At 71.8% G+C, this 57,671-nt stretch carries 48 protein-coding genes, 1 tRNA gene and 2 pseudogenes (1 of these 51 only partly in view); 24 read left to right on the top strand and 27 right to left on the bottom strand.

Features of this window, described 5'->3' with window-relative positions:
* Window positions 1–262: 262 nt before the first annotated feature.
* The 7 genes from ACGFSC_RS36870 (at window position 263) to ACGFSC_RS36900 (ending at window position 8,648) form a co-directional block, all read left to right on the top strand.
* Window positions 263–1,141, top strand: a complete 879-nt coding sequence (locus tag ACGFSC_RS36870; RefSeq protein ID WP_359914248.1) for a class I SAM-dependent methyltransferase — start codon at window positions 263–265, stop codon at window positions 1,139–1,141.
* Window positions 1,142–1,149: 8 nt separating this feature from the next.
* Entirely contained in the window at window positions 1,150–3,660 is a 2,511-nt protein-coding gene (gene hrpB, locus ACGFSC_RS36875) for an ATP-dependent helicase HrpB (RefSeq protein ID WP_359914247.1), read from the top strand.
* Between the two features lie 21 nt (window positions 3,661–3,681).
* On the top strand, window positions 3,682–4,350 hold the full coding sequence (locus tag ACGFSC_RS36880) for an HAD family phosphatase (protein ID WP_359914244.1): 669 nt from the start codon (window positions 3,682–3,684) through the stop codon (window positions 4,348–4,350).
* Between the two features lie 97 nt (window positions 4,351–4,447).
* Entirely contained in the window at window positions 4,448–5,647 is a 1,200-nt protein-coding gene (locus ACGFSC_RS36885; protein ID WP_359914241.1) for a helix-turn-helix transcriptional regulator, read from the top strand.
* A gap of 103 nt (window positions 5,648–5,750) precedes the next feature.
* Window positions 5,751–6,245 carry a hypothetical protein gene (locus tag ACGFSC_RS36890; RefSeq protein WP_359914239.1) on the top strand — a complete coding sequence of 165 codons (495 nt, stop codon included), beginning with the start codon at window positions 5,751–5,753 and terminating at the stop codon, window positions 6,243–6,245.
* A gap of 456 nt (window positions 6,246–6,701) precedes the next feature.
* Complete coding sequence (locus tag ACGFSC_RS36895) at window positions 6,702–7,253, top strand: hypothetical protein (RefSeq protein WP_392864704.1); 552 nt, start codon at window positions 6,702–6,704, stop codon at window positions 7,251–7,253.
* Window positions 7,254–7,565: 312 nt separating this feature from the next.
* Window positions 7,566–8,648 (top strand): HEAT repeat domain-containing protein, encoded by a 1,083-nt coding sequence (locus tag ACGFSC_RS36900; RefSeq protein ID WP_359914220.1) that lies wholly within the window; start codon window positions 7,566–7,568, stop codon window positions 8,646–8,648.
* Between the two features lie 566 nt (window positions 8,649–9,214).
* Here the strand turns inward: ACGFSC_RS36900 and ACGFSC_RS36905 are convergent.
* The 3 genes from ACGFSC_RS36905 to polA all read right to left on the bottom strand — a co-directional run bounded on the left by ACGFSC_RS36905 (window position 9,215) and on the right by polA (window position 14,480).
* Window positions 9,215–9,880, bottom strand: coding sequence for a hypothetical protein (locus ACGFSC_RS36905; protein ID WP_359914200.1), 666 nt, complete (start codon window positions 9,878–9,880; stop codon window positions 9,215–9,217).
* A 605-nt stretch (window positions 9,881–10,485) separates the two neighbouring features.
* Window positions 10,486–11,259, bottom strand: coding sequence for a GNAT family N-acetyltransferase (locus tag ACGFSC_RS36910; protein WP_359914202.1), 774 nt, complete (start codon window positions 11,257–11,259; stop codon window positions 10,486–10,488).
* A gap of 533 nt (window positions 11,260–11,792) precedes the next feature.
* Window positions 11,793–14,480 (bottom strand): DNA polymerase I, encoded by a 2,688-nt coding sequence (polA, locus tag ACGFSC_RS36915; protein WP_359914223.1) that lies wholly within the window; start codon window positions 14,478–14,480, stop codon window positions 11,793–11,795.
* A 235-nt stretch (window positions 14,481–14,715) separates the two neighbouring features.
* Between polA and ACGFSC_RS36920 the strand changes: the two genes are divergently transcribed.
* From ACGFSC_RS36920 to ACGFSC_RS36945, 6 genes are all read left to right on the top strand, one after another.
* Complete coding sequence (locus tag ACGFSC_RS36920) at window positions 14,716–15,228, top strand: hotdog fold thioesterase (RefSeq protein ID WP_359914205.1); 513 nt, start codon at window positions 14,716–14,718, stop codon at window positions 15,226–15,228.
* Between the two features lie 612 nt (window positions 15,229–15,840).
* A complete protein-coding gene (locus tag ACGFSC_RS36925) occupies window positions 15,841–17,067 on the top strand; it encodes a branched-chain amino acid ABC transporter substrate-binding protein (RefSeq protein ID WP_359914208.1) in 1,227 nt (408 codons plus the stop codon).
* Window positions 17,068–17,202: 135 nt separating this feature from the next.
* On the top strand, window positions 17,203–18,132 hold the full coding sequence (locus tag ACGFSC_RS36930; protein ID WP_359914211.1) for a branched-chain amino acid ABC transporter permease: 930 nt from the start codon (window positions 17,203–17,205) through the stop codon (window positions 18,130–18,132).
* Between the two features lie 5 nt (window positions 18,133–18,137).
* Complete coding sequence (locus ACGFSC_RS36935) at window positions 18,138–20,069, top strand: branched-chain amino acid ABC transporter permease (protein WP_359914227.1); 1,932 nt, start codon at window positions 18,138–18,140, stop codon at window positions 20,067–20,069.
* Window positions 20,070–20,077: 8 nt separating this feature from the next.
* Window positions 20,078–20,899, top strand: coding sequence for an ABC transporter ATP-binding protein (locus ACGFSC_RS36940; RefSeq protein WP_359914230.1), 822 nt, complete (start codon window positions 20,078–20,080; stop codon window positions 20,897–20,899).
* Complete coding sequence (locus ACGFSC_RS36945) at window positions 20,896–21,612, top strand: ABC transporter ATP-binding protein (RefSeq protein ID WP_359914214.1); 717 nt, start codon at window positions 20,896–20,898, stop codon at window positions 21,610–21,612. The genes ACGFSC_RS36940 and ACGFSC_RS36945 overlap by 4 nt, the downstream gene beginning before the upstream one ends.
* 59 nt (window positions 21,613–21,671) lie before the next feature.
* On the opposite strand, the gene ACGFSC_RS36950 is transcribed toward ACGFSC_RS36945, so the two are convergent.
* Entirely contained in the window at window positions 21,672–22,286 is a 615-nt protein-coding gene (locus ACGFSC_RS36950; RefSeq protein ID WP_359914233.1) for a response regulator, read from the bottom strand.
* Between the two features lie 134 nt (window positions 22,287–22,420).
* Between ACGFSC_RS36950 and ACGFSC_RS36955 the strand changes: the two genes are divergently transcribed.
* Window positions 22,421–22,506 (top strand) — tRNA-Leu (locus ACGFSC_RS36955).
* A 100-nt stretch (window positions 22,507–22,606) separates the two neighbouring features.
* Window positions 22,607–23,390 (top strand): annotated as a pseudogene (locus tag ACGFSC_RS36960) (helix-turn-helix domain-containing protein).
* 44 nt (window positions 23,391–23,434) lie between these two features.
* Here ACGFSC_RS36960 and pyk read toward each other — a convergent pair.
* On the bottom strand, window positions 23,435–24,865 hold the full coding sequence (gene pyk, locus ACGFSC_RS36965; protein WP_380354824.1) for a pyruvate kinase: 1,431 nt from the start codon (window positions 24,863–24,865) through the stop codon (window positions 23,435–23,437).
* A 333-nt stretch (window positions 24,866–25,198) separates the two neighbouring features.
* On the opposite strand from pyk, the gene ACGFSC_RS36970 reads away from it, so the two are divergent.
* The 5 genes from ACGFSC_RS36970 to ACGFSC_RS36990 all read left to right on the top strand — a co-directional run bounded on the left by ACGFSC_RS36970 (window position 25,199) and on the right by ACGFSC_RS36990 (window position 31,363).
* Complete coding sequence (locus tag ACGFSC_RS36970; protein WP_359910155.1) at window positions 25,199–26,290, top strand: hypothetical protein; 1,092 nt, start codon at window positions 25,199–25,201, stop codon at window positions 26,288–26,290.
* On the top strand, window positions 26,287–27,945 hold the full coding sequence (locus ACGFSC_RS36975) for an extracellular solute-binding protein (protein WP_359910158.1): 1,659 nt from the start codon (window positions 26,287–26,289) through the stop codon (window positions 27,943–27,945). The genes ACGFSC_RS36970 and ACGFSC_RS36975 overlap by 4 nt, the downstream gene beginning before the upstream one ends.
* A complete protein-coding gene (locus tag ACGFSC_RS36980) occupies window positions 27,932–28,597 on the top strand; it encodes a hypothetical protein (protein ID WP_359910161.1) in 666 nt (221 codons plus the stop codon). Before ACGFSC_RS36975 ends, ACGFSC_RS36980 begins: the two co-directional genes overlap by 14 nt.
* A 287-nt stretch (window positions 28,598–28,884) precedes the next feature.
* Window positions 28,885–30,720, top strand: coding sequence for a 5'-nucleotidase C-terminal domain-containing protein (locus ACGFSC_RS36985; protein ID WP_359910164.1), 1,836 nt, complete (start codon window positions 28,885–28,887; stop codon window positions 30,718–30,720).
* Window positions 30,721–30,793: 73 nt separating this feature from the next.
* Window positions 30,794–31,363 carry a Uma2 family endonuclease gene (locus tag ACGFSC_RS36990; protein WP_359910167.1) on the top strand — a complete coding sequence of 190 codons (570 nt, stop codon included), beginning with the start codon at window positions 30,794–30,796 and terminating at the stop codon, window positions 31,361–31,363.
* Window positions 31,364–31,423: 60 nt separating this feature from the next.
* On the opposite strand, the gene ACGFSC_RS36995 is transcribed toward ACGFSC_RS36990, so the two are convergent.
* The 22 genes and pseudogenes from ACGFSC_RS36995 to ACGFSC_RS37100 all read right to left on the bottom strand — a co-directional run bounded on the left by ACGFSC_RS36995 (window position 31,424) and on the right by ACGFSC_RS37100 (window position 55,014).
* Window positions 31,424–32,881 (bottom strand): aldehyde dehydrogenase family protein, encoded by a 1,458-nt coding sequence (locus ACGFSC_RS36995; protein ID WP_359910239.1) that lies wholly within the window; start codon window positions 32,879–32,881, stop codon window positions 31,424–31,426.
* Window positions 32,882–32,930: 49 nt separating this feature from the next.
* Window positions 32,931–33,797 (bottom strand): helix-turn-helix transcriptional regulator, encoded by an 867-nt coding sequence (locus ACGFSC_RS37000; protein WP_359910170.1) that lies wholly within the window; start codon window positions 33,795–33,797, stop codon window positions 32,931–32,933.
* A gap of 370 nt (window positions 33,798–34,167) precedes the next feature.
* A complete protein-coding gene (locus ACGFSC_RS37005) occupies window positions 34,168–35,628 on the bottom strand; it encodes a glutamate synthase subunit beta (RefSeq protein WP_359910173.1) in 1,461 nt (486 codons plus the stop codon).
* On the bottom strand, window positions 35,621–40,222 hold the full coding sequence (gene gltB, locus ACGFSC_RS37010) for a glutamate synthase large subunit (RefSeq protein WP_359910242.1): 4,602 nt from the start codon (window positions 40,220–40,222) through the stop codon (window positions 35,621–35,623). The genes ACGFSC_RS37005 and gltB overlap by 8 nt, the downstream gene beginning before the upstream one ends.
* Window positions 40,223–40,639: 417 nt before the next feature.
* Window positions 40,640–41,362 (bottom strand): VIT1/CCC1 transporter family protein, encoded by a 723-nt coding sequence (locus ACGFSC_RS37015; protein WP_359910245.1) that lies wholly within the window; start codon window positions 41,360–41,362, stop codon window positions 40,640–40,642.
* A gap of 162 nt (window positions 41,363–41,524) precedes the next feature.
* Window positions 41,525–42,553 (bottom strand): prolipoprotein diacylglyceryl transferase, encoded by a 1,029-nt coding sequence (gene lgt / locus ACGFSC_RS37020; protein WP_359910176.1) that lies wholly within the window; start codon window positions 42,551–42,553, stop codon window positions 41,525–41,527.
* A 119-nt stretch (window positions 42,554–42,672) separates the two neighbouring features.
* The gene (locus tag ACGFSC_RS37025) at window positions 42,673–43,536 is read right to left on the bottom strand and encodes a thioredoxin domain-containing protein (RefSeq protein ID WP_359910179.1); all 864 of its coding nucleotides are present in this window, start codon (window positions 43,534–43,536) and stop codon (window positions 42,673–42,675) included.
* Between the two features lie 80 nt (window positions 43,537–43,616).
* The gene (locus ACGFSC_RS37030; RefSeq protein ID WP_359910182.1) at window positions 43,617–44,126 is read right to left on the bottom strand and encodes a MauE/DoxX family redox-associated membrane protein; all 510 of its coding nucleotides are present in this window, start codon (window positions 44,124–44,126) and stop codon (window positions 43,617–43,619) included.
* Between the two features lie 128 nt (window positions 44,127–44,254).
* Window positions 44,255–44,458, bottom strand: a complete 204-nt coding sequence (locus ACGFSC_RS37035) for a hypothetical protein (protein WP_359910185.1) — start codon at window positions 44,456–44,458, stop codon at window positions 44,255–44,257.
* A 231-nt stretch (window positions 44,459–44,689) separates the two neighbouring features.
* Window positions 44,690–45,514, bottom strand: a complete 825-nt coding sequence (trpA, locus tag ACGFSC_RS37040) for a tryptophan synthase subunit alpha (protein WP_359910188.1) — start codon at window positions 45,512–45,514, stop codon at window positions 44,690–44,692.
* Between the two features lie 2 nt (window positions 45,515–45,516).
* Window positions 45,517–46,779 (bottom strand): tryptophan synthase subunit beta, encoded by a 1,263-nt coding sequence (gene trpB, locus ACGFSC_RS37045; protein WP_359910191.1) that lies wholly within the window; start codon window positions 46,777–46,779, stop codon window positions 45,517–45,519.
* A 68-nt stretch (window positions 46,780–46,847) separates the two neighbouring features.
* Window positions 46,848–46,997, bottom strand: a complete 150-nt coding sequence (gene trpM, locus ACGFSC_RS37050) for a tryptophan biosynthesis modulator TrpM (RefSeq protein ID WP_188296911.1) — start codon at window positions 46,995–46,997, stop codon at window positions 46,848–46,850.
* Window positions 46,998–47,007: 10 nt separating this feature from the next.
* Entirely contained in the window at window positions 47,008–47,814 is an 807-nt protein-coding gene (gene trpC, locus ACGFSC_RS37055) for an indole-3-glycerol phosphate synthase TrpC (protein ID WP_359910194.1), read from the bottom strand.
* A gap of 381 nt (window positions 47,815–48,195) precedes the next feature.
* On the bottom strand, window positions 48,196–48,636 hold the full coding sequence (locus ACGFSC_RS37060) for a DUF2752 domain-containing protein (RefSeq protein WP_359910197.1): 441 nt from the start codon (window positions 48,634–48,636) through the stop codon (window positions 48,196–48,198).
* A 102-nt stretch (window positions 48,637–48,738) separates the two neighbouring features.
* Window positions 48,739–49,002 carry an HGxxPAAW family protein gene (locus ACGFSC_RS37065; protein WP_359910200.1) on the bottom strand — a complete coding sequence of 88 codons (264 nt, stop codon included), beginning with the start codon at window positions 49,000–49,002 and terminating at the stop codon, window positions 48,739–48,741.
* A 136-nt stretch (window positions 49,003–49,138) separates the two neighbouring features.
* Window positions 49,139–49,669 (bottom strand): TIGR02234 family membrane protein, encoded by a 531-nt coding sequence (locus tag ACGFSC_RS37070; protein WP_392864761.1) that lies wholly within the window; start codon window positions 49,667–49,669, stop codon window positions 49,139–49,141.
* A gap of 136 nt (window positions 49,670–49,805) precedes the next feature.
* Complete coding sequence (locus tag ACGFSC_RS37075) at window positions 49,806–50,351, bottom strand: Uma2 family endonuclease (protein ID WP_359910206.1); 546 nt, start codon at window positions 50,349–50,351, stop codon at window positions 49,806–49,808.
* 20 nt (window positions 50,352–50,371) lie between these two features.
* Window positions 50,372–51,895: an anthranilate synthase component I gene (locus ACGFSC_RS37080; protein WP_359910209.1), complete on the bottom strand. Its 1,524-nt coding sequence runs from the start codon at window positions 51,893–51,895 to the stop codon at window positions 50,372–50,374.
* A 38-nt stretch (window positions 51,896–51,933) separates the two neighbouring features.
* Window positions 51,934–52,305, bottom strand: a complete 372-nt coding sequence (gene hisI, locus ACGFSC_RS37085) for a phosphoribosyl-AMP cyclohydrolase (RefSeq protein ID WP_359910212.1) — start codon at window positions 52,303–52,305, stop codon at window positions 51,934–51,936.
* 80 nt (window positions 52,306–52,385) lie between these two features.
* The gene (locus tag ACGFSC_RS37090; protein ID WP_359910215.1) at window positions 52,386–52,955 is read right to left on the bottom strand and encodes a hypothetical protein; all 570 of its coding nucleotides are present in this window, start codon (window positions 52,953–52,955) and stop codon (window positions 52,386–52,388) included.
* A gap of 179 nt (window positions 52,956–53,134) precedes the next feature.
* Complete coding sequence (locus ACGFSC_RS37095; protein WP_359910217.1) at window positions 53,135–53,581, bottom strand: NUDIX domain-containing protein; 447 nt, start codon at window positions 53,579–53,581, stop codon at window positions 53,135–53,137.
* 81 nt (window positions 53,582–53,662) lie between these two features.
* Window positions 53,663–55,014, bottom strand: a pseudogene (locus ACGFSC_RS37100) (tetratricopeptide repeat protein).
* Between the two features lie 298 nt (window positions 55,015–55,312).
* Between ACGFSC_RS37100 and ACGFSC_RS37105 the strand changes: the two are divergent.
* The 4 genes in view from ACGFSC_RS37105 to ACGFSC_RS37120 are tightly spaced (at most 36 nt apart) and all read left to right on the top strand, a layout consistent with a single transcriptional unit that may run on beyond the window.
* A complete protein-coding gene (locus ACGFSC_RS37105; protein WP_359910219.1) occupies window positions 55,313–56,146 on the top strand; it encodes an aspartyl/asparaginyl beta-hydroxylase domain-containing protein in 834 nt (277 codons plus the stop codon).
* 36 nt (window positions 56,147–56,182) lie between these two features.
* Window positions 56,183–57,055, top strand: a complete 873-nt coding sequence (locus ACGFSC_RS37110) for a hypothetical protein (RefSeq protein WP_359910222.1) — start codon at window positions 56,183–56,185, stop codon at window positions 57,053–57,055.
* A complete protein-coding gene (locus tag ACGFSC_RS37115) occupies window positions 57,052–57,651 on the top strand; it encodes an LOG family protein (protein ID WP_359910225.1) in 600 nt (199 codons plus the stop codon). Before ACGFSC_RS37110 ends, ACGFSC_RS37115 begins: the two co-directional genes overlap by 4 nt.
* Window positions 57,648–57,671, top strand: the 5' portion of a protein-coding gene (locus tag ACGFSC_RS37120; RefSeq protein WP_359910228.1) for a phosphoribosyltransferase family protein. The gene runs 528 nt beyond the window's last position; the window shows 24 of its 552 coding nt (coding positions 1–24); its start codon is at window positions 57,648–57,650; its stop codon lies beyond the right edge, outside the window. The genes ACGFSC_RS37115 and ACGFSC_RS37120 overlap by 4 nt, the downstream gene beginning before the upstream one ends.

Genomic DNA, 57,671 nt, shown 5'->3' on the forward strand with positions numbered 1-57,671 from the left:
CTTCGACAGATGCGAGCGCGACCTGCTCCGTCCGAGGCGCGCAGGCCCGCAGCGCAACTTGTAGCATACGGGGACGGCCAGGCACGGTCAATGCCGAAGGACGGCAAGACGGTGGAGCCCGGTACGGATCAGGCCATATCCTCCGAATGCGCGCCTTGCGGCGACACCCGAAGGGGCCACGTCCCCGGATGCCACCGCCAGGATCCGGACCCTGACGGGCCGGTTCGCGGCAGCGGCGCTTCCGCACTCCATACCCTACGCGATGGGCATTGTCACCGTGGCCACCACCCCCCAGTCGGACCTGCACGATCTTGACACCTCCCCCTCGCGGGCCGAGGAGGAGGACGGCGACGACGCGATCCGCCGCGAGGCCGGCACCGGGGAGAGCAGCCGCGCTAGCCGGCACTGGTGGGACCGCAACGCCGACGAGTACCAGGACGAACACGGCGAGTTCCTCGGCGACGACCGCTTCACCTGGTGCCCCGAAGGCCTGGACGAGGCCGACGCCCGGCTGCTCGGCGAGGTGGCCGGCCGGGACGTCCTGGAGATCGGCGCCGGCGCCGCCCAGTGCTCCCGCTGGCTCGCCGCCCGGGGCGCCCGGCCGGTCGCCCTGGACATCTCCTACCGCCAGCTCCAGCACTCCCGCCGGATCGACCTCGGCCGCGGCACCGACCCCGTCGCCGTCGTCCAGGCCGACGCCGCCGTCCTGCCCTTCGCCGACGCCTCCTTCGACCTCGCCTGCTCCGCCTACGGCGCCGTCCCGTTCAGCGCCGACACCACCGCGCTGATGCGCGAGGTCCACCGGGTGCTGCGGCCCGGCGGGCGCTGGGTGTTCTCGGTGACCCACCCGATCCGCTGGGCCTTCCCGGACGAGCCCGGCGTCGAGGGCCTCACCGCGGTGTCCTCCTACTTCGACCGCACCCCCTACGTCGAACAGGACGAACAGGGCCGCGCCACCTACGTCGAACACCACCGCACCCTCGGCGACCGGGTCCGCGAACTCGTCACCGCCGGCTTCCGGCTGGTGGACCTGGTCGAACCCGAGTGGCCGGCCGGACTGGAACAGGAGTGGGGCGGCTGGTCCCCGCTGCGCGGGCGGCTGATCCCCGGCACGGCGATCTTCGTCACCGAGCGGGGCTGAGCCCCTCCATGAACCCGGCCTGGCGCGAACTGCCCGTCCGCACCGCCCTGCCCGCCCTGCACCGCGCGTTGGACGAACACGGCACCGCCGTCCTCGCCGCACCGCCCGGCACCGGCAAGACCACCCTGGTGCCGCTCGCCCTGGCCGGACTGCTCGATCCGGGGGGTCCGGTGCGCCGGGTGCTGGTCGCCGAGCCCCGCCGGCTCGCGGTACGGGCGGCCGCCCGGCGGATGGCCTGGCTGCTCGGCGAACCGGTCGGCGGCCGGATCGGCCACACCGTGCGCGGCGAGCGCACGGCGGGCCCGGACACCGTGGTCGAGGTGGTCACCACCGGCGTGCTGCTGCAACGGCTCCAGCGCGACCAGGAACTGCCCGGCGTGGACGTGGTGGTGCTCGACGAATGCCACGAACGGCACCTGGACGCCGACACCGCGCTCGCCTTCCTGCTCGACGTCCGGGCGGCGCTGCGGCCCGAACTGCGGCTGGTCTGCGCCTCGGCCACCTCCGACACCGAGGCCTGGGCCGAACTGCTCGGCGGCGCGCCCGTGGTGGAGGCGCACGGGACGTCCCACCCGGTCGAGGTGGTCTGGGCGCCGCCGCCGCGCGCCGTCCGGCCCGCCCACGGCACCCGGGTGGACCCGGCCCTGCTCGACCACGTCGCCTCGACCGTCCGGCGGGCCCTGAACGAGCGCGACGGCGACGTGCTCTGCTTCCTGCCCGGCGTCGGAGAGATCGCCCGGGTCGCCGGGCAGCTGGGCGGCGTCACCGCCGAGGTGCTGCAACTGCACGGCCGCGCCCCGCAAGCCGTGCAGGACGCCGCCCTCACGCCGTCCCCCTCACGGCGGGTCGTCCTCACCACCGCCGTCGCCGAGTCCAGCCTCACCGTGCCGGGCGTCCGGGTCGTGGTGGACGCCGGACTGGCCCGCGAACCCCGCACCGACCACGCCCGCGGCCTGGCCGGACTGGTCACCGTCCGGGCCTCCCTCGCCGCCGCCCGCCAACGCGCCGGCCGCGCCGGCCGCGAAGCCCCCGGCACCGTCTACCGCTGCTGGAACGAGGCCGAGGACGCCCTCGCCGCCCGCTTCCCCACCCCCGAGATCGCGCTCGCCGACCTCACCCCCTTCGCCCTCCAGGCCGCTTGCTGGGGCGACCCGGACGCCACCGGCCTCGCCCTGCCCGACGCCCCGCCCGCCGGGGCGATGGCCGCCGCCCGACAGACCCTCCAGGCCCTCGGCGCCGTCTCCTCGGACGGGCGGGCCACGGCCCGCGGCATCCGGCTCGCCCGCACCGGGCTGCACCCCCGGCTCGGCCGCGCCCTGGTCGACGGCGCGGCGGCGGTCGGTGCGCGGCGGGCCGCCGAAGTGGTCGCGCTGCTCTCCGAAGAACCGCCCAGGGCGCTCGGCGACGACCTCGGCGCGGTCTGGCGGACTGTTCGCTCCTCCCGGGACCCCTACGCGGGCCGCTGGCGCGACGAGGTCCGCCGCCTCCTGCGCGGCGCCGGCTCCGAGCCCGCCACCCAGCTCTCCGACGGCGCCGCCGCCGGCCTCGTCGTCGCCCTCGCCTTCCCCGAACGCATCGCCCGCGCCCGGGTCGACAAGCCCGCCCCCGGCGAGCGCAGCCCGTACCTGATGGCCTCCGGCACGGCCGCCGAACTCGCCCCCGGCACCACGCTCGGCGCCGTGCCCTGGCTCGCCGTCGCGGTCGCCGACCGCCCGGCGGGGTCACACTCCGCCCGGGTGCTGCACGCCGCGACGCTGGACGAGGACACTGCTCTGGTCGCGGGCGCGGCGCTGCTGACCGCTCGTGAAGAGGTCCACTGGGACACCCGGCGCGGCGAGGTCGTCTCCCGCCGGGTCGAGTCACTGGGCGCGATCGAGCTCACGGAGAAACCCCTCAACCGCCCCGATCCTTCACTCGTCCGGTCCGCGCTCCTCGAAGGCCTGGCCCGCGAGGGCGTCAGCACCCTGTTGAGCTTCCCGTCCAACCTCCGCGAGCGCCTCGCGTTCCTCCACGCCGCCCTCGGAGACCCCTGGCCCGACGTCAGCGACGAGGCGCTGCTGGAACGCGCGGAGGAATGGCTGGAGCCCGAACTCTCCCGCGCCCGCCGCCGCTCCGACCTGGCGAGGATCGATACCACGGCCGCTCTCCAGAGGCTCCTCCCCTGGGCGAGCGGCGAAGCAGGACGCCTCGACGAACTCGCCCCCGAACGCATCACCGTGCCGTCCGGCTCGAAGATACGAGTCGACTACACCACCGAACGCCCAGTACTGGCAGTCAAGTTGCAGGAACTCTTCGGCTGGACAGCGACCCCCGCCCTGGCCGGCGGCCGCATATCGCTGACCATCCACCTGCTCTCCCCCGCCGGCCGCCCCGCCGCCGTCACCGGTGATCTGGAGAGCTTCTGGCGCGAGGGCTACCGCGCCGTCCGCGCCGACCTCAGGGGCCGCTACCCCCGCCACCCCTGGCCCGAAGACCCGACCACGGCCGAACCCACCCGCCGCACCAACACCCGGAAGTGACAGGAGAGGACGACATTCGCCATGGCACTGACCGCCCCGACCGTCACCCGCCCCCGCGAAGCCGAACTCCCCTTCGCGGCTCTGATCCTGGACTTCGTCGGCGTACTGACCGCCAATGCCGGACCGGCGCACCGCGAATGGTGCCTCACCCAGGGCCTCGACGCCGAGGCATGGCGGCACACGCTCGGCCAGGAGCCGGAAGCCGGCCGCCTGTACACCGAACTCGAAGCCGGCCGGTTGAGCCAGTCGGAGTGGAACCGGCAGGTGGCTCCCATCCTCGGCGTGCCGCAGCACGAGAACCTCATGGGCCGGGCGTGGTCGGGCGTCCGTCCGGCCGACGACATGATCGCACTCGCCCGCTCGGCGCGGCGGGCCGGCCTCAAGGTCGCACTGCTGTCCAACTCCTTCGGCCTCGACCCGTACGACCCGTACGAGGCCCTGGGCGTATGGGAGTTGTTCGACGTGACGGTGATCTCCGAGCGGGAGGGTGTGGCCAAACCCGATCCGGCGATCTACCAGCTCACCTTGGACCGGCTCGGACTGCCCGGCGAGGCCTGCGTCTTCGTGGACGACCATCCGAGGAACCTGCCCCCGGCCGACGCCCTCGGCATCACCACCGTCCTCGCCGACGGCACTCCCGGCACCGCCGCCCGCATCGCGGCCCTGCTCGGAGTGCCCGCCACGCCCTGAGCTGCCGCCAAGAAGGCTGACAGTCAGGCCGTTCCCGCACCGGAAGTGGAGTGACGGGGTACGGTCCGCTTGAGGCCGCTCACCTTCGGAGGCTCCCATGACGCAGTGGTCCGATTACTCCACCGGCCAGCGCATCAAGATGCTGCGGGCCGGCATGACACAGGAAGAACTCGCCGAGGCCGCCGGGGTGTCCGTGCCGACCGTCCGCAAAGCCGAGAAGGAGGGCGGCAGTATCGGCCTTCCCTCGCTGCTCAAACTGTCCGCCGCACTGCATGCGGACGTGTCGGTGATCCTCGGGCAACAGGCACCCCGAAGGACATCTCTGATCGGCGACAGGGCCATGTTGCGAGGGCTGTCCCGCACCGTGCACGACACCGCCGCAGGAGTCGGAACCGATGTCGAACCACCGGACGCCGCAGTGCTCCGGGCCGATCTGGCTCGGGCATGGGCGGACTACCGGGCCGGGGACTACACCCGCGCCGGCAGCCTCGCCTCCCCTGCCATCGCCGAGGCCGCTGCCCTCCTGCGCTCCGTCCCGGAGGGCGAGCGGTGCGCGGCTCATGGCATCCTCGCCGACGCCTACCGACTCGCCTGCTACACCGCCCAGTTCCACGGCGCCCGAGACCTCGCGTACTCGGCGATCGGCCACGCCCGCCACCACGTCCACATGGCCGCAGACCCTCTTCGGGCCGCGATGGTGGACTGTGGCCGGTCCTGGATCTACATGCGCGACGCCCGCCTCGACCAGGCCACCACCACCGCCGAGACCGCGTTCACGTCGATCGAACCCCGCTACGCGGAGCGGGACCCGGAGACGCTGGCCACCTACGGCTGGCACGTCACCTTCGCCGCCGTAGTCGCCTCGCGCCACGGTGACGCCGACCGGGCCCGCGACCTGCTCTCCCAGGGACACGCGGTTGCAGCGAGAATGGGCCGCGATGTGATGATCAACGGCACCAGCTACGGTCCGACCACCATCACCGCGCAGGCCATCGGCATCCACACCGTCATGGGCGATCCCGGTAAAGCCCTGGCGCTCGCCCGCAACCTCGGCGACCTGTCCCCACTGCCGCAGGCCGCCCGCAATCGGCTCGCCCTGGACATCGCCCTCGCACAGGCCGACACCCGCCAGTACGACGCCGCCCTGGACACCCTCCTCCAAGTGTGCAGCGCACAACCCGACTGGGCCCGCCACCAGGCCCTTCCGGGGGCGATCATGCAGCGCGCCGGCCACGCCAGCACCACCCGCGTGCGCAAGCTCGGCGGCATCCTCGGTATCAGTCTGTTCGCCCACTGAGATCGACCTGATACAAGGCGTATCACACGGGGCCGGTACGACTTCCGAAACTGGCACTGGCCGTACGTTCACGATGAAACAACTCACCGGCAGCCTTGGCATCATGACGCCAACTCAGGCCGAGCGGCCGCACGTCCACCGCGTTCCCGTCGCCTTGTACATCGCGACCAGCGGCGACGCCGACGCCCGCATCCTCACCAGCCATGCCCGCGCCTTCGCCGAGGCCCGCGACTGGACGGTCACCCTCGCCATGGTGGACGACGACCCCACACTCCCGCTCGATCAGCGGCCCGGCTGGCAAGTCATCACCAACGCCCTGAACGCCCGCACCATCCACGGCGTGGTCACCTGGGCCCACGACATGGTGACCGGCAGCCAGGCCATCCGGGGCACCGAGGCCGGCGACCCCTGGAATTCACCGCTCGGCGACCGGGGCGGCTTCCTCGCCGCCGCCCACACCGCCGCCTCGGACCACGCTGACGGACACCTGCCGCGCCGCACCTCGGGTGATCTCGCGCGCCGCCGGGCCCTCGCGAACGCCGCTGCTGGGTTCGCCATCTTTCGGTCCTCGTTCGGCGGCGACCCCCGCGCCGTCTGACATCACCCGTCAGTCGGTCGGGACCTCTTCCCACCGGCCGCCTCATCCTTCCTCTGAGGTACTCCCCCATGCTCACTGTTCGTCGCCCCCGCATGTTCGTCGCGCGCCTCGACTCCCGTATCGAGTCCACGCCGCTGGCGCGCTACCTGCTCCGGGCCTACCTCTCCGCCCTCCCCGCCGGCGACCGCTACTCGGACACCGCCGAACTGTTGCTCGGCGAGTTGTTCGCCAACGCCGTCCAGCACTCCGACGCCCCCGACGACTGTCACATCGAGGTCCGCTTCACCACACCCCAACTCCTGACGACGAACACGGGCGTGGCCCGCTCCTCGTCGACCGGCTCGCCGAACGCTGGGGCAGCGCCAACCGCCCCGGCGGCATCGGCAAGTACGTCTGGGCCCACGTCGCCCCCGCCCCCGGCCCCGCCCTCGTCACCGCCTGAAAGCCCGAACCCCCATGCACCTCACCACCCTCGCCGGCCACGCCCTCTCCCGCGGCCGCACCCCCGCCGACACCTACGCCCTCCTCGCCCGCCGCACCCGCAAGCCGGTGCCCTCCGCCCGCGCCGTCTGCCTCGCCCTCACCATCCCCCTCGCCGAGACCGTCCGCCGCCTCAGCGAGTGCCACGACGCCCTCCTCGCCAACCCCCGCCAGGGCTCCGAGACCGACACCGGCGAACTCCTCGAAGCCCTCGGCGTCTTCGACGTCCCCAAGTCCCTCACCGACACCGAACTCGCCGTCGTCGACCTCTTCCTGCTCGCCATCGACGCCATGGGCGGCATCCGACCCGGCCACCACCACGGCCTGCACCGCTGGTTCACCACCGGCAACCTCACCGCCGCCTACCTCTCCCTCGCCGCCGCCCGGCCCCTCCCCCGCACCGGCAACCCCACCACCTACTGGACCACCCTCGTCACCGCCGGCGAACTCCTCACCACCACCCCCAACCCCGACACCCGCCTCACATACGCCCTCACCCACTGCCGCACCCGCGCAGCCCGCACCTGAACCCCCACCCCGCGCAGGAAGTCGGCCCCGCCGACTTCCTGCGCACCCCCAGCTTCGACGTCCCACTGTTTCAACCTTGCGCCCTGGACGAGTGGCTCGGCCTGCCGATGTTCTTCGTCAGCGACGACAAGGACGCCCCAGCAGCACCGGGCGCAGCGAAGACGCCGTTCTCGATCCCCTTTGCTCCACGGCAAGTTGGGCTCTCGGTCGGTCCCGGGCGCGTCCCGGGTTGTCGATGCGGGCGTGGACCGGAGGCGCGGTCGGTCCGACAATTCCCGCGTGCACCCGCGCTTCGTGCACCAGAATGCCCGCATGGAAACGGACACCGTGGCGGAGCTGGTCACGCGGGCACTGGTGGCGGCGCGCGCCATCGCCGCCTCGGACGACCCGGACGACCACGACGGCTGGGCCGAGTACGTATCGCTGCTGTGGCGGGCAGCCTCCGACGACGGGGCGGCCGCTCTTCCGCTCGGCCTGGAGCTGATCGCTTCGGCCGATCCGATCGAGCGCGGGGCGGGCTGCGACCTGTTGCGCGACACCAGCTATCACCACGAGGCGGTCCGCGCCGGGACGGCCACCGCGCTGGTCGCCCTCGCACAGCGGGAGACCGAGGCCGGCGTGCTGCGGTCCCTGGCGCGCGCGATCGAGAAGACGTCCGACCCGCGCGCCGTCCCCGTTCTCGTCGCCCTCGCCGCGCATCCTGACGCCGAGGTCCGTGAGGAGGTGGCCCGCTCGTTCGCGGAGGTCCTCACCGGCCTGCCGGACGGACCGGACATCCGCGCCCTCGTCGGGCTGAGCCAGGACCCGGACCCGGAGGTCCGCAACTGGGCGACGTTCACCCTCGGCGTCCAGGCCGAGGTGGACAGCCCCGCGATCCGGGCCGCGCTCTGGGCTCGGACGGCCGACGAGCACGCCGACACCCGTACGGAGGCGATCCGCGGACTGGCCTGTCGGCACGACCCCCGCGCCGTCCCGTTCCTCGCCGAGCTGGTCGACAACCCCGAGGGCGCACACCTCCTCACGTTCAGCGCGGCGCAGATCACGGATGTCCTCGAACCGCTGCCGGCCCTCCCGGAGTACGAGCCCGGCGACGACTGGGTCACCGACGCCGTGAACGCCTGCAACCCGGCTCGGCGGGCCCGCCTGGACGCCTTCGCCTGGGAGCTGGTCTGCACGCTCGACCGGCTCCGCCCCGACCTGGGCGCCGCCGTCTCCATGGAACGCTTCGGCTGGGGCCGTTCCCTCGGCGTCGACGCCGCCTTCGGGCCATCGGGCTACGACATCGAGGCGCTGCTCGCCCGCGCGGACGGCGACCCCGCGCGCGCTGCCGAGCTGGTCACGGCCGACCTGCCGAGTACCCTGCCCGGTTCCCCTCCCGGCCCTCGATCCCCGTGACCGGACGCGAGCAGTGACGAGTGGTGCTGACGATCCGCACCGCTCGGCGGCCCCGGTGGCGCGCGCAGGAAGTCGGCCCCGCCGACTTCCTGCTCCCCAGCACCCCCGCCCCACCGGGGCGGGCCAATGAACGGTTCTGCGCAACCGTGGAGTCGCCGGAAATGACCCCGGTGGTCCGTCTCGATCCCGGCACCGACCTGCACGAGGGTGCCTCGCTGACCGCCGTGTGCGGCACGCGGCGGTCAGCGAGGCACGCTCCGCACGTCGAGCCGCGAGCTGGACCTCACGGCCGTCCGCTCCGTCCGGGTGCGCGGGCCCTCGCCCTACGAGGGGCCTGCCGACCTCGGCGGCGAGGACCGCCGGTTCGCCGCCGCGCGAACCTTCTGGGGGGCGGGTGGCATCCTGGCGTCGCTGCCGGGGCGCGCCACGTCAGCCATCTCCGGGACAACCGGGCGGCAGAGTACGGGCCGGCCCGCCTCGCCACCGCCCAGCGCTACGGATTCCGGGCACCCCACACGCTGATCACCGACAAGATCGCGATCGCGACCAGGGTTGCGCGGAGCGGTTCAGCAGCCGCCCGAGTTCGCCGAGCCCGAGCCTCCGGAGATCCACGGCGAGTAGGACGCCGGCGAGGGCTTGGGCCGCACGCTGCGCTTGGTGATCAGTTCGACCTCGACGCCGGCGGGGCCGAGCAGCACGGTCAGGGCCTCCCGCAGGCGCTCCGCGTCGGTGCCGGCGGGCGGCTTCCACACCACCTGCCCACCGGTGAAGTCCAGCCGCCCGACGAGCGCCTCCTCGACCGGCGCGCGATCGCCCTCGTAGGGCTCCATGATGCTGTGCACCAGCCAGACGGCGGGCAGTTCGGTCAGCGGCCGCCAGTCGTCGGGGCGCCCGCCCCGGACCAGCCGGTAACGCTCCGCCGCCTCGGGCGGGGCGAACTCGATCCGGTGGACGGTGGTCACTTCCATCCGGGCGATCACCGGGACGGCAAGCAGGTACTCGACCCCCGCGATCACCCCGACCACCGCGGCGACGGTGCCCCCGGTCGCGCCGAGGAGCCACAGGACGAACGCCACCATGAACGTCGGCGCGAAGAGCACCAGCGGCGCCTTCAGCGCACTCCCGACGGCCGTCAGGCAGTACAGGAGCGCACTGCGCCGGGTGCCGCCGCCCTCGCGCAGGACGATGTCGGTCGAGGCGGGGCCGGTGCGCAGGACGTCATCCAGAGCCATGCCAGGAGCGTAGGACTGCCGAACAGGACCGGCCAGAGTCCTGGCGCGGCCAATGCGCCTGATACCCAGTGCAACTGACGTGGCATCAGTCCGACGGTGCCGGGCCGGGGCAGCCTCACTCCGGCCCGGGCGAGCGTGCGGAGCGCACCGAGCGTCAGGAGGCCGGCGAGGCCCAGGACGCCGACGGCCGCGAGTCGCGCCGCGACCGCCGCAACCGTTCCCGGGCTTCCTCCACGAGCGCGGAAGCCGAACCGCTGTCCACCACGCAACCCGCCCCTTCGCGGTCCCGCCCCGGCCGGTCTTCCGCTCCGGACGGCGACGCCCCACGGAACGCCACGGAACCCCCACGGAACCCCATAGAACCCCGCGGAACCCCGCGGTGTCCGCCTTCCGCCGCCGCACGTTCGCCACGCGCCTCGACTCGGCACCGGAGCCCACCCGAGCCACCCGAGCCACCACCCCGGGAGCGCGGGGGCCGGCGGGGCCGACTTCCCGCGCGGCCCGGGGGCCGGCCGGCGCGTCCGGATGAGGAGATCGCCCTGCCGGACCCGACCGTCCGTCCACAGGGCCGGGGCCCTGAACCGGCAGGCCGGCGGGCTTCGGCGCTATACCGTCCCGGAGGGCGAGGCCCACCAGGTCGAGGGTGTCGCGGTGACGTAGCCCAGCGACTCGTACAGCGGTCTGCCCAGCTTCGAAGCGGTGAGCGTGGCCGGCAGGTCCGCCAGGTGGGCGAGGGCGCCGAGCATGACGGCCCGGCCCACGCCACGCGACCGGAACGCCGACGACGTACCGACCCAGTAGTGGCTGCCGACGCCGTCGGCCACGACGCTGACGCAGGCTCCCGCAGCCACGCCGTCGAGCATGGCGACGAACACGTCCACGCCGGACTGTTCGATCAACGCCGTCGGGAACAACTCGCCGGGACGGTGGGGCTCGAACCCGTCCAGCTCGAAGCCCTCGATCACGACCCGCTCGGCCGCCCGGAGGTCCTCGGACTGCCGTGCCCGGATCACGTCCAGCGCCGGTTCTCCGACGGGCCCGGGCTGGCGCAGCATGATCGGCATCTGCCAGTTGCGCATGCCGAGGTGGTTCAGGTCGGTCGAGCTGAACGGATCCTCGACGTTCACGGGGCCCGCGGCCCGGCGCGTCAGCTCGCTCACCTCGGCCAGTTCGCCCGGGTCGAGGTCGGGCTCCTGGATCAGGATCCGCAGTCCCGCACGCGCGTCGCCGTCGACCGCGACGAATCCGCGACGCCGGATCACCTCGTGTCCCCGGCAGAGGCCGGTGAGGGTCCAGAAGGCGGCGGAGTTCCGGGCTTGACGCATCGGCGCCTCGGCCAGGGACACGGGCTGGTCGGTCGACGTGGGCTCTGTTGTCATTGTGCCTACGGTAGTGGGGAATTGACCCATCCTGCCGGACCAATTCCCCGCGGGCCGACTGGGCCACCCTCCGAGCCCGGCCACCCGGCGGGCCCGAGCGTCCCGGGGCCCGCGCTCATCGGACGGCCCGACCTGCGGTTTTCCCGGTGCACGCCGCCCACCCGCGGGTGAACCGGCGGGGACACCGTGGCGCGGGAGGTCCCGGCCGGCACGATCGCGGCGACGATGCCGAGCGGCACCGCCGGCGGGCCCCCGCCGCGACGGCGAGCAGGATCGCGGGCAGGCGGAGGACGCCGAGCAGCCCCGGAAGGACGAGGGCCGGGAGGGCCTGATCGAGCGCCGGGTGCCTGCGCTCGCGACGCGAGTCGCCGTCCTCGGGCAGGACGGGGCCGGTGGTGGAGGGGTGGTCCGCAGGATGCCTTCCAGTGCCACGGCCCGAAGCCCAGGACCGCCGACCGATTCCGGCCAGCGTGCCGGGGCAGCGGAACGGGCCCGGACACTCGCGTGCCCGGGCCCGTGCGACAGCGGTGCCGTCAGTGCGCGGCGGCCTCCCAGTTGGGGCCGACGCCGACCGAGACGTCCAGCGGGGCGCGCAGCGGGTAGGCGCCCGCCATCTGCTCGCGGACGACGGCCTCGACCTGCTCGCGCTCGCCCGGGGCCAGCTCCAGCACGATTTCGTCGTGCACCTGGAGCAGCATCCGGGAGGTGAGGCCGGCCGTGCGCAGCGCTTCGTCCACCCGGAGCATGGCGATCTTGACGATGTCGGCGGCCGAGCCCTGGATCGGGGCGTTGAGGGCCATCCGCTCGGCCATCTCGCGGCGCTGGCGGTTGTCGCTGTTGAGGTCCGGCAGGTAGCGGCGGCGGCCGAGCAGGGTCTCGGTGTAGCCCGTCGCCCGGGCCTCGTCGACGACCCGGCGCAGGTAGTCCCGCACGCCGCCGAAGCGCTCGAAGTAGGTGTCCATCAGGCCCTGGGCCTCGGCGGGCTTGATGCCGAGCTGCTGCGAGAGCCCGTACGCGGAGAGTCCGTACGCCAGGCCGTAGGACATCGCCTTGATCTTGCGGCGCATCTCGGCGTCCACCGCGGCGCGCGGCACCTCGAAGACCTGGGAGGCGACGGTGTTGTGCAGGTCCTCGCCGGAGGCGAAGGCCTGCAGCAGCGCCTCGTCCTCGGACAGGTGGGCCATGATCCGCAGTTCGATCTGGGAGTAGTCGGCGGTGAGCAGCGACTCGTAGCCCTCGCCGACGACGAAGGCGCGGCGGATCGCCCGGCCCTCCTCGGTGCGGACCGGGATGTTCTGCAGGTTCGGGTCCTGCGAGGAGAGCCGGCCGGTGGCGGCGACCATCTGGTTGAAGGTGGTGTGGATCCGGCCCTTGGGCGAGACGGTCTTGAGCAGGCCCTCGACGGTGGTGCGCAGCTTGGCCTGGTCGCGGTGGCGCAGCAGGATGACCGGCAGTTCGTTGTCGGTCTGGGTGGCCAGCCAGGTGAGCGCGTCGGCGTCGGTGGTGTAGCCGGTCTTGATCTTCTTGGTCTTGGGGAGTGCGAGCTCGCCGAAGAGGATCTCCTGGAGCTGCTTGGGCGAGCCGAGGTTGAACTCGTGCCCGGCGGCGGCGTGCGCCTCCTCCACCACGCGCTGGATCTCGGCGGCGAACTGGGCCTCCAGGCCGGTGAGCCACTCGCGGTCGGCGGCGATGCCGTAGCGCTCCATCCGGGCCAGCAGGGCGGCGATGGGCAGTTCCATGTCGTGCATCAGCTCGGCGGCGCCGACCTCGCCGAGGCGGGTGTCGAAGAGCGCGGCGAGGTCGAGCACGGCGCGGGCCTGGAGCATCAGCGACCGGGCGGCGGCGGTCTCGTCCTCCTCCGGTGCGTCGAAGGAGAGTTGGCCGCTCTCGGTGGCGGGGGCCGGGGTGAGCGAGCGGGCCAGGTACTCCTCGGCGAGCACCTCCAGGGTGAAGGTGCGGCGGCCGGGCTTCTCCAGGTAGGCGGCGAGCGCGGTGTCGGCGACGACGCCCTCGATGGTCCAGCCGCGCTCGGCGAAGGCGCGCATGACCTGCTTGGCGATGTGCAGGGCCTTGGGGGCGCCGGCGTCGGCGAGCCAGGCGGCGAAGGCCCGCTCGTCCTCCTCGGCGAGCAGCGCCGGGTCGAACCAGGCGGCCGTCTCCCCGGCGGCGAGCGCCACTTCGGTGACCTCGCCGGCGCCGAGCGCCCACTGGTAGACGGCGGCGAGCGCGACGGTGGTCTTGCCGTCGGAGGCGTGCTCGGCGAGCCAGGCGGCCAGGGTGCCGGGGTCGGTGAGGAGTTCGCCGTCCACCTCGACGCCGGGGGCGAGTTCGGCTTCGGCGGTGTCCGAGCCGGTGGTCGGGTCGATGCCGAAGACGCGGTCGCGGAAGTTGGCGTTGCGGAACTCCAGCGACTCCATCAGGGAGCCGACGGCGTCCTTGTCGAACGGCTTGCGGTCCAGGTCGGTGACGCCGAGCGGGAGTTCGACGTCGCGGACCAGCTCGGTGAGCACCCGGTTGCGCTTGACCGAGTCGAGGTGGTCGCGCAGCTTCTCGCCGATCTTGCCCTTGACTTCGTCGGCGCGGGCGACGAGTTCGTCGAAGGAGCCGAACTGGTTGACCCACTTGGCGGCGGTCTTCTCGCCGACGCCGGGGATGCCGGGGAGGTTGTCGGACGGGTCGCCGCGCAGCGCGGCGAGGTCCGGGTACTGGCGCGGGGTGACGCCGTACTTCTCGGCGACCTTCTCCGGGGTGTAGCGGGTGAGCTCGGAGACGCCCTTGGTCGGGTAGAGCACGGTGACGTGGTCGGTGACCAGCTGGAGCGAGTCGCGGTCGCCGGTGACGATGTCGACGTCGTAGCCGGCCGCCTCGGCGGCGGTGGCCAGGGTGGCGATGATGTCGTCGGCCTCGAAGCCCTCGGCCGTCAGCCGGGGGACGTGCATGGCGTCGAGCAGTTCGCCGATCAGGCCGACCTGGCTGCGGAACTCGTCCGGCGTCTTGGCACGGTTGGCCTTGTAGTCGGGGAACTCGACGGAGCGGAAGGTCTGCCGGGAGAGGTCGAAGGCGACGGCGAGGTGGGTGGGCTGCTCGTCCCGGACGGTGTTGGCGAGCATCGAGGCGAAGCCGTAGACCGCGTTGGTGGGTTGGCCGGTGGAGGTGTTGAAGTTCTCCACGGGCAGGGCGTAGAAGGCCCGGTAGGCCATCGAGTGCCCGTCGAGCAGCATCAGCCGGGGCCGCGGGCCGGCCCCGCCGCCACCCGTCGCGCCCTTGTCCGTACTCTGCGTAGCCACGTCAACGTCCGTTCCTGCCGATTCCACTACCGGCCACCGATCCTATGGCCCGGCACCGACAAAAAGGACGCCGCGCCGGTTCGGCCACAGCTGCTACCTATGAGTAGGACGGTCGTACGATCACAGGCGGCACATCCCCCCAGCAGATCCCAGCGGCAGGAGTTCCCCCATGACCGATGCGGCCCCCGGCACCGCCCCCCTCGACGCCCCCGGCACCACTCCCGACACCGTCCCCGACACCGCCCCCCTCCTGAACGTCCCGCAGGACGTGCTGGACCACTTCGCCAAGCTCGGCGTGAACCCGGAGACCTTCTCGGGCGGCCACCTCGGCGACAAGCTCGGCATCCGGATCGTCGAGGCCTCCGGCGACCGCGTGGTCGGCACCATGCCGGTGGAGGGCAACCAGCAGCCGTACGGGCTGCTGCACGGCGGCGCGTCGGCGGCGCTGGCCGAGACGCTGGGCTCGATCGGGGCGATGCTGCACGCCGGTCCCGGCCGGTACGCGGTCGGTGTGGACCTCAACGCGACCCACCACCGCTCGGCCACCTCCGGGCTGGTGACCGGGGTGGCGACGGCCGTGTTCAAGGGCCGCACCGCGGCCACCTACGAGATCGCGATCACCGACGACACCGGCCGGCGGATCACCAGCTGCCGGCTGACCTGCATGCTGCGCGACCTCTGACGGCGGCTCCGACCGCGCCATCCCGCCCGACAACGTCCCCACCGGGCCCGCGAGTTCACTCCGGACAACATCAAGTCCCTTTTCCGCCCCCTTGTTTGACCTTCCGCCACCCTGGGCAGGCGTTGGTCTGGACAAGGGGGCCTTCGCATGTCCGGGCGCGGTCGGCGCAAACCCGCCCCTGTAACGCTGCGTAACAAGTAGGAAATCCGATCAATTGCCGGTTCCGAGGCCCGCGGGCGCCCCGGGATCATCCGGTCGCGCCCTCCTCGTCCGCAATCCGGACGCTCAAGGTCGAAAGCAGGGCATCGGACACTGGTGTCCGATTATCGGCGCTGCCAGCTGCAACCCCCATTTCTGGGCCTTACATCGCCCTACCAGCGCGTAAACGCCCGGCATCGCGGGATCGATCGAGCCAGAACGACCACATCGTGAGACAAATACTCCGTGTGCTCATAACAAGAGAATCACAGCCTGCTCCCAGCACTGCCCGAGCCGCCCAACGGCATCTAGAGTCACGGCCAGTCACCGCGCCATTCGATTGGGCCAGGCCCTCCGCGCACTCCGGCTCCCGCCATTCAGGCGCGGGCGCCTCCTGAACCGAAGGGGACCCTCGTGCGTCATCGTTCAGCAGTTGTCGTGAGCATTGCCGTGATCGGCGCCCTCAGCCTCAGCGCCTGCGGCTCCCGCGGAGAGAAGAAGGCCGACGGCGGCACCTCCAACTCCGGCTCCACCACCGTCGTCATCGGCGTCGACGCCCCGCTCACCGGCGACCTCTCCGCCCTCGGCCTCGGCATCCGCAACTCCGTCGACCTCGCGATCAAGAAGGCCAACGAGGCCAACGAGGTCCCCGGCGTCAAGTTCGAGATCAAGGCCCTGGACGACACCGGCAAGCCCGCCCCCGGCCAGCAGAACGCCACCCAGCTCGTCGGCGACTCCAAGGTCCTCGGCGTCGTCGGCCCGCTCAACTCCAGCGTGGCCCAGTCGATGCAGCAGATCTTCGACGACGCCTCCCTGGTCGAGGTCTCCCCCGCCAACACCGGCGTCGCCCTCAGCCAGGGCGAGAAGTGGGCCAGCGGCGAGAAGAAGCGCCCGTTCACGTCCTACTTCCGCACCGCCACCACCGACGCCGTCCAGGGCCCCTTCGCCGCCCAGTTCCTCTACACCGACGCCAAGAAGACCAAGGTCTTCCTGATCGACGACCAGAAGACCTACGGCGCGGGCCTGGCCGGCACCTTCAAGGGCGAGTTCACCAAGCTCGGCGGCCAGCTGGTCGGCGAGGAGCACGTCAACCCCGACGACCGCGACTTCGCCGCCATCGTCACCAAGGTCAGGAGCTCCGGCGCCGAGGCCGTCTACTACGGCGGCGAGTACCCCGCGGCCGGCCCGCTCTCCCTCCAGCTCAAGGAGGCCGGCGTCAACATCCCGCTGATGGGCGGCGACGGCATCCAGAGCGGCGACTTCATCAAGCTCAACCCCAAGAGCCAGGGCGACTACGCCACCGCCGTCGGCCTGCCCGTCGAATCCCTCGACACCGCCAAGAAGTTCATCGCCGACTACAAGACCGCCGGCTACAAGGACGCCTACGAGACCTACGGCGGCTACTCCTACGACAGCGCCTGGGCCATCATCCAGGGCGTCAAGCAGGCCGTGAAGGACAACAACGGCAAGGTCCCCGACCGCAAGGCCGTCCGCGACGCCGTCCAGAAGGTCAGCTTCGACGGCGTGACCGGCAAGGTCTCCTTCGACGAGTTCGGCGACACCACCAACAAGCAGCTCACCGTCTACACCGTCAAGGACGGCAAGTGGGCCGTGGAGAAGTCCGGCACCTTCAAGGGCTGACACCCAGTCACCACAAGCACCACCAGCGCCACTTCACCACCACCGCGCGCGGGGGCGCCACGAGTGCCCCCGCGCGCACCCACATCCACCACCCACGCGGACAGACACCCCCGAACGCACTACGGAGGCCCAGCGGTGCACGACCTACCGCAGCAGCTGGCCAACGGCCTGATCCTCGGCGCCCTCTACGGACTCGTCGCGATCGGCTACACGATGGTCTACGGCATCGTCCAGCTCATCAACTTCGCCCACGGCGAGATCGTCATGGTCGGCGGCTTCGGCGCCCTGACCGCCTACCTCGCCCTCCCCGGCGGCACCACCCTGTGGCTGGCCCTGCCGCTCATGCTGATCGCCGGCATCCTGGTCTCCACCCTCACCGCCATCGCCGCCGAGCGCTTCGCCTACCGCCCCCTGCGCAACGCCCCCCGACTGGCCCCGCTGATCACCGCGATCGGGCTGTCCATCTTCCTCCAGCAGCTCGTCTTCTCCTTCTACCCGGACGCCAAGAAGGCCCGGGTCTTCCCCAAGCTCCCCGGCGACCCGTTCAGCCTCGGCTCCGTCACCATCCAGCGCAGCGACCTCTTCCTGATCATCGCCGCCCCGCTGTGCATGCTCGCCCTCGGCTGGTTCGTCACCCGCACCCGCTCCGGACGCGCCATGCAGGCCACCAGCCAGGACCCGGACACCGCCAAGCTGATGGGCATCGACACCGACCGCATCATCGTCATGGCCTTCGCCATCGGCGCCGCGTTCGCCGCCGTCGCCGCCGTCGCCTACGGGCTGCGCAGCGGCCAGGTCGACTTCCGGATGGGCTTCATCCTCGGCCTCAAGGCCTTCACCGCCGCCGTCCTCGGCGGCATCGGCAACATCTACGGCGCCATGCTCGGCGGCCTCGCCCTCGGCCTCGCCGAAGCCCTCGCCACCGGGTACATCCAGCACCTGCCCGGCATGCACCTCTTCGGAGGCGGCGCCTGGAAGGACGTCTGGGCGTTCGTACTCCTCATCCTCGTGCTCCTGATCCGGCCCCAGGGCCTGCTCGGCGAGCGCGTCGCGGACAGGGCGTGACCACCATGACCACCACCCGCACCGAAACGACCCCGGTCATCCCGCTGCCGGCCCGCGCCGCCGCCGCCGTCACCGCACTCGGCGCCCTCGCCACCGCCGCCTCCGCCGCCATGTCCTGGACCTGGACCTCCGACTTCCCCGGCGACCTCACGTACTACGGCTCCCCGGCCGGCCTCCAGTGGCTCGCCCTCGCCGCCGGGCTGCTCACCCTCGTCCTGCTGCTCGCCGCCCAGGGCGTCCCCGGACTGCGCTGGGCCGCCCCCACCCGCAGCAACAACGCCGTCCTGTTCGCCGCCACCGGCGCCCTCGCCGTCGCCGTCTACGCCGTCGCCGCCGTCTCCGCCGAACTCGGCGGCCTCGCCAACCTCGAACCCGGCGGCTGGGTGCTCGCCGCGGGCGGCCTGATCTCCGTCCTCGGCGCCCTCGCCCTGCCGCTCGACCGCCGCACCACCGTCCCGCTGCGGATCCTCGACAAGCGCCTCTTCCTGCTCGTCCCGGTCGCCCCCGCCGCCTGGTTCGGCGCCCACGCCGTCCCCACGGACAAGCCGGTCGCCCCGGTCCTGACCGCCCTCGCCGGCGGCCTCGCCATCGCCGCCGGCGCCGTCCTGCTGCTCCAGCTCGGCCACCTCGCCAACAGCGCACTGCGGCTGGGCCGGATCGACCGCCCGCTGGCCGCGGCGCGGGCGCTCCCCTCCTGGGTCGAGGTGCTGCTGATCGTCCTCGCCTTCGGCACCGGACTGTTCGCGATCACCTTCGGCATCGACACCGAGTACGGCGAACTCTTCACCGGCTACCTGCTGTTCGTCGCCCTCGCCGTCCCCGCCCTGGCCAAGTCCGGCCTGCTCGCCCGGCTGCGCGCGCTGACCGTCAAGCACCGCCCGGTCACCACCGGCGCCGCCTTCGCCGCCGCCGCCGGCTTCCCGTTCACCCAGACCAGCGACCAGTACACCTCGGTCGCCACCAACATCCTGATCTTCGCCACCGTCGCCCTCGGCCTCAACATCGTCGTCGGCCTGGCCGGCCTGCTCGACCTCGGGTACGTCGCCTTCCTCGGCGTCGGCGCCTACGCCGCCGCCCTGGTCTCCGGCTCCCCCGCCTCGCCCATCCACGTCCAGTTCCCGTTCTGGGCCGCGATGCTCACCGGCGCCGTCGTCTCGATGATCTTCGGCGTCCTGATCGGCGCCCCCACCCTGCGGCTGCGCGGCGACTACCTCGCCATCGTCACCCTCGGGTTCGGCGAGATCTTCCGCATCACCATGCTCAACCTCAACGGCACCACCGGCCCCAAGGTCACCAACGGCTCCAACGGCATCCCGCGCATCCCCGACCTGGAGATCCTCGGCTTCGACCTCGGCAAGCCGCACACCGTCCTCGGCGTCGAACTCGGCCGCTTCTCCAACTACTACCTGCTGATGCTGCTCGTCACCGCCGTCGTCGTGCTGGTCTTCGCCCGGGTCGGCGACTCCCGCATCGGCCGCGCCTGGGTCGCCATCCGCGAGGACGAGACCGCCGCCGAGGCCATGGGCATCAACGGCTTCCGGCTCAAGCTGCTCGCCTTCGCCCTCGGCGCCCTGCTGGCCGGCCTGGCCGGCACCGTCCAGGCCCACGTCAGCTACACCGTCACCCCCGACCAGTACACCTTCGCCGAAGCCCTCCCGCCGAACTCCGCCTTCCTGCTCGCCGCGGTCATCCTCGGCGGCATGGGCACCATCAGCGGCCCGCTGGCCGGCGCCACCCTGCTCTTCCTCATCCCCAAGAAGCTCGAATTCCTCGCCGACTACCAGCTCCTCGCCTTCGGCGCCGCCCTCATCGTCCTGATGCGGGTGCGCCCCGAAGGCCTCATCCCCAACCGGCGCCGGCAGCTGGAGTTCCACGAGGCCGCCCTCCCGGCCCAGGCCACCGGCGAGCCGACCGCACTCACCAAGGCAGGGGCGTGACCGACCCGATGACCACCACCGCCGCACCCCTGCTCGAAGTCACCGGCGTCACCATGCGCTTCGGCGGCCTCACCGCCGTCAACGACGTCTCCCTGACCGTCGGCGAAGGCGAGATCATCGGTCTCATCGGCCCCAACGGCGCCGGCAAGACCACCTTCTTCAACTGCCTCACCGGCCTGTACGTCCCCACCGAGGGCGCCGTCCGCTTCCGCGACACCCTGCTGCCGCCCAAGCCCCACCTGGTCACCCAGGCCGGCATCGCCCGCACCTTCCAGAACATCCGGCTGTTCGCCAACATGACCGTCCTGGAGAACGTCCTGGTCGGCCGGCACACCCGCACCAGGGAAGGCATCTTCTCCGCCGTCCTGCGCGGCCCCGGCTACCACCGCGCCGAGGCCGAGAGCCGCGAGAAGGCCATGGAACTCCTGCAGTTCACCGGCCTCGCCGAGAAGGCCGACCACCTCGCCCGCAACCTCCCCTACGGCGAGCAGCGCAAGCTGGAGATCGCCCGCGCCCTCGCCTCCGAACCCGGCCTGCTGCTGCTCGACGAACCCACCGCCGGCATGAACCCCCAGGAGACCCGGGCCGCCGAGGAACTCGTCTTCGCGATCCGCGACAAGGGCGTCTCCGTCCTCGTCATCGAGCACGACATGCGCTTCATCTTCAACCTCTGCGACCGCACCGCGGTGCTCGTCCAGGGCCAGAAGATCGTCGAGGGCGACCGCGAGACCGTCCAGAACGACGAACGCGTCATCACCGCCTACCTGGGCGCCCCGCTCGAAGGCACCACCCCGGCTGTTCCGGAGAACGTTACGGAGACCGACCAGTGACCGCACTCCTCGAGGTCGAGGACCTCCGCGTCGCCTACGGCAAGATCGAGGCCGTCAAGGGCATCGGCTTCACCGTCGAACAGGGCGAGGTCACCACCCTCATCGGCACCAACGGCGCGGGCAAGACCACCACCCTGCGCACCCTGTCCGGCCTGCTCAAGCCCACCGCCGGGCGGATCACCTTCGACGGCCAGGACCTCTCGACCGTCCCCGCGCACAAGATCGTCGCCCTCGGCCTCGCCCACTCCCCCGAGGGACGGCACATCTTCCCCCGGATGACCATCGAGGAGAACCTCCTCCTCGGCGCCTTCCTGCGCACCGACGCCGCCGGCATCACCGCCGACGTCGAACGGGCCTACGGCCTGTTCCCGATCCTCGGCGAACGCCGGCGCCAGGCCGCCGGCACGCTCTCCGGCGGCGAACAGCAGATGCTCGCGATGGGACGGGCGCTGATGTCCCGGCCCAAGCTGCTGATGCTGGACGAACCCTCGATGGGGCTCTCGCCGCTGATGATGCAGAAGATCATGTCCACCATCGTGGAGCTGAAGTCCTCCGGTACGACCATCCTCCTGGTCGAGCAGAACGCCCAGGCGGCACTCTCGCTCTCCGACCGGGGGTACGTCATGGAGACCGGCCGCATCGTCCTCTCCGGGACCGGGCCCGACCTCCTGCACGACGAGTCCGTCCGCAAGGCCTACCTCGGCGAGGACTGAGCCCGCACACACGGCGAAGGACCCGGCAGAAACGTTCTGCCGGGCCCTTCCCGTACCTCTTACTCGCCCTTGGCCTCGTCCGCCTTCTTGCGGTCCTGGGCCTCGCCCTCCTCGATGACCGCCTCGGCCACCGCGGCCATCGTCATCCGGCGGTCCATCGAGGTCTTCTGGATCCACCGGAAGGCGGCCGGCTCGTTCAGCCCGAACTTGGTCTGCAGCACACCCTTCGCCCGGTCCACCAGCTTCCGGGTCTCCAGCCGCTGGCTGAGGTCCCCGATCTCCTTCTCCAGCGCCCGCATCTCGGCGTACCGGGAGACCGCCATCTCGATCGCCGGCACCAGGTCCGACTTCGAGAACGGCTTGACGATGTACGCCATCGCCCCGGCGTCCCGCGCCCGGTCCACCAGCTCCCGCTGCGAGAACGCCGTCAGCATCAGGACCGGCGCCAGGTGCTTGTCGTGGATCTGCTCGGCCGCGGAGAGCCCGTCCAGCACCGGCATCTTCACATCGAAGATCGCCAGATCCGGCTTCAGCTCCTCCACCAGCCGCACCGCCGTCTCCCCGTCACCGGCCTCACCGACGACGGTGTACCCCTCCTCCTCGAGCATCTCCTTGAGGTCGAGGCGGATCAGCGCCTCGTCCTCGGCGATCACAATCCGGGTGATCTGGGGCATATCGGTCTCAAGCGGCTGCGCCTGCTCGTCGGCGGTGCTCACGGGGCTCCTAGTTCCGGCGGGGTACTGCATGCACGAGGGTACCTAGCTGCGCCCGACAGCGCTCACAGGGTATCCTTCACGGGCGCAAACCAGCCGGGTTGGTGGAAGGGCAGACACGATCGCCTCAAAAGCGATTGCCTGAAAGGGCGTGTGGGTTCGAATCCCACACTCGGCACCAGATTTTCCTCATATTCCCAGGTTTTGGGGATTTCACCCTATCCAGTGGATCACATCCAATGTGTCCACGGCCCGGGCTGTCACGTCCCACTCTGGCGCACATGACCACACTCTCTGTGCGCGAACAGGCCGTCCACCTCCTCCGTCGAGGTCTCAGCAACGCCGAGGTGGCCCGCCACCTCCACGTCCCGAAGGGCACTGTCTCCTGGTGGAAGCATCAGGACCTCGCCAAACGCAACGAACTCCCCGGCCGTAAGCGCTCCGCATGCGTGCACTGCTACGGCGACGAGCTGAACCGAGCCGCCTACTCCTACCTGCTCGGCCTGTACCTCGGCGACGGGCACATCCTGCTGCCCAACGAGTACCGCAGGACCCAGAGCCTCCAGATAACCTGCGACGACAAGTGGCCGGGCATCATGGATTCCGTCGAAGAGGCCATGCGTCAAGTTCTCCCCAACAACAAGCCCTGCCGGGTGCGCCGCACCGGGTGCCACGACATCAAGGTCTATTCGAACCACCTCACCTGCATCTTCCCCCAGCACGGCCCCGGCAAGAAGCACGAGCGCACCATAGCCCTGGAGCCCTGGCAGCAGGAGATCGTGGACGCCCACCCCTGGGAGTTCCTGCGCGGCCTGATCCACTCCGACGGGTGCCGCATCACCAACTTGGCGACCCGTACGGTCGGCGGCGCCACGAAGCGCTACGAGTACCCCCGGTACTTCTTCACCAACACCTCGACCGACATCATCGGCCTCTTCACCGCCGCCCTCGACGCCGTCGGCGTCCGGTGGAAGGCCGCCGCGCGCCACCGGCGCGACAAACGTCTCCGTCGCCCGCAAGGACTCCGTCGCCCTCATGGACACCCACATCGGCCCGAAGTACTGACAGGGGCGCGGCCCGTCCGAGGAAGGGCCGCGCCGCCGGGAACCTCAGGCGTCCAGGGTCCCCACGTGGTGGACGCGGACGAGGTTGGTGGAGCCGGCCAGGCCGGGGGGCGAACCCGCCGTGATGACGACGATGTCGCCCTTCTGGCAGCGGCCGAGCGACAGGAGTGCCGCGTCGACCTGTTCGACCATCTGGTCGGTGGTCGGGGCGAACGGGCCGAGGAAGGTCTCCACGCCCCAGGTGAGGGCGAGTTGGCTGCGCACGGCCGGTTCGTAGGTGAAGGCGAGCACCGGGATGGGCGAGCGGTAGCGGGTGAGCCGGCGGGCGGTGTCGCCGGACTGGGTGAAGGCGATCAGGTACTTGGCGTGCAGGAAGTCGCCGATCTCGGCGGCCGCGCGGGCGACGGCGCCGCCCTGGGTCCGCGGCTTGCTGCCGGTGGTGAGCGGCGGGAGGCCCGCGGCCAGGATGTCGTTCTCGGCGGCCTCGACGATCCGGGCCATGGTCTTGACGGTCTCGACCGGGTACTTGCCGACCGAGGTCTCCCCGGAGAGCATCACCGCGTCCGTCCCGTCCAGGACGGCGTTGGCGACGTCGGAGGCCTCGGCGCGGGTCGGCCGGGAGGTGTTGATCATCGAGTCGAGCATCTGGGTCGCGACGATGACCGGCTTGGCGTTGCGGCGGGCGAGCTTGATGGCGCGCTTCTGGACCAGCGGGACCTGTTCGAGGGGCATCTCCACGCCCAGGTCGCCGCGGGCCACCATGATCCCGTCGAAGGCGTCGACGACGGACTCCAGGTTCTCCACCGCCTGCGGCTTCTCGATCTTGGCGATGACCGGGACCCGGCGTCCCTCCTCCGCCATGATCCGGTGGACGTCCTCGACGTCCCGCCCGCTGCGGACGAAGGAGAGCGCGATGAGGTCGGCCCCGGTGCGCAGCGCCCACCGCAGGTCGGCGACGTCCTTGTCGCTGAGTGCGGGGACGGAGACGGAGACGCCGGGGAGGTTGAGGCCCTTGTGGTCGGAGACCAGGCCGCCTTCGATGACCAGGCAGCGCACGTGCGGCCCGTCGACGGCGACGACCTCCAGGGTGACCCGGCCGTCGTCGACCAGGATGCGCTCGCCGCGGCTGACGTCCCCGGCGAGCCCGGAGTAGGTGGTTCCGCAGCGGTCCTTGTCCCCCACGACGCCGTTGTCGGTGGAGATGGTGAACTCGTCGCCGCGTTCGAGAAGTACGGGTCCGTGGGCGAAGGTGTCGAGCCGGATCTTCGGGCCTTGAAGGTCGACGAGGATGCCGACGCTGCGGCCGGTCTCGTCGGCGGCCTTGCGGACGCGGCGGTAGCGTTCCTCGTGCTCGGTGTGCGAGCCGTGACTGAGGTTCAGTCGGGCGATGTCCATCCCGGCGTCGACCAGGGACTTGATCTGGTCGTACGAGTCGGTGGCGGGCCCGAGGGTACAGACGATTTTTGCTCGGCGCATAGTGCTGAGACTAGGCATTACCGGCGCGTAACCACGACGCGGGTCCGGACTGCGGGATGACCGTTGCGGTAAGGCGAGTTGAACAATCTGACACATCCTCGGACCGCTGTGCGAGCGCCCCGCTCCACGTCGCCGCCGCGCGCCGCCCGTACGCCTCCCGCGCCTCCCGCGCCGCCTGCCGATGCGATTCCGTGAAGGGGTGTTCACCCCTGGTTCACCGCCGCTTCCGCCGCCGCTCCCCGCCCGGCGGGACGCTCGTCACCCCCGGGTGGATGCCGGGGCGCCCCGGGTCACCACCCGGACGAAGGAGCGGACGAGGGGGAGGCGTTCGGCATGCGACGCGCACTGGGGGTGGTTGCGGCCCTGGCCCTGCTGGGCGGGGTCGCCTTCGCGCTGATCCCCGACGACCGGAAGAAGGACACCACCACGACGGTCACCGTCACCGGCCTGATCGGCTCGGAGAAGCGCGCCTTCTTCGAGAACGACGACGTCAAGGCCGAGTTGGCGAAGCAGGGCCTGGTGGTCCGGACGGACTCCACCGGCTCCTGGACGATGAGCGACCAGGCGGGCAGGACGCCGGGGCTGGACTTCGCCTTCCCGGCGAGCTCGGCACCGGCGCGGGAGATCCAGCGCATCTGGAAGCTGCAGGACTCCCCGATGGTCCCGTTCTACTCGCCGCTGGTGATCGTGGCGCACGAGCCGGTGGCCAAGGTCCTGAGGGACAACAAGCTGGCCGACCTGGACGCCACCGGCGTGTGGACGTTCCGGATGGACGAGTACGTCAACGCGCTGAAGGGCAACCGCAGATGGGAGGATCTGGCCGGCGCGGGCGCCCATCCCGAGCTGTCCGGTCAGCTCTTCGTGACCACCACCGACCCGGAGAGCTCGTCCTCGGGCGCGATGTACCTCGCGCTGCTCTCCTACATCGCCAACAACCACCAGGTGGTGTCGGACGACGCCGGCGTCGCCGCCGTCAAGGACGTCCTGTACAAGGCGAACGCGCTGCAGGGCATCCAGAAGAGCAGCAGCGACGAGCCGTTCCGGGACTTCGGCGCGGGGATCGGCAGTCCGCTGATCTTCGCGTACGAGTCGCAGGCCGCCGCCCTGTCGCTGCAGGGCAAGCCCACCGGGGACATGGTGGTGCTGTACCCGGACACCACGGTCTACTCGGACCACACCGTCGTGGCCCACACCGACAACGGCCGCAAGCTCGCCGACGCCCTCCAGAACGACGAGGTGCTCCGCGGCCTGGAGGCCGGGTTCGGGCTCCGGCCGCAGGCCAAACCGGAGGCCTTCGCGAACCTGATGCGGGAGAAGAAGCCGACTTTCGCACCCGATCTGACCGCGGCCAAGGTCAAGCAGGCGACCCTGCCCTCGCTGGACAACCTGCTCAAGCTGACCAACGCGGCGAAGGGGACCAAGTGACCATCCCGATGAAGCGCCGCGGCTGGCTCACGGCCGCGCTGGCCGCCGTGCTGGCCGCGGCCACCGCCTGCACCTCCTCCGGTGGCGGCGACAACCCCGCCCCGAAGCCCACCGATCCGCCCGCCGAGACCGCCCGCCCCGGCGTGCTGCGCGTCCTGGCGGGCAGTGAACTCCAGGACCTGGCACCGGTCCTGGAGGATGCCCGGAAGGCCACCGGGGTGACCGTGCAGTTCTCCTGGACGGGCACCCTGGACGGCGCCGACGCCGTCTCCTCGGGCCGGGCCGACGGCAAGTACGACGCCGTGTGGTTCCCGTCGAACCAGTACCTGCGGCTCGATCCGGCCGGCAAGTCCAAGGTGGTCTCCGAGACCCCGGTGATGGTGTCGCCGGTGGCGATCGGGGTGCGTTCCTCGGCGCTCGGCGAACTCGGCTGGGGCGACGGTTCCAAGGTCACCTGGGCGCAGGTCGGCGCGGCGGCGGCGGCCGGAAAGCTGCCGTACGGGATGGCCGACCCGTCCCGCTCCAACTCGGGCTTCTCCACCCTCGTCGCTGTGGCCTCGGCCTTCTCCGGCGCGGGCGCGGCGCTGACCGACGCGGACGTGCAGAAGGCGGGTCCGCAGCTGAAGGAGTTCTTCAAGGGCCAGAAGCTGACCTCCGGCTCCTCCGGCTGGCTGGCGCAGGCGTACGCCCGGGCCGAGTCGGGCACGGTGAGCGCGCTGGTGAACTACGAGTCGGTGCTGCTGTCGCTGAACAGGACGCTGCCGCCGCAGCAGCAGCTGACGGTGGTGCGGCCGGCGGACGGCGTGGTGTCTGCGGACTACCCGCTCTCGCTGATGTCCTCCGCCGCGCAGGAGCAGCGGGACTCCTTCCAGCGGCTGTCCGCGTACCTGCTCAAGGAGGACGTGCAGAAACGGATCTCCGAGACGACGCTGCGCCGACCGGTGACGGCGGGCGCGGCCCCGGCCGCCGGGCTGCCCGCGGACCGCCGCCGGGAGCTGCCGTTCCCGGGCACCCGGGCGGTCGCGGACGGCCTGCTGGCCTCGTACCAGAACGAGCTGCGCCGCCCGTCCAGGACGGTGTACGTGCTGGACACCTCGGGCTCGATGGAGGGCTCGCGGATCGCCGCGCTGAAGAGCGCGCTGGGCCGGCTGACCGGGGCGGACGACACCCGCGGGACGCGCCGTTTCCGGGACCGCGAGGAGATCACGCTGCTCTCCTTCGCCTCCGCGGTGAAGTGGACCAAGACCCACGTGGTGCCGGCCACCGGCAGCCGGCCGGGCCCGGAGACGGAGCTGGCGTCGATCGACGCGGACGTGCAGTCGCTGGCCGCCTCGGGCGGGACGGCGGTGTACTCCTCGCTGGAGGAGGCGTACCGGGTGATCGAGCGTCAGCAGGCGGCGGCCGGCGACGACCGGTTCACCTCGATCGTGCTGATGACGGACGGGGAGAGCAACGCCGGTGCGACGGACGGCGACTTCAAGCGCTTCCACGACGCGCTGCCGGCCGGGGAGAAGTCGATCCCGGTGTTCCCGATCAAGTTCGGGGAGGCGGCGGTGGGCCAGCTCCAGGGGATCGCGGACCTGAGCGGCGGCAAGCTGTTCGACGGTACGGGCTCGCTGGACGGGGTGTTCGAGGAGATCCGTGGCTACCAGTGACGGGTTCGGCCCCCGGGTGCTGCGCTACCTGGAGTCGGCCCGGAACCTGGTCGGCTGCGCCGGCGGCGCGGTCGGTCTGGGGCTGCACTTCGCCGGGCTGGGCGGGGTCTGGTGGCCGGGGGTCGTGGTCGGACTGTACGGGGTGGGCGCGCTGCTGACGCCCGCCCCGAGGCCCCGCGAGGGGGCCGGGATCGGGCCGGGGGCCGGGGCGGGCGCGGGGATCGGCACCGGAACGGGCACGGGGACGGGAGCGGGGACGGCCCTCGGCGGCGCCGAGGCCTCCGGGGCGCACGCCCAGGAGGGGCTACACACGCCGGAGGGGGCGCCCGGGCGCGGGGAGCCGGAGCACGGGGAGCCGAGGCGCCCGGCGCCCGAGCGGCCCCCCGCACCCGATCCGGAGCTGGTGGCGCTGGCCGCCTACCTGGACAGCGTGCCGCTGCCGCCCTCCGCCGGGGTGGACGGCCTGCTGGCGGCGCTGCGGGCGGCCGGCCCGGGCCCGGCGGCGGAGCGGATCGTCCGGCACCGGCTGCCGGTCGCGGTGGCCGGTTACCTGCGGGCCCGGACCTGGCAGCCGTGGGCGGGGCCGGACGATCCGGACCCGGCGCTCCGGCTGGGCCACGAGATCGACCGGCTCATGGGCGAATTGTCCTGACCCCCCGTCCTGACCCGCCGTCTGCCCCCCGTCCGCCGTCCTGACCCGCCGCCCGCCATCCGCCATCCGCCATCCGGCCCTACCACCCCGGACCTCCCCCGTTCCCGTCACGAACGAGTCGCCAAGATCTCACCTCTTGGACAGGTCCGGGGGCTATCCACCACCCCGGGCCGCACGGCACACTTCTACGCGCGTCCTTCTACGCGCGTCGACGCGTACACGCGCACTTGCCAACGAATGCCAGTTGACGGTCCATCCGCCGTCGTTCCCACTCGGGAGAGTCGTCCATGCCCCTGAACCGCCGTGACTTCGTCACCCGGTCCGCCGCCACCGCCGCCGGCGCCGCCCTGGCCGGTGGCGCCACCCTGGCCGCCGCCCCCTCCGCCGCGGCCGCCCAGCCGGACACGGCGGCCGCCAAGGGCCAGCAGCGCCAGCCGAACAAGCAGGCCTTCACCGTCATGGGCACCACCGATCTGCACGGCCGGGTGCTCAACTGGGACTACTTCACCGACGCCGAGTACAGCGACAAGGCCCACAACGCGGTCGGCCTCGCCAAGATCTCCACGCTGGCCAACCAGGTGCGCGAGGAGAAGGGCTGGAACCGCTGCCTGCTGATCGACTCGGGCGACACCATCCAGGGCACCCAGCTGTCCTACTACTACGCCCGGATCGAGTCGATCGACACCGAGGCCGACACCGTGCCGGACCACCCGATGGCCGTCGCCATGAACCTCATGGAGTACGACGCCGCCGCGCTCGGCAACCACGAGTTCAACTACGGCATCCCGCTCCTGAAGGCCTACCAGGACCAGCTGGAGTTCCCGCTGCTCGGCGCCAACGCGCTGAACGCGAAGAACGAGAAGCCGGCCTTCAAGCCGTACGTGATCAAGGAGCTGCGCCTGGGCGGCGGCCGCCCGGTGAAGGTCGGCATCCTCGGCCTCACCAACCCGGGCATCGCGATCTGGGACAAGGCCAACGTCAGCGGCAAGATGGTCTTCCCGGGCATCGTCGAGACCGCCGCCGCCTGGGTGCCGAAGATGAAGGCGGCCGGCGCGGACGTCATCGTGGTCTCCTCGCACTCCGGCTGCGACGAGGCGACCACCTGGGGCGACCAGCTGCCCTGGGCCGAGAACGCCTCGGTGGCCCTGGCGGAGACCGTCCCCGACATCGACGCGGTGCTGGTGGGCCACGCCCACAAGGAGATCGCGCAGCGCCTGGTCGTCAACAAGAAGACCGGCCGGACGGTCGTGCTCTCCGAGCCGCTCTGCTACGGCCAGCGGCTGACCTGCTTCGACTTCGAGGTCGAGTTCGCGGCCGGCGCCTGGAAGGTCTCCTCGGTCTCCGCGCGACTGCTGAACTCCAACACCGTGCCGGAGAACCCGGAGATCACCGACGCGATCGCCGGGCAGCACAAGAAGGTCGTCGCGTACGTCAACCAGAACATCGGCACCAGCAAGATCGAGCTGTCGATCGCCGACGCCCGCTTCAAGGCCACCCCGATCATCGACCTGATCGGCAGGGTCCAGGCCGACGCCGTCAAGGCCGCGCTGGCGGGCGGGCAGTACGCCAAGCTCCCGGTGCTGGCCCAGGCCGCCCCGTTCAACCGCACCGCGCTGATCCCGTCCGGCCAGGTCAAGCTGCGCGACGCCGCGGGCCTCTACATCTACGAGAACACCCTGGAGGCCCGCGTCCTGACGGGCGCCCAGCTCAAGGACTACCTGGAGTACTCGGTCAAGTACTACAACCAGCTCGCCCCGGGCGCCCCGGTCGACAAGGAGGCCCTGACCGGTGCCGAGGCCACCCCGGACTACAACTACGACTCGGTCTACGGCCTGAGCTACGACATCGACATCGCCCAGCCGAAGGGCTCGCGGATCGTCAACCTGTCCTTCCAGGGCAAGCCGATCGACCCGGCCGCCGAGTTCGTCCTCGCCGTCAACAACTACCGGGCCAACGGCGGCGGCAACTTCCCGCACGTCGCCAAGGCCAAGATGGTCTGGTCGAACTCCGACGAGATCCGCAACACCATGATCGCCTGGGTGAAGGCCAAGGGCACCATCGACCCCGCCGAGTTCTTCACCGACTCCTGGCGCCTCGTCCGCGCCGGCCAGCCGGTCTTCTGACCGACACCCCCGCCGAGAGGCCGTCGCCCCACCGGCGACGGCCTCTCGGCCTGCCCGGTGGAAGAATGGCGCCATGAGCGAGTCCCGGATCCCAGACCGCCACGCCCGGCTGCTGGCCTACGCGCAGAGTCTGACGCCTCCCAACGGGTGGAAGACCGAGATCTCCGGCGACGAGATCATCGTGATGGCCGGCCCCTCGGTGATCCACCAGCGCAACCTGCTGCTCATCCGCAGGCAGTTCGAGGCCCACGAACCCGCCGACCTGATGCCGAGCGAGAACACCGACCTCGCCTCCCCGAACGTCGGCAAGCTGCGCAACCCCGACCTGACCTACATCCCCCTCTCGGCACTGGAGGAGGCCGGCAACCAGGTCCCCGCCGAGCAGGCAGCCATCGCCGTGGAGATCGTCTCCCCGTCGAACCCGGAGAACGACCTGGTCGGCAAGGTCCGCGACTACCCGCTGATGGCCATCCCGCTGTACCTGGTGATCGATCCGCGCGAGGGCGACCTGACGCTCTACTCCGAGCCATCCGGCAGCGGCTACCACCAGCGGTGGAACGGCAAGTTCGGTGACCGTGTGCCGCTGCCGGCCCCCTTCGGCTTCGAACTCGCCACCGACACCCTGCTCCGCTACCCCGCCTGAGACCACGGGCCTCCCGGCGGCTTCCGCCGGGAGGCCCTCCGTGTCTTCGGGAACCCCCGGTCAGAACGGGAAGACCGCGCGCTCGTGCTGGACGGAGATCCACTTCAGCGTGGTGAAGGCGTCCACCGTGGACTCGCCGTTGAGGCGGCCGACGCCGGAGTTCTTCTCGCCGCCGAAGGGCACGCCCGGCTCGTCGGCGATGGTGCCGCCGTTGACGTGGATCATGCCGGTCTCGATCCGCTGGGCGAGCTTCACGCCGCGCTCGACGTTCGCGGTGTGCACCGCGCCGCTGAGTCCGAACGGCGTGTTGTTGGCGAGCCGCACGGCCTCGTCCTCGCCGTCGAAGGGCACCAGCAGCACGACCGGGCCGAAGAGTTCGTTCCGCAGGATCGGCGCGTCCTCGGCGAGGCCGGTGAGCACGGTCGGCGCCATCAGGCTGCCGACCGTGGTGCCGCGCAGCAGCGCGGTGGCGCCGGCCGCGAGCGCCTGGTCGACCTGGGCGTCGAGGGCGCCGGCCTGGACGGGGTTGATCAGCGGGCCGATGTGGGTGGCCGGGTCCCTCGGGTCGCCGACGGTGAGCGAGGCGACCTTGGCGACGAACTTCTCGGTGAACTCGGCCTCGACGCGGCGGTCCACCAGCACCCGGTTGGCGGCCATGCAGACCTGTCCCTGGTGGACGAAGCGGCTGAACACCGCGGCGTCCACGGCGTGGTCCACGTCGGCGTCGTCGAGCACGATCAGCGCGCTGTTGCCGCCGAGCTCCAGGACCGTCCGCTTGAAGTGCGCGGCGGCGACGGTGGCGACGTGCCGGCCGATCTTGTCGGAGCCGGTGAAGGAGATCACCTTGGGCACCGGGTGCTCCAGGAAGCTGTCGCCGATCTCGGCGATGTCGGTGATCACCACGTTCAGCAGGCCGGGCGGCAGCCCCGCGTCCTCGAAGAGCTTGGCGATCAGTCCGCCGCCGACGACCGGGGTCTCCTGGTGCGGCTTGAGGACGACGCCGTTGCCGAGCGCGAGGGCCGGGGCGACGGCCTTGAGCGCCAGGAACAGCGGGAAGTTGAAGGGGCTGATCACGCCGACGACGCCGACCGGCAGCCGGTAGAGCCGGTTCTCCCGGCCCGGGGCGGGCGAGGCCAGCAGCCGGCCCTCGGAGGCCACCGACAGGTGCAGGCACTCCCGCAGCACGTCCTTGACGAGCGACAGCTCGAAGCCCGCCTTCAGCGCGGTGCCGCCGAGTTCCGCCATGATCGCCGGGACGATCTCCGGCTCGCGCTCCTCCAGCAGCCGCAGCGCGCGCTCGAAGACCAGCCGCCGCTGGTACGGGTTGGCGGCGGCCCATGCCTTCTGGGCGCGCTCGGCGGCGCGGTAGGCCCGGTCGACCTCGGCGCCGGTGGCGACGGTGATGGTGGCGAGCTTGTCGCCGGTGTAGGGGTCGACGTCGACGATGTCCCAGGAGCCGCTGCCGCTGCACCACTCGCCGTCGATGTACTGCAGCGCCAACTCGGAGAAGTACGACATCTGTTCCCTCTCATGCACCGACCTGATGGGAAGTCATCGTACTGACGTATTACAACTCCTGGCGCATCGCGTACAGCAGGTTCCGGGTCGGTTCCGGGCTCAGGCTGTCCGCGACCAGGTCGTCCATCGCGTGCCGGTACTCGGCCACCTCCGCCGGCTTGTCGAGGTAGAGCGCGGTGGTGAACTGCTCCAGGTACACCACGTCCGCCAACTCGGCCTCGGCGAAGCCCAGGACGGTGAAGGCGCCGCTCTCCGCGCTCAGCCCGGCGTTGCCCAGCGGCAGCACCTGGAGCCGGACGTTGGGCAGCTCGCCGAGCTCCAGCAGCCGGTCCAGCTGGCCGCGCATCAGCTCCGGCCCGCCCCAGGGCCGGCGCAGCGCGGCCTCGTCCAGTACGGCGACCAGCTGCGGCGCCCGCTCGGCGGTCAGCACCGCCTGCCGCTTGAGCCGTACGTCGACCCTGCGCTCGATCTCCTCCGGCCCGTGGACGTGGCCGCCGGCGGTGACCACGGCCCGGGCGTAGTCGGCGGTCTGGAGCAGCCCGTGGACGAACTGGACCTCGTAGCTGCGGATCTCGGCCGCGGCCTCCTCCAGCCCCAGGTAGTTCTGGAACCAGCCGGGCAGCACGTCCCCGTACTCGTGCCACCAGGAGCTGACGTTGGCGTCGCGCAGCAGTCCGAGGACGGTGGCCCGCTCCTGATCGGCCTCGACCCCGTACAGGGTCAGCAGGTCGGCCACGTCGCGTTCCTTGAAGCCGACCCGGCCGAGCTCCATCCGGCTGATCTTGGACTCGGAGGCGCGGATCGAGTACCCGGCCTCCTCCCGACTGACGCCTCTGGCCTCGCGGAGCTTGCGCAGCTGGGTGCCGAGCAGCAGACGCCGTACGGTGGCGCCCCCGCCTGCCTGAGTCGTGCCCATCGAAGTCGTCCTCCGCACTCGCCCAGCCCCCCGGCCGTCGGCCGCAGTCTGCCACTTGGCACCGACGAACAACAGCCCACTGTGCGGGATCCCGCCGGACGGATCACGGCTCCGGACGTTTGTCCGGGAGTCGCCGCAGCCCGGGCGGTGTCCGGGTCGTCCCCGGCCCGGAGTTCCGGGCCCCGAGCTGCTGCTCCCGGCGCCGGACGGCCGTCGGGGAACGCGACGGCGCCCGCCCTCCAACTGGTCGGGGAAGAGGGCAGGCGCCAGGAGACCGCGTTGGCCCGGCGACGCTGGCGGGGGCAGCGGGTTGAGCTCCCGGCGATGCGGCGCCGGGCGTTCGGTGGAGGCCGGTCGGACCGTCCGTCCGTCAGACCACCAGGGGGCGGTCCGTGGGCCGGATCGGGGCGGGAAGCGGGGTCTTGCCGCCCAGGTACCTGTCCACCGCGGCGGCGGCCGAACGGCCTTCCGCGATGGCCCAGACGATCAGCGACTGGCCACGGCCGGCGTCTCCGCAGACGTACACGCCATCGACATTGGTGGCGAACCGGCCATCGCGGGCAATGTTACCGCGCGCGTCGAGGTCCGCTCCCAGCTGCTCGACCAGCCCGTTCCGCACGTCCGTCCCGGTGAAGCCCATGGCCAGGGTGACCAGCTGTGCCGGGACGGCCCGCTCGGTGCCGGGCACCGGCTCGAACCGGCCGTCCTTGAACTCCACCTCGACGAGGTGCAGTTCCTGGACGTTGCCGTCCTCGTCGCCGGTGAAGCGGGTGGTGTTGACGGAGTAGATCCGCTCGCCGCCCTCCTCGTGCGCGGAGGTGACCTTGTAGGTCATCGGCATGGTCGGCCACGGCTGGTGCCCGGGCCGCTCCTCGCCGGGCCGCGGCATGATCTCCAGCTGGGTGACGGAGGCCGCCCCCTGCCGGTGGGCGGTGCCGACGCAGTCCGCGCCGGTGTCGCCGCCGCCGATCACGACCACGTGCTTGCCCTTGGCGCTGATCGGGGACTCGACGAAGTCGCCCTCCTGCACCTTGTTGGCGAGCGGCAGGTACTCCATGGCCTGGTGGATGCCCTTGAGCTCGCGCCCGGGCACCGGCAGGTCGCGGGCGGTGGTGGCGCCGGCCGCGACGACCACGGCGTCGAAGCGCTCGCGCAGCTGCTGGCCGGTGATGTCCTCGCCGACGTGCACGCCGGTGCGGAACCGGGTGCCCTCCGCCCGCATCTGCTCGATGCGGCGGTTGATGTGGCGCTTCTCCATCTTGAACTCGGGGATGCCGTAGCGCAGCAGTCCGCCGATCCGGTCGGCCCGCTCGTACACCACGACGGTGTGCCCGGCCCGGGTGAGCTGCTGGGCGGCGGCGAGGCCGGCCGGGCCGGAGCCCACCACGGCGACGGTCTTGCCGGAGAGCCGCTCGGGCACCTGCGGGGTGACCCCGCCCCGGTCCCAGGCCTTGTCGATGATGGTGACCTCGACGTTCTTGATGGTCACCGCGTCCTGGTTGATGCCGAGGACGCACGCGGACTCGCACGGAGCCGGGCAGAGCCGGCCGGTGAACTCCGGGAAGTTGTTGGTGGCGTGCAGCCGCTCGATCGCGCCGACGAAGTCGTCCCGGTAGGCCAGGTCGTTCCACTCGGGGATGAGGTTCCCGAGCGGGCAGCCGTTGTGGCAGAACGGGATGCCGCAGTCCATGCAGCGGCCGGCCTGCTTGGTGATGATCGGCAGGAGGCTGCGCTCGACGTAGACCTCGTTCCAGTCCTTGAGGCGGACGTCGACCGGGCGGCGCTCGGCCAGCTGCTTGGGCGTGGTCAGGAAGCCCTTGGGGTCAGCCATTAGCCGCCTCCATCATCTTCGCGGTGGTCTCGGCCTCGGAGAGGCCATCGCGCTCAGCGGCGTCCTTGGCGGCGAGCACTGCCTTGTAGTCGGTCGGCATGATCTTGGAGAAGCGGGAGACCCCGCTGCCCCAGTCCGCCAGGAGTTCGGCGGCGACGGTGGAGCCGGTCTCCTCGTAGTGCTGCTGCACGGTGTCGCGCAGCCAGTCGCGGTCGGCGGCGGTGGGGGCCTCGATGCCCACCATGCCGTCGTTGACGTTGGCGGGGCGCAGGTCCAGGACGTACGCGATGCCGCCGGACATGCCCGCCGCGAGGTTGCGTCCGGTCTCGCCGAGGACGACGACCCGGCCGCCGGTCATGTACTCCAGGCCGTGGTCGCCCACGCCCTCGACCACCAGGGTGGCCCCGGAGTTGCGGACGGCGAAGCGCTCGCCGGCCTTGCCGCGCAGGTGGACGCGGCCCGAGGTGGCGCCGTAGCCGATGGTGTTGCCGGCGATGACGTGGTTCTGGGCGTCGTTGCCGATGGCCGCCGCCTCGCGGGCCGGGCGGACGACGACGACGCCGCCCGAGAGGCCCTTGCCGACGTAGTCGTTGGCGTCGCCCTCCAGGCGCAGGGTCACGCCGCGCGGCAGGAACGCGCCGAAGGACTGCCCGGCGGAGCCGGTGAAGGTGACGTCGATGGTCCCCTCCGGCAGGCCCTCGCCGCGGTACCGCTTGGTCACCTCGTGGCCGAGCATGGTGCCGACGGTGCGGTTGACGTTGCGGATCGGCAGCTGGATGCGGACGGCGTCGCCGCGCTCCAGCGCGTCCTCGGCGAGCGTGATCAGCTGGTTGTCCAGGGCCTTGTCGAGCGCGTGGTCCTGGGTGGTGGTGCGGTGCCGGGCGGCCCCTTCGGGCAGCGCGGGCACGTGGAACAGCGGGGCGAGGTCCAGCCCGGCGGCCTTCCAGTGGTCGATCGCGGCCCGGGCGTCGATGTGCTCGGCGTGGCCGACGGCCTCCTCGATCGAGCGCAGGCCCAGCGAGGCCAGGATCTCCCGGACCTCCTCGGCGATGAACTCGAAGAAGTTGACCACGAATTCGGGCTTGCCGGAGAACCGCTCGCGCAGCACCGGGTTCTGGGTGGCGACGCCGACCGGGCAGGTGTCCAGGTGGCAGACGCGCATCATGATGCAGCCGGAGACCACCAGCGGGGCGGTCGCGAAGCCGAACTCCTCGGCGCCGAGCAGCGCGGCGATCACCACGTCGCGGCCGGTCTTCAGCTGGCCGTCGGTCTGGACGACGATGCGCTCGCGCAGCCCGTTGAGCAGCAGCGTCTGCTGGGTCTCGGCGAGTCCGAGCTCCCAGGGCCCGCCGGCGTGCTTCAGCGAGGTGAGCGGCGAGGCGCCCGTCCCGCCGTCGTGCCCGGACACCAGCACGACGTCCGCGTGCGCCTTGGACACGCCCGCGGCGACCGTCCCGACGCCGACCTCGGAGACCAGCTTCACGTGGATGCGGGCCGCCGGGTTGGCGTTCTTGAGGTCGTGGATCAGCTGTGCCAGGTCCTCGATCGAGTAGATGTCGTGGTGCGGCGGCGGCGAGATCAAGCCGACGCCCGGGGTGGAGTGCCGGGTCCTGGCGACCCAGGGGTACACCTTGTGGCCGGGCAGCTGGCCGCCCTCGCCGGGCTTGGCGCCCTGGGCCATCTTGATCTGGATGTCGTCGGCGTTGACCAGGTACTCGGAGGTGACGCCGAACCGGCCGGAGGCGACCTGCTTGATCGCCGAGCGGCGCTCCGGGTCGTACAGCCGGTCCGGGTCCTCGCCGCCCTCGCCGGTGTTGGACTTGCCGCCGAGGCGGTTCATCGCGATGGCCAGGGTCTCGTGCGCCTCGCGCGAGATCGAGCCGTACGACATGGCGCCGGTGGAGAAGCGCTTGACGATCTCGGAGACCGGCTCGACCTCCTCGACCGGGATCGGCTCCCGGCCGAGGCCGTCCAGCTGGAACAGGCCGCGCAGCGTCATGAGCCGCTCGGACTGCTCGTTCACCCGGTCCGTGTACTGCTTGAAGATGTCGTAGCGGCGGTTGCGGGTGGCGTGCTGGAGCCGGAAGACGGTGTCCGGGTCGAACAGGTGCGGCTCGCCCTCGCGGCGCCACTGGTACTCGCCGCCGATCTCCAGGGCGCGGTGCGCGGCCGGGATGCCGGAGGCCGGGTACGCCTTGGCGTGCCGGGCGGCCGTCTCGCGGGCGATCTCCTCCAGGCCGATGCCGCCGAGCTTGGTGGTGGTGCCGGCGAAGTAGCCGTCGACCAGGTCGTGGGAGAGGCCGATGGCCTCGAAGACCTGGGCGCCGCGGTAGGAGGCCACGGTCGAGATGCCCATCTTGGACATGACCTTGAGCACGCCCTTGCCGAGCGCCTTGATCAGGTTCCGGATGGCCTTCTCGGGCTCGACGCCCGCGATGAACACGCCCTGGGCGACCAGGTCCTCGACCGACTCCATCGCCAGGTACGGGTTGACCGCCCCGGCGCCGTAGCCGATCAGCAGCGCGACGTGGTGCACCTCGCGGACGTCGCCCGCCTCGACCAGCAGCGACACCCGGGTGCGCTGCTTGGTGCGGATCAGGTGGTGGTGGACGGCCGAGGTGAGCAGCAGCGAGGGGATCGGCGCGTGCTCGGCGTCGGAGTGCCGGTCGGAGAGCACGATGATCCGGGCGCCGTCGGCGATCGCCGCGTCGGCCTCGGCGGCGATCTCGGCGAGCCGGGAGGCCAGGCCCTGGCCGCCGGTGGCGACCTTGTAGAGGCCGGAGAGCGTGACGGCCTTGAGGCCGGGCTGGTCGCCGTCGGCGTTGATGTGGACGAGCTTGGCCAGCTCGTCGTTGTCGATCACCGGGAAGGTGATGCCGACCGAGCGGCAGGCGGCGGCCTCGGCGGCCAGCAGGTTGCCCTCGGGGCCGAGGTTGGACAGCAGCGAGGTGACGAGCTCCTCGCGGATGGCGTCCAGCGGCGGGTTGGTGACCTGCGCGAAGAGCTGCACGAAGTAGTCGAACAGCAGCCGGGGCTTCTCGCTCAGTGCGGCGATCGGCGAGTCGGTGCCCATCGAGCCGAGCGCCTCGGCGCCGGTGCGGGCCATCGGCGCGAGGACGACCCGCAGCTCCTCCTCGGTGTAGCCGAAGGTCTGCTGGCGGCGGGTGACGGAGGCGTGGGTGTGGGCGATGTGCTCGCGCTCGGGCAGCTTGGCGAGCTGGATCTGCCCGCCGTCGACCCACTCCTCGTAGGGGTGCTCGGCGGCGAGGGCGGACTTGACCTCCTCGTCCGGGACGATCCGGCCCTCTGCGGTGTCCACCAGGAACATCCGGCCGGGCTGGAGGCGGCCCTTCCTGGTGACCTTCTCCTGGTCGATGTCGAGCACGCCGACCTCGGAGGAGAGGACGACCAGGCCGTCCTCGGTGATCCAGTACCGGGCCGGGCGCAGGCCGTTGCGGTCGAGCACGGCGCCGATCTGGTTGCCGTCGGTGAAGGTGACGCAGGCCGGGCCGTCCCAGGGCTCCATCAGGTTGGAGTGGTACTGGTAGAAGGCGCGGCGGGCGGGGCTCATGGTGGCGTGGTTCTCCCACGCCTCCGGGATCATCATCAGCACCGAGTGCGGCAGCGAGCGGCCGCCGAGGTGGAGCAGCTCCAGGACCTCGTCGAAGGAGGCCGAGTCGGAGTGGTCCGGGGTGCAGATCGGGAAGATCCGCTCCAGGCCCTGCCCGTTGCTGTTGGCGGGGATGAGGTCGGTGGCGAGCTGCGATTCCCGGGCGTGCATCCAGTTGCGGTTGCCCTTGACCGTGTTGATCTCGCCGTTGTGGGCGACGAAGCGGTACGGGTGGGCGAGCGGCCAGCTCGGGAAGGTGTTGGTGGAGAACCGCGAGTGCACCAGGCCGATCGCGGACGCGTAGCTGCGGTCCGACAGGTCGGGGAAGAAGGGCTCCAGCTGGCCGGTGGTCAGCATGCCCTTGTAGACGATGGTGCGCGCGGACAGCGACGGGAAGTACACCCCGGCCTCGCGCTCGGCGCGCTTGCGGACCACGAAGGCGATCCGGTCCAGCTCGATGCCGGCCCGGTCGGCGCCTGCCAGGAAGACCTGCCGGAAGCGCGGCATCGCGCTGCGGGCGGCGGCGCCGAGCAGGTCGGGGGTGACCGGGACGTCGCGCCAGCCGAGGACGGTCAGGCCCTCCTCGGCGGCGATGCCCTCGATCCGGGCGACGGCCGCGGCGTCCTTCTCGTCGTCCTCCGGCAGGAAGGCGATGCCGACGGCGTAGGAGCCGGCCGCCGGGAGCTCGAAGGAGACCTTCCCGCGCAGGAAGGCGTCGGGGATCTGGGTCAGGATGCCCGCGCCGTCGCCGGAGTCGGGGTCGGCGCCGGTGGCGCCGCGGTGCTCCAGGTTGCGCAGGACGTTCAGCGCCTGCTCGACGATGGTGTGGTCGGCGATGCCGGTCAGCGTGGCGACGAAACCGACGCCACAGGCGTCGTGCTCGTTCCGCGGGTCGTACAGGCCCTGAGCAGCAGGTCGCGCATCCGGCACGAGCGCGTACGGCTGGCGGGCGGCGCCGGCCTGGGGCTCGTTGGCGGAGTGCATGGATGCAGACAGCATCGGCTCTCCCGTCGTCGTCTTTCGGCAAGTTGGTGCAAGTAGGGACGACGTTGGCCCTGATGCGATGGTGCGGTGTCGTGCAAGTTACATGATGCCCATGATCCCGAGAAGCGGAATATCCCGTCCACATGGCGGGACGACACGCAGGTCAGGGGGTGTGGGGGAGGACGCGCCACAGTGCACGTCCTGACGATTGTGCCCAACCGTCCACCGCCCGAAACAGGGGCGAAACCGGATCGCCACAGAAGCCGATCATGGGCGCCTGCGATTCCATCCCGGGAGCCCGTCCGCGGATGCGAATCCGCGGCTCGGGGGCCCGAATGGTGAGACAGTGCCAGGCGTCGCCGGGCGCCCATGTGTGAAACGTCACGCACTGCTCAGCATAGTCATGCACGACTCCGGTCAGCCCACATGGCCGCCGATCAGCCACCCGAGCAGGTAGGTCACCCCGGCCGCCGCACCGCCCAGCACCAGCTGCCGCAGCCCGCTGAACCACCAGCTGCGCGCCGTCACCCGGGCCACCACCGCGCCGCACAGGAACAGCCCGGCCCCGGCCAGCAGCATCGCGGGCAGCAGCGCGGTCGCCCCCAGCAGGTACGGCAGCAGCGGCAGCAGCGCGCCGAGCGCGAAGCACAGGAACGACGAGCCGGCCGCCACCAGCGGCGAGGGCAGGTCGGTCGGGTCGACGCCCAGCTCCTCGCGGGCGTGCACCTCCAGGGCCAGCTCCGGGTCGGCGGACAGCTGCCGGGCCACCTCGTGCGCCAGCTCCGGGTCCACCCCGCGCGACACGTACAGCTGGGCCAGCTCGGCCAGCTCCCCGTGCGGATTGCGGCTCAGCTCCAGCCGCTCGACCTCGATCTCGGCCTGCACCAGCTCCCGCTGCGAGGCCACCGAGGTGTACTCCCCCGCCGCCATCGAGCAGGCGCCGGCCGCCAGGCCCGCCAGCCCGGTCAGGATCACCGTCCCGTTGGACGCCGCGCCGCCGACCACGCCGGTCATCAGCGCGAAGTTGGACACCAGCCCGTCCACCGCGCCGAACACGGCCGGCCGCAGCCAGCCACCGTTGACGTCCCGGTGGTGGTCGGCCGCGGGTATCCGGGGCTGGTGTCCGGCGTCGGCCTCCATGGTGATCGTGCTCATCGTCGTTCCCCTCCGTCGTGGTTCGTCAGCCCTGAACGTAGCCCGCCTGACCTGGGCATTTCCAGCAAAGTAAGGCTGTCCGAACACCACTGAGGCCACCCTTCGCAAACCTCGCGAAGGGTGGCCTCGGCCGGGGGAAGCCCCAGGTCAGATGGGGTTCTTGACGTCCTCGCCGACCGTCTCGGCGGCCGCCCCGCCGGCCACGGGCCCGGCCGGCTCGCGCAGCACCGGCTTCCCGTCGGCCTTCTCCGGGGCCTTCCCGTCGGCCTTCTCCTCGGCCTTCTTCCCGCTCTTCTCGCTCGTGCCGCTCTTCTCGCCGGACCCGGCGTCCTCCGCCTCCAGGTGCGCGGCCGGATCGATGCTCGCCGGGTCCTCCCGCCCGGGCCGCGTCCTGCCCACGATCACGAAGTACGCCACCGCGGCGACGAACACCCCGATGGACACCCAGTCGTTCAGCCGCAGGCCGAAGTAGACGTGCGCCTCGTCGATCCGCAGCCACTCGGTCCAGAACCGGCCCACCGTGTACGCGGCCACGTACAGCGCGAACGCCCGGCCGTGGCCCAGCGTGAACCGGCGGTCCGCCCAGATCACCAGCACCGCGACGCCGACGCACCACAGCGACTCGTACAGGAAGGTCGGGTGGTAGACGCCCTTCACGACCTCGCCGTTGGCCAGCGTCTTGTCGATCTCCAGGCCCCACGGCAGGGTGGTCGACCGGCCGTACAGCTCCTGGTTGAAGTAGTTGCCCCAGCGGCCCAGCGCCTGCGCGAGCGCGATGCCCGGTGCGATGGCGTCGGCGTACGCGGGCAGCGGCACGCCCCGGCGGCGGGCACCGATCCAGGCGCCGACCGCGCCCAGCGCGACGGCGCCCCAGATGCCGAGGCCGCCCTCCCAGATCTTGAGGGCGTCCCAGGGGTTCTTCCCCTCGGCGAAGTACAGCCGGCCACCGTCGGTGATCACGTGGTAGAGGCGGCCGCCGACCAGGCCGAACGGCACGGCCCACACGGCGATGTCGCCGACGGTGTGCTTGGCACCGCCCCGGGCGACCCAGCGCTTGCTGCCGAGCCAGACGGCAACGACGACACCGAGGATGATGCAGAAGGCGTAGGCGCGCAGCGGGATCGGTCCCAGGTACAGGACGCCCCGCGACGGGCTGGGAATGTAGGCGATATCCATGGCAGTTCCGACGCTACAGGGTCCGACGGCCCGTTCGGGGCCCCTTGTGGTCACAGAAGCCGAACAACGGGCGGCGCCGCCCCCTCCGGACGGGGAGGGAGCGGCGCGGCGGAGCGGGCTCAGCCGGCCGCCGGCGACGGGTTGTTGGCCTCCGAAGCGGTGCTGGTCGGCGCCGGGGTCTGCCCGTGCGAACCCGCCGTACCCGGCTGCTTGCCCTGGTTCGCGGCGTCCACCCAGGCCACCAGGTTGGCCGGGGTGATCTCCTCGCTGCCGTTCTTCGGGTAGATCGGCTGGCCGTTGAGCAGCACCGTCGGGGTGGACTTGAAGCTGGACTTGTCGAAGTCCTGCTGCACCGCGGACACCCACCCGCCGAACTTGTTGTCGTTGACGCAGGACTGGAACTCGGGCGTGTCCAGGCCGTTGACCTGCTTGGCCAGGCTGAGCAGCACGGCCTTGTCGCCGAAGGCGTCGTTGGTCTCGTCCGGCTGGTTGCGGTACAGCACGTCGTGGAAGTCCCGGAAGTGCCCGGCGTCCTGGGCGCAGCCCAGGGCGTTGGCGGCGGTCTTGGAGCCCTTGCCCCCCACGGCCCGGTCGATGAACGACACGATGTGGTAGTTCGTGTAGATCTTCCCGGCGTCCTCCAGCTGGTCGATGGTGGACGAGAACTCGCGCTCGAAGGTGCCGCAGGCGGGGCAGCGCGGGTCCTCGTAGACCGTGAGGACGGAGGGCGCGTTGCCCGCGCCGACCGGGATGACCAGGTTCTTGTCGCCGATCGTCCCGGCCGGGACGGCGGTCGGCGTCTCCGGCTTGGAGCGCTGGTTCTGCACCACGACGCCGACGATCACCGCGGCGGCGATCACCGCGAGCACGGAACCGCCCACGATCAGCTTCTTCTTGCGCCGGGAGGAGACCTCCTCGGCCGCCCGCTGTTCCAGCATCCGCTCGCGGGCGGTGCGCTTGCCTTCTCGGTTCTTCTCGCTCATTGCCTTGACATCCACGGTCGGGGGCCTTCGTCGGGTGCAGGGGTGTGGGGGTCAGCTCGCCGGTGCGGGGGTGAGGGGGGTCAGTTCGCCAGCCAGGCGTCCACCGACAGCCGGGTGCGGGGCCGCCACAGCAGCCACCCGGCCAGCAGCAGGAACCCGGTGTCGCGCAGGATCTCCTGGAGGTACTCGGTCCGGGACTCGTCGACGTGCCCGCCGCCGCCGAAGCAGCCGCAGTCGATCGAGATGCCGCGCGCCCAGGCGGAGGCGATCCCGGCGATGAAGACCAGCAGCAGCACCGCGGAGACCCCGGCCACCAGCCGGACGCCGAGGCCCACCACCAGCAGCACGGCCAGGGCCAGCTCCAGGAACGGCAGGCCGTAGCCGATCGGCTTGACCAGGCCCTCGGGCAGGATCTCGTAGGCCCGGACGGCCTGGGCGGCCTCCGCCGGGTCGGAGACCTTCGCCAGCCCGGCCCATCCCCAGACCACCGCGAGGCCGAGCCGCACGACCGTGCCGAGCCACTCGCTCCAGGCCGGCACCGGTCTCGGCGCCCGCGGCGTGGGCGCGGAGCCACCGGGCTGCGCGGTCATCAGGGAACCCCCCTCGGGAAACTCGTTCACTCCCTGATGAACCGCAAGGAATGAAGGGGGGTTCCTCCGCATTCAGGAATGAAGCCGGATGGGTGACGTTCTGTCCGAATGGACCGAACACCTGCGCGTCAGCGGCACCCCGCCGGCCACCCCGCTTCGAACAGATCGGGATGCCGGGCCGCCTCCGCGCACGCCACCGCCTCCCGCTCCGCGCGCTCGGCCCCGCGCCTGGCCAGCGCGTGCCCCACTTCCACGTGCACCCCGACCGCGGCGCCGAGCGCCAGCACGGCTGCCGCCGCCCGCAGCAGAACGGCCCGCTGGAGACCCCGCACCGGCTCACCCCTTTCCGCTCGTCACCCGCAACCGTTCGTGCACTCCTCCCTCCACTCAACGTCCGTCAACCCCGGCTGATGCGTGTCCCCACCCCTTGTTCACCCGTTCGGGTCCGCAGCCCGGTCGGAGCGCGGGGTGGAGCCGCGCGCCCGTACCCACGCCCCGCGAAAAGCCGACGGCCCTCCACTCCCCGAGGAGTGGAGGGCCGTCGGCCGGATGTTCCTACCGCGTCAGCTCCTGCGGACGCCCTGCCGCAGCTCTCCGGCGAGGGCCCGCACCGCGTCCAGCGCCGCCGCCTCGTCCTCGCCCGCGGCCAGGATCCGCTTCACGAACGCCGACCCGACGATCACGCCGTCCGCGAACCGGGCGACCTCGGCCGCCTGCACCGCGTCCGACACCCCGAGCCCGACGCAGACCGGCAGGTCCGTCGTCGCCCGGGTCCGGGCGACCAGGTCCTCGGCCATCGACCCGACGGCCGACCGCGTCCCGGTCACGCCCATCACCGCGGCCGCGTACACGAACCCGCTCCCGGCCGCCGTGACCTCCGCCAGCCGCGCGTCCTTGCTGCTGGGGGCGACCACGAACACGGTGTCCAGCCCGTGCTCGTCCGCCGCCTTGCGCCACTCCTCGGACTCCTCCACCGGCAGGTCCGGCAGGATGCACCCGGCGCCGCCGGCGGCCGCCAGGTCCGCCGCGAACCGCGCCACGCCGTAGCGGTCGACCGGGTTCCAGTACGTCATCACGAGCACCGCGGCCTCGGGGTGCGCCGAGGCGACCTCCTGGACGGTCCGCAGCACGTCCTTGATCCGCACGCCGCCCCGCAGCGCGATGTCGTCGGCGGTCTGGATGACCGCGCCGTCCAGCACCGGGTCGGAGTGCGGCAGCCCGACCTCGACCACGTCGCAGCCGCCCTCGATGAGCGCGTTGACCGCCCGGATGCCGCCGTCCACGGTCGGGAACCCGGCCGGCAGGTACCCGATCAGCGCGGCCCGGTCCTCGGCCCTGGCCGCCGCCAGGACACCGCTCAGCTTGCCGGCGCTCAGCTTGGAAGTCATGATCACTTACCCCCCTCGGCGGCGCCGTCGCCCGCGCCGCCGGCCTGCTCGTCGTACAGGCCGAAGTACTCGGCCGCGGTGTGCATGTCCTTGTCGCCGCGCCCCGACAGCGAGACCAGGATGGTCGCGTCCGGCCCGAGCTCGCGCCCCAGCTCCAGCGCCCCGGCGAGCGCGTGGGCGCTCTCGATGGCCGGGATGATCCCCTCGGTGCGGGACAGCAGCCGCAGCGCCTGCATCGCGGCGTCGTCCGTGACCGGCCGGTACTCCGCCCGCCCGGTGTCCTTCAGCCAGGCGTGCTCCGGCCCGACCCCCGGGTAGTCCAGCCCCGCCGAGATCGAGTGCGACTCGACGGTCTGCCCGTCCTCGTCCTGGAGGACGTACGTACGGGAGCCGTGCAGCACCCCCGGGTCGCCCTTGGTGAGGGTGGCCGCGTGCCGGGGCGTCTCGGCGCCCTCGCCCGCCGCCTCGCAGCCGATCAGGCGCACCCCGGCGTCCGGGATGAACTCGTGGAAGATCCCCATCGCGTTGGAGCCGCCGCCGACGCAGGCCACGACCGCGTCCGGCAGCCGGCCGGTCCGGTCGAGCACCTGCTGCCGCGCCTCGACGCCGATGATCCGGTGGAAGTCCCGGACCATCATCGGGAACGGGTGCGGCCCGGCGACGGTGCCGAACAGGTAGTGGGTGGAGTCGACGTTGGCGACCCAGTCCCGGAACGCCTCGTTGATGGCGTCCTTGAGCGTGCGGCTGCCGGACTTGACGGCCACCACCTCGGCGCCGAGCATCCGCATCCGGGCGACGTTGAGCGCCTGGCGCTCGGTGTCGACCTCGCCCATGTAGATGGTGCAGTCGAAGCCGAACAGGGCGCAGGCGGTCGCGGTGGCCACGCCGTGCTGGCCGGCACCGGTCTCGGCGATGATCCGGGTCTTGCCCATCCGCCTGGTGAGCAGCGCCTGGCCCAGCACATTGTTGATCTTGTGCGAGCCGGTGTGGTTGAGGTCCTCGCGCTTGAGCAGGACGCGCGCGCCGCCCGCCTCGGCGGAGAAGCGGTGCACGTCGGTCAGCGGGCTCGGGCGCCCGGTGTAGTCCTTGAGCAGCGCGTCGAGCTCGGCGGCGAAGGCCGGGTCGGCCTTGGCCTTCTCGTACTCCTCGGCGACCTGCTCGACCGCGGCGACCAGCGCCTCGGGGATGAAGCGGCCGCCGTACGCGCCGAAGTAGCCGCGCGCGTCCGGCACCTGGGCGCCGGGCAGGTAGTCCTTTTCGGACATGGTGGTTTCCCTTGAACGGAGATGGACGACGATGACGTCTTCCCGGCCGGAGGTCGGCCGGACCGGATTCAGCCGGACGTCACGCGCCATCGCCGCCCCGGCACCTGCCCGGGCTCGCACCCGATGACGTACCGCACCCGACGCCCCAGCACCCGGCGTGCGGGTGCGCGGCAGCCGCGCGGGCGGCAACCGGGGGCGAGTCGGGCGGCGATCTTCATGGGATGGGTGTCAGTCCTTGTGCCGGACGGCGGGGTGGGCCCCGGCGGCGACCAGGTCGGCGACCGCGGCACGCGGGTCCTTGCCGGTCACCAGGGTTTCACCGACGAGTACCGCGTCGGCGCCGAGGTTGGCGTAGTTGATCACGTCCAGCGGGCCGCGCACGCCGGACTCGGCGATCTTGACGATACCGTCCGGGATGGCGTGGGCCACGTTCTCGAAGGTGTTGCGGTCCACTTCGAGCGTCTTGAGGTTGCGGGCGTTGACGCCGATGATCCGGGCGCCGGCGTCCACCGCGCGCTTGATCTCCTCCTCGTCGTGCACCTCGACCAGCGGGGTGAGGCCGATCGACTCGGCGCGCTCGATCAGCGACACCAGGGCCGGCTGGTCGAGGGCCGCGACGATCAGCAGCGCGAGGTCGGCGCCGTGCGCACGGGCCTCCCACAGCTGGTAGGCGGTGACGATGAAGTCCTTGCGCAGCAGCGGGGTCTCCACCGCGGCGCGGACGGCGTCCAGGTCGGCCAGCGACCCGCCGAAGCGGCGCTGCTCGGTCAGCACGCTGATCGCGGCGGCACCGCCGGCCGCGTAGTCGACCGCCAGGGCGGCCGGATCGGCGATCGAGGCCAGGGCGCCCTTGGACGGGCTGGAGCGCTTCACCTCGCAGATCACCCGGACCCCGTCGCCCCTGAGGGCGGCGACGCCGTCCTTGGCCTCCGGTGCCCTGGCGGCGAGCTCCTTGAGCTCGTCCAGGGAGACCCGGGCCTGTCGCTCGGCGAGGTCCTCGCGGACCCCTTCGATGATCGAGTCGAGCACACTCACTCAGGAGCCCCCATCTTTTCTGCCAGTTGGTCGGCGCGAGTCGGCGGGCGACGGCCCACCGGCACTTCGATGGTATCGGCACCCGGGGGCGGGGGGCGCATCGGTTCGAACCACGTCTTGCGGACCGGACGCCCGCAACGGCGGTCCCCAGCTGCGGCTTCACCGGCCCCACACCGGTTTTCGGACGGACTTCGCACCGGTTCAGGACGCTCTTCCGGCCGGAACCGACCGGTGGCCGGGAAGCGGGGGCCGATGGCCGGGAACGGCGGTTGACGGCGGTTGACGGCCGGGAACGGGCGGTTCACGGCCCGGAACGGGCGGTTGACGGCCGGGAACGGGCGGTTCACGGCCCGGCTCGGCAGAACGGCCCGACGGGCTCGATCACACCAGCGGCGGTGCCAGCCCGGCGCCGACCGGCGAGTTCCGCACCACGGTGAACACCAGCACCAGCAGCGCGATCAGCACCCATCGCCGGGCCCCGACGGTGGTCCTGGGTGGCGGCCCGCCGGTCAGCGCGGCCCAGCCCCAGCGCAGCCAGAGCACCGCCAGAACCCCGAACAGCAGGACGGCGACGGCGTTGTCGTGCAGGGCGCCGGTGAGGTCCCCGTGGGTCAGCGCGTGGACGCAGCGCAGCCCCCCGCAGCCGGGGCACCACCAGCCGGTGGCGGTCAGGAACGGGCAGTCGGGGTAGTGCCCGGGGGTGTTCGGGTCCACCACGGCGACGTAGGCGGTGGGGACGGCCACCGCCGCCAGCGCGGTCAGCGGCGGGCTCAGCCGGCGCAGCACGGGCGGCGGGGCGGAAGCGGTGGGGGCGGAGGTCACGCCCCGATTCTGCCCGGGTCGGGCCCGGACACGACGAAACGGCGGGCGTGGCGCGCCCGCCGTTCCGATGTACGACAAACGTGTGGTGCGACGAACCCGTCGTCAGGCGGCGACGGCGGCGCGGGCCTCGCGGGCCGCGACCTGCTCCTCGGCCGACTTGTAGACGTTGGTGCTGGCCTGCTGGCCCATGCCCGCGATGGACATGGCCTTGCCGACCACGCCGCCGGCCAGGACGACCGCCAGGCCGACCCAGACGAGCAGCACCGACGGCAGGATCATCGCGACGCCCGCAATGCCGAAGCCGACGAAGGAGATGACGACGCCGGTCCAGGCGGCGGGGGTGTGGCCGTGTGCTGCTGCTGCCATCTGAGTGGTGCTCCTTGGCTCTCGGGGCCCGGCCGGGCCTGCGGGGCCGCCGGCGGGTTGACGGGTTCCATTGTGCCGGGCCACACACCGGTGGCCCAAAGCGGGTGGCGGGTCTATCGCGTCACATGCGCGCAGCTCACACCGCGGTCGGGTCCTCGCCCCGGTCCAGGGCCTTCCACAGGTCCCCCGGCGTGTCGGTCTTCGCCGGGGCCTTGCGGGTCGGCGCCTCGTAGCGGCTGCCCATCGCGGGCCAGCCCCGGCCGTAGCGCAGGGTGAGCAGTCCGGCCAGGACGAGCAGCAGCCCGCCCACCAGCGCGACCCAGGGCCAGGCGGTGTGCGAGACCTCGGTGGCCGCCGAGCCGGTCAGGGCCAGCTTGCGGGCGGCCTCGGTGTCCAGCGCGGCGGTGTCGCCCGCACCGGCCACCGAGGCGGCGGCCACGCCCAGCCCGGCCAGCAGCGTCAGCGAGCCGACCGCCAGCCGTCCGACGCCGCGCACCGCGAACACCGCGACGGCCGCGGCGAGGCCCACCAGGGCCAGCCCGCCGGGCAGTTCGGAGATCTTTCCGCCGCTGACGGACACGTCCAGGGTGCCGGCCCGGCCCTCGGCCCAGGTCCGCCCGACCGCGGTCAGCACCAGCACGGCGCTCAGCACGGTCAGCAGCAGCATCACGCCGAGGGTGCGGCGGCCGGGCTTGGCGGGGGCGGGGGTCTGCTCAGTCACCCGTCCACTATCCCCCGGCCGACGCCCCGGTCCGTACCCGGGGTGGGGAACGGAGCGGGTCACGGGGCGGGACCGGGGTGGGTCACGGCGTCGCGGACGGCGTGGGGAAGTCGTCCGTCCGCAGCACCACCGTCCGGCCGCCGAGCGGCAGGAACAGGTCGTTGCCGAACGGCACCCGCTCCGCCTCCCGGTACACGCCCTCGGGGGACGGCGCGGTGTGCACGGTGCAGACCGCCGCCACCGGATCGACCACCACGTACAGCGGCACGCCGCTGCTCGCGTACGCCCTCGCCGCCTCCGCCAGGCCGGGCCGGGCCACCTCCAGCACCGCCTCGACCCCGGCCGCGGCGAACCGGCCACGACCGCCCCGCACCGCGTCCCGGGCGAGCACGGCCAGGTCCGGGGCGAGCACCGTGCCGGGTTCGGGTACGGAACCCGACCCGGGAGCGGGAGCGGAACCCGACCCCGGAGCGGGTGCGGGTGCGGGAGCGGGAGCGCCGGGTGCCCCCGGGAAGTCGACCGCCACCCCGGAGAGCACCCGGCCGTGGCCCGCCGGCTGCTCGCCGAGCTGTCCGGCGGCGCCGAGCACGACCGCCCAGCGCAGCTCGTCGTACGGCACCTCGGGCATCCCGGCCGCCTCCTCGCACCTCAGGACAGTTCCGGCCTCCGCAGCGTATTGGCGGTGGCGACGGCGCGCAGCACGGCGGCCGCCTTGTTCCGGCACTCGGTGTCCTCGCCGTACGGGTCGGAGTCGGCGACCACGCCCGCGCCGGCCTGCACGTACGCGGTGCCGCCGCGCAGCACGGCGGTGCGGATCGCGATCGCGGTGTCCGAGTCCCCGGCGAAGTCCAGGTAGCCGACGCAGCCGCCGTACAGGCCGCGGCGGGTGGGCTCCAGCTCCTCGATGATCCGCATCGCCCGGGGCTTGGGCGCGCCGGAGAGGGTGCCGGCCGGGAAGCAGGCGGTCAGCACGTCGAAGGCGGTGCGCCCCGGGGCGACCTTGCCGGTCACCGTCGAGACGATGTGCATCACGTGGCTGTAGCGCTCGATGTGCATGAAGTCGACCACCTCGACGCTGCCCGGCTCGCAGACCCGGCCGAGGTCGTTGCGGCCCAGGTCCACCAGCATCAGGTGCTCGGCCCGCTCCTTGGGGTCGGCGAGCAGTTCGGCGGCCAGCTCCGCGTCCTCGTGCGGGGTGGCGCCGCGGTGCCGGGTGCCGGCGATCGGGTGCAGCATCGCCTCGCCGTCGCTGACCTTGACCAGCGCCTCCGGGCTGGAGCCGACCACGTCGAAGCCGCCCTCGGTCCCGCCGTCCGGGCCGGGGAAGCGGAACAGGTACATGTACGGGCTGGGGTTGGTGGTGCGCAGCACGCGGTAGACGTCCAGCGCGGAGGCCGGGCAGGGTGCCTCGAAGCGCTGCGAGGGCACCACCTGGAAGGCCTCGCCGGCCCGGATCCGCTCCTTGATCTCCTCCACCGCGGCCCGGTACGGCTCGCCGCCGAACGGCGAGTGCACCTCGCCGGGGCCGGCCGGGGTGAAGGTGGCCAGGCCCGGGTCGACCGGCTTGAACAGCTCGGCCTCCATCGCGTCCAGCCGGGCCACCGCGTCCGCCCAGGCCTCGTCCACGCCGCTGGCCAGGTCGTTGTGGTTGACGGCGTTGGCGATCAGCAGCACCGTGCCGTCGACGTGGTCGAGCACCGCGAGGTCGGTGGCGAGCAGCATGGTCAGCTCGGGCAGGCCCAGGTCGTCCGGGTTGAGGTCGGGCAGCTTCTCCAGCCGGCGGACGATGTCGTAGCCGAGGTAGCCGACCAGGCCGCCGGTGAGCGGCGGCAGGCCGTCGTCCGGCCGGCGCGGGGTGTGCAGGGCCTGCAGGGTCGCGCGCAGCACCTCCAGCGGGTCGCCGGCGGTGGGGATGCCGACCGGCGGGCTGCCGAGCCAGCGCGCCCCGCCGTCCGGGCCGACGGTGAGCGCGGCGGCGCTGCGCACCCCCACGAAGGAGTAGCGCGACCAGCTGCGGCCCTGCTCGGCGGACTCCAGCAGGAAGGTGCCGGGGCGTTCCTCGGCGAGGCTGCGGTAGAGGCCGATCGGGGTGAGGCCGTCCGCGAGGAGCCTGCGGGTGACCGGGATGACCCGGGTGTCGACGGCGAGCTTGCGGAAGGCTTCGAGATCCATGACGGGCGGCACCTTCTGGAGTTGTGGACGGGGTGGGGTCAGGACAGCGGGAGCACGTCGGCGTCGAAGCAGGTGCGGTCGCCGGTGTGGCAGGCCGCACCGGTCTGGTCGACCTTCACCAGCAGGGTGTCGCCGTCGCAGTCCAGGGCCACCGACTTGACCGCCTGGACGTGGCCCGAGGTGTCGCCCTTCACCCAGTACTCGCGGCGGCTGCGGCTCCAGTAGGTGCAGCGGCCCGTGGTGAGGGTGCGGTGCAGCGCCTCGTCGTCCATCCAGCCGAGCATCAGCACCTCGCCGGTGTCGTACTGCTGGGCGATGGCCGGGACCAGCCCGTCCTCGGAGCGCTTGAGCCGCGCGGCGATCTCGGGTGCGAGGGCGGTGCTGCCGGGGGCGGCGGGTGTGGTGGACATGAGCACCATTGTGTCAGCCCGCCCCGGCTGCCCTGCGGGGCGGCGCTCCCCGCGCCGGAGCGCCGCCGGCAACGGGGCCGTTACGGGTGCAACTGCCCGGTGAGCTTGGGGCCGCCCTGCTTGTTGCTCGCGGTCAGGGTGCAGGTGTAGTCGCGCCAGCCCTGCTGGTAGTTGGCGGTCGCCGGGCCGAACTGGCGGCCGTAGTAGGTTTTCCCGTCGCCCTGCCGGGCCTTGGCGGCGGCTTCGGCCTCCTTGCAGCCGTCCCGCATGGCGAGCGCGAGCGGAATGTCGCCGGTGATGCCGTCCGCGAGCTTGAGGTCGGCGATCACCTCGCCGTCGTGGTCGCCGGCGCAGGGGCGTTCCTCGGGCTTGGTGATCACCGGGCTCAGCTGCGGGTGGTCGAAGCAGGCGCCGACCGGGAAGAACGCGTACGGCGGCTGCGGCGTGGGCGTAGGGGTGGGTGTCGGTGTCTGGGTGGCCGTGGGAGTCGGCGTGGGCGGCGGCGGCGCGGCGGCCGGCTTCTTGTCGTCCGGCCACAGCACCGCGGTGGCCACCACCGCGAGCAGGACGACCAGCACGGCGGCGACGGTGAGGACCAGGCCGCGGGACGGGCGGGGCCCGCCTGCGGACGGCGACTGCTCGGAGGTCATGGCCACGAGGATGGCCCACCCGTCCCCTCCCCGGCAGGCAGTTCGCCGAACTCCCCTCATCCGGGCTGCCATCCACACCTGCAGCGATGCCGTGGGACACTCCCTCAGGAGAACAAAAGCTATTCAGATGGACGGGATTCCGGTGTGGGCTCTCGGCATGCCGAGAGCCCACACCACAGTCAACCCTGCCATGAGTCGAGGGAAATGCTCGGACCATCGCCGAGGTAGCTGATCAGTGCCCCCTTAGTGGTGGAGACGAATTCGTCCGGTACGGCATCGACACCGACCCACGCCACTTCCGAGTGCTTGTCAGGCTCCCCGTTGGCAAGTTCGCCGGACCACCGATGAGCGGCGAAGACGACGGTCAGAAAGCCGTTGGGCGCCTCGACGCCCCGGGCCCCGTGGATGACGTGGGCCAGGCACAAATCCTCAGGGCTGACAACGAGTCCTGTCTCCTCCCTGAGCTCACGCACCGCGGTCTCCGTGATCGGCTCGCCGGGTTCGTTCTTGCCAACCGGCAGATCCCACATGCCCTGCGCAAACTTCGCCTTGGGCCCTCTCCGCAGGAGAACGACCCGCTGGGCTTCGAGATCATGGACGATGACAGCCGCGACCAGCAAGGTCATCGACTCCGTGGCCGGTTCGAGAGTGCTCTGATCAACGGTCGAGTGAGCCACGTCGGTCGGGTCCTTCCTGCGGTGCGGCTGTCATGTCAGTGCCTCGCGTACGCGGCGTTCCAAGTCAACGGCTCCTGGGACACCACGCCTACGGCAGACCGCCAAGCGTGGGCGAATCGAAGAGATCGCCTTTCTCGTCCGATCCGAAGTCATACCTTCCATCAGATCGAGCGCCCGCCCCCAGATCGCCACCGCCTCGTCCGCCCGCGCCTGCGCCTCCACGCTGTCGCCGAGATCGGCATAGGTGAGGGCATGGACTCTCCTGTACTTCTCGGCGTCCCAACGGATCAATGCGGCACGGTGCTGCCGCTCCGTTCCCACGTGATCTCCAAGATCAGTGAGAGTACGCGCCGTATGGCTGGCGACGGTGCCGGCTGCCGGTCCACTGACGAGCGAGAAGCTCGGCTGCTGATCGCCGCCACGGGTAAGCGAGTTCTCCGCTGCGAGGAGCGCCTTGGCTGCCGCAGGCTTATCACGGATTGCAGCAAAAGCGCGTGCATGGGTGATGTGGAGCAACGCTTCGGTCCTACTGTCCACCCGTCCGATGCTTCGGGTGAGCGCGTTCTCGATCAGCGCGACACAGTGGTTGGACAGCTTGAGGCTGAGCGCTTGGTGGCCAGGGCACGCATCATCCAACCGGCATGACCATGAGGATCGGCCTCGACAGCGAGCTGGTAGCCGACCTGGTAGTAGCGCTGGGCCGCGCCTTCTTGGCCGAGATCATGGTGCTTCCACCCCGCAAGGTAGCCAAGTTCAGCGACCGCCCCGAAGGCCCGACGCCGCGTATCTTCGTCAGGAAAACGGCCATTGAGCATCGGGGCTGCCGTGTCGGCAAGATAGGCGGTCACGGTCGTCAGTCCATGCCCGCCGCCGAGCCGTTCGTCCGCCGCGCTGAACACTGCCGTGATCTGTCGGACGACTTCGACTTCCAGCTCGCCCACCCTCGCCATGCCGGTTCGAGCTCGCATCAGACGCGAAACCGGTTCGGGGTCGTAGAGCAGCGGCATCGCCACTCCGGTGGTGGTAAAGGCAGCAGCAGCCAGGAAGGTCCGACGCTCCACATCGGCGCGACCGAGGTTGGCGGCCGCCTCCACTGGATCGAGACTCGCCGCCAACGACTCTTCCGGGCTCGCGAAGCCGAGTTCGGCGAGGGTGACGCGGCGCCCGGAGCGACGGGACAGCGCCTCCGCGATGTACTGACCTACTTGCCCGGTCGGCTGTGCGCCATTGATCCAGTGGACCACGGCGGACTTGTTGGTCAACAAGCTCTCGCCATTCTCCGCACCGACCCGCCGCACCGCGCCCGCCAACGACTCATAGGTACATCCGGCGGCTGAAATAGCCTCCCTGAGGCGGTGATTGGGCTCTTTGAACGTGGCCACGACCGATCCTCCGACTTGGAGCAGTAAACCGCGTAAACCACTCTACGTGTCGAATCGCCTACCCATCGTGCCCCTGGATCGGTTCACTGAACAGTGCCTGCCGGGACCACCTCCCGCAAACCCGGCCCCCTGTCGGTGCCACACCCGGCGCCGCCATCCCGACCACCACGTCGCTGTCCATGCACTCCCGACAGCGAAGCGTGGGATCAGGTGTGCCGGCAGCGGCGCCCGATCCGATTCATCCAGCACCACGTGCCCTCCGGCTCGCCATGCCGAAAGCCGGAACAGGAGGGAACCGATGGACAACACCCTGACCGCTCTGGCCGGGCAGATCGCCCAGCTGGACGCCGTGGACTCCGCCCCCTTGGAGCGGATGCGCCACGAAGCCCTGACCGCCCAGGCCCCCTGGAAGGAGGAGTACGGCGCCTACCAGTCCGGCGGCTGGTGGACCACCTCGCTGATGAACGCCTCCGGCGACGCCGCCGACGTGACGATCGGCGACTGCGCCGCCCGTCCGACCGACCTGCTGGGCCGGATGCCGGCCACCGCCGCATTCCTGGCCGACCTCGGCCTGGACTTCATGTGGGTGCGGCTCGCCCGGCTGGAGGGCAACGCCTTCCTCTGGGAGCACCGCGACTACGACGAGCTCGACCAGGTCGAGCGGCACCGGCTGCACATCCCGCTGCACACCAACAGGTCCGCCTTCCTGGTCACCGGCGGCACCAAGGTGCACATGACGGGCGGGCGGATCTGGCGGCTCACTCCGACCTACGCCCACGGGGTGTGCAACCTGCTCGGCCCGGACCGGATCCACCTGATCGCCGACGTGTACGCCGACGACGCCTACCGCCACCTGGCCCGACGTCCCGCGCTCAGCCCGGTGGTCGCGGAGCCGCTGCCCGTCGCCGACCAGACGGTCCTGGCCGCGCGGCTGGAAAACGCCCGCAACATGGCCACCCTCGGCTACACGGAGGCGGCCGAGCGGATGCTGCTGCGGCTCTTCTACACGTACGCCCTGCCGGAAGGCACGGTCTACGACCTGATCGCCGAACTGCACACCTCCCTCGGCGACATGGAGGCCGCGACGCGCTGGGAGACCGCCAAGCGCCGCCTCCTCGCGATCCCCGCCTGATCCCAGCCCGCACCCACGCCCGGAAGGAAGAAGCGCATGCCCACCCTGCAACTGGCGGCGATCACCCAGGCCAACCGGCCCGCGCAGCTGCCGCTGCTGTCGAAGCTCGCCGACGTCCTGGCCACCTCCCCGGCGGTGACCCACCTGATGGTCCGCGGGTCGCTGGCCCACGGCACCGCCGACCGCCTGTCCGACGTCGACTTCGTCGCCGGTGTCCACGACGCCCGGTTCCCGTCGTTCGTCGAGGCCCTGGACACCCTGATGCCGGTCGAGGCCGGCGCCCTGCTGCCCGGCTGGCGCGACACGATCGTCGCCGACCTCGGCGGCGTCGGGATGGTCTTCCTCGTCCCGGACGAAGGGAAGCTCCACCAGATCGACCTGTACGTCGCACCGGCCTCCCGGATCCCGCGGCTGCAGGAGACGGTCAGCACCGCCGTCCTCCTCGACCGCCGGCCCGGACCGGTCACCGCGCCGGACGTCGCGGCGGCCGAGAGCTTCGCCGCCGCGTTCCTCGCCCGGCCGCGCTCCTGCGCCGAGCTGCTGATCGAGCACCTGGTGCTGGCCGTTCTCCTGCACAAGCGGATCAAGCGTGGCCAGCGGTTCGTGGCGTACTCCGAGTGGCACCGGCTGCACACGGCCACGAAGGACCTGATCAAGACCGCCCTGGCCCCCGCCTCGCGGTTCTGGGGCTGGTACCAGCTGCGCGAGGAGATCGCCGTCACCCCGATCGGCCGCGCCTGCCTGGGCGACCTGGACGCCGCGATCAGCGGCCCGGCGATCCCGGAGGCGGCCGACGTCACCGAGGCGATCGAGCGGGTGCTCGCCCTGGCCGAGCGGGCCTGCCCGCAGGCGCTCGACGGCCTGCACGACGCCGTCGCCGCCTACCGCACCTACCAGGAGCTGGTGTGAACGCACTCCACCTCGCGGGCCCGGCGGCCAGCCGGGCCCGCGAGGGCCTGACCGCCGTCTTCTTCGGCGGCGTCGTCCCCGCCTCCGCCCAGGAGGAGGCGCTGGCCGAGGAGATCGGCCGGGCCCTGGCCCAGGCCAGCTACCAGCTTCTGCACGGCGGCTACAACGGGCTGATGGAGGCCGCCGCCCGCGGAGCCGGAGGCCAGGGAGCCACGGTCACCGCCGTCACGCTGACCGGCAAACACGACGAGTGGGGCGCGTTCAACCCCCACACCACCCTGTCCGTCCACGTGCCCGACCCCGGAGCCCGCCTCAACCACTACCTGGAGAACGCCGACCTGGTCGTCGCCATGGGCGGCGGAGTCGGCACCCTCCACGAGCTGACCGCCGCCCTCTACTACGCGACCACCATCCGGCCCGTGCCGGTCTGCCTCGCGGGCGCGTCGGCCCTTCGCCTGCTCGCCTTCCTGCGCGAGGAGCGGTGGCTGTACGAGACCCCGACCCGGCCGCTCGGCTTCCTCACCACCGTCGAGTCCGCCGACGCCTTCCGCGCCCACCTGTCCTCGCTCGGCACCACCCCGATCGGAGGAGCATGACCACCCGCACCCCACCGGCC

The organism is Kitasatospora sp. NPDC048715, from assembly GCF_043198905.1.
GTDB lineage: Bacteria > Actinomycetota > Actinomycetes > Streptomycetales > Streptomycetaceae > Kitasatospora > Kitasatospora lactacystinica.

Coding starts and splice junctions, on each gene's coding strand:
- ACGFSC_RS36870 (WP_359914248.1), top strand. CDS start 263: ATGGGCATTGTCACCGTGGCCACCACCCCCCAGTCGGACCTGCACGAT.
- hrpB (WP_359914247.1), top strand. CDS start 1,150: ATGAACCCGGCCTGGCGCGAACTGCCCGTCCGCACCGCCCTGCCCGCC.
- ACGFSC_RS36880 (WP_359914244.1), top strand. CDS start 3,682: ATGGCACTGACCGCCCCGACCGTCACCCGCCCCCGCGAAGCCGAACTC.
- ACGFSC_RS36885 (WP_359914241.1), top strand. CDS start 4,448: ATGACGCAGTGGTCCGATTACTCCACCGGCCAGCGCATCAAGATGCTG.
- ACGFSC_RS36890 (WP_359914239.1), top strand. CDS start 5,751: ATGACGCCAACTCAGGCCGAGCGGCCGCACGTCCACCGCGTTCCCGTC.
- ACGFSC_RS36895 (WP_392864704.1), top strand. CDS start 6,702: ATGCACCTCACCACCCTCGCCGGCCACGCCCTCTCCCGCGGCCGCACC.
- ACGFSC_RS36900 (WP_359914220.1), top strand. CDS start 7,566: ATGGAAACGGACACCGTGGCGGAGCTGGTCACGCGGGCACTGGTGGCG.
- ACGFSC_RS36905 (WP_359914200.1), bottom strand. CDS start 9,880: ATGGCTCTGGATGACGTCCTGCGCACCGGCCCCGCCTCGACCGACATC.
- ACGFSC_RS36910 (WP_359914202.1), bottom strand. CDS start 11,259: ATGACAACAGAGCCCACGTCGACCGACCAGCCCGTGTCCCTGGCCGAG.
- polA (WP_359914223.1), bottom strand. CDS start 14,480: ATGCTGCTCGACGGGCACTCGATGGCCTACCGGGCCTTCTACGCCCTG.
- ACGFSC_RS36920 (WP_359914205.1), top strand. CDS start 14,716: ATGACCGATGCGGCCCCCGGCACCGCCCCCCTCGACGCCCCCGGCACC.
- ACGFSC_RS36935 (WP_359914227.1), top strand. CDS start 18,138: ATGACCACCACCCGCACCGAAACGACCCCGGTCATCCCGCTGCCGGCC.
- ACGFSC_RS36940 (WP_359914230.1), top strand. CDS start 20,078: ATGACCACCACCGCCGCACCCCTGCTCGAAGTCACCGGCGTCACCATG.
- ACGFSC_RS36950 (WP_359914233.1), bottom strand. CDS start 22,286: ATGCCCCAGATCACCCGGATTGTGATCGCCGAGGACGAGGCGCTGATC.
- pyk (WP_380354824.1), bottom strand. CDS start 24,865: ATGCGCCGAGCAAAAATCGTCTGTACCCTCGGGCCCGCCACCGACTCG.
- ACGFSC_RS36970 (WP_359910155.1), top strand. CDS start 25,199: ATGCGACGCGCACTGGGGGTGGTTGCGGCCCTGGCCCTGCTGGGCGGG.
- ACGFSC_RS36985 (WP_359910164.1), top strand. CDS start 28,885: ATGCCCCTGAACCGCCGTGACTTCGTCACCCGGTCCGCCGCCACCGCC.
- ACGFSC_RS36990 (WP_359910167.1), top strand. CDS start 30,794: ATGAGCGAGTCCCGGATCCCAGACCGCCACGCCCGGCTGCTGGCCTAC.
- ACGFSC_RS36995 (WP_359910239.1), bottom strand. CDS start 32,881: ATGTCGTACTTCTCCGAGTTGGCGCTGCAGTACATCGACGGCGAGTGG.
- ACGFSC_RS37000 (WP_359910170.1), bottom strand. CDS start 33,797: ATGGGCACGACTCAGGCAGGCGGGGGCGCCACCGTACGGCGTCTGCTG.
- ACGFSC_RS37005 (WP_359910173.1), bottom strand. CDS start 35,628: ATGGCTGACCCCAAGGGCTTCCTGACCACGCCCAAGCAGCTGGCCGAG.
- gltB (WP_359910242.1), bottom strand. CDS start 40,222: ATGCACTCCGCCAACGAGCCCCAGGCCGGCGCCGCCCGCCAGCCGTAC.
- ACGFSC_RS37015 (WP_359910245.1), bottom strand. CDS start 41,362: ATGGAGGCCGACGCCGGACACCAGCCCCGGATACCCGCGGCCGACCAC.
- lgt (WP_359910176.1), bottom strand. CDS start 42,553: ATGGATATCGCCTACATTCCCAGCCCGTCGCGGGGCGTCCTGTACCTG.
- ACGFSC_RS37025 (WP_359910179.1), bottom strand. CDS start 43,536: ATGAGCGAGAAGAACCGAGAAGGCAAGCGCACCGCCCGCGAGCGGATG.
- ACGFSC_RS37030 (WP_359910182.1), bottom strand. CDS start 44,126: ATGACCGCGCAGCCCGGTGGCTCCGCGCCCACGCCGCGGGCGCCGAGA.
- trpA (WP_359910188.1), bottom strand. CDS start 45,514: ATGACTTCCAAGCTGAGCGCCGGCAAGCTGAGCGGTGTCCTGGCGGCG.
- trpB (WP_359910191.1), bottom strand. CDS start 46,779: ATGTCCGAAAAGGACTACCTGCCCGGCGCCCAGGTGCCGGACGCGCGC.
- trpM (WP_188296911.1), bottom strand. CDS start 46,997: ATGAAGATCGCCGCCCGACTCGCCCCCGGTTGCCGCCCGCGCGGCTGC.
- ACGFSC_RS37065 (WP_359910200.1), bottom strand. CDS start 49,002: ATGGCAGCAGCAGCACACGGCCACACCCCCGCCGCCTGGACCGGCGTC.
- ACGFSC_RS37070 (WP_392864761.1), bottom strand. CDS start 49,669: ATGCTGCTGCTGACCGTGCTGAGCGCCGTGCTGGTGCTGACCGCGGTC.
- ACGFSC_RS37075 (WP_359910206.1), bottom strand. CDS start 50,351: ATGCCCGAGGTGCCGTACGACGAGCTGCGCTGGGCGGTCGTGCTCGGC.
- ACGFSC_RS37080 (WP_359910209.1), bottom strand. CDS start 51,895: ATGGATCTCGAAGCCTTCCGCAAGCTCGCCGTCGACACCCGGGTCATC.
- hisI (WP_359910212.1), bottom strand. CDS start 52,305: ATGTCCACCACACCCGCCGCCCCCGGCAGCACCGCCCTCGCACCCGAG.
- ACGFSC_RS37090 (WP_359910215.1), bottom strand. CDS start 52,955: ATGACCTCCGAGCAGTCGCCGTCCGCAGGCGGGCCCCGCCCGTCCCGC.
- ACGFSC_RS37095 (WP_359910217.1), bottom strand. CDS start 53,581: ATGACCTTGCTGGTCGCGGCTGTCATCGTCCATGATCTCGAAGCCCAG.
- ACGFSC_RS37105 (WP_359910219.1), top strand. CDS start 55,313: ATGGACAACACCCTGACCGCTCTGGCCGGGCAGATCGCCCAGCTGGAC.
- ACGFSC_RS37110 (WP_359910222.1), top strand. CDS start 56,183: ATGCCCACCCTGCAACTGGCGGCGATCACCCAGGCCAACCGGCCCGCG.